The organism is Rhizobium sp. YIM 134829, assembly GCF_046546455.1.
The window spans coordinates 56,455-112,118 of the sequence record NZ_JBKHKI010000005.1 but is presented as its reverse complement, the minus strand read 5'-3'; the positions used below and the strand labels follow the sequence as shown (position 1 = coordinate 112,118).

General features: G+C 66.0%; 53 protein-coding genes and 1 riboswitch (2 of these 54 only partly in view). Of the genes, 37 read left to right on the top strand and 16 right to left on the bottom strand.

All coding sequences use genetic code 11. From position 1 onward, the window contains the following. On the bottom strand, positions 1–521 hold the 5' portion of the coding sequence (locus tag ACLE20_RS11010; protein WP_410940332.1) for an MFS transporter. Its footprint begins 1,135 nt before the window's first position; the window shows 521 of its 1,656 coding nt (coding positions 1–521); its start codon is at positions 519–521; its stop codon lies off the left edge, out of view. Between the two features lie 274 nt (positions 522–795). Between ACLE20_RS11010 and ACLE20_RS11005 the strand changes: the two genes are divergently transcribed. The 3 genes from ACLE20_RS11005 (at position 796) to ACLE20_RS10995 (ending at position 2,685) form a co-directional block, all read left to right on the top strand. After that, complete coding sequence (locus tag ACLE20_RS11005; RefSeq protein ID WP_410940331.1) at positions 796–1,287, top strand: GAF domain-containing protein; 492 nt, start codon at positions 796–798, stop codon at positions 1,285–1,287. 112 nt (positions 1,288–1,399) lie between these two features. Beyond that, a complete protein-coding gene (locus tag ACLE20_RS11000) occupies positions 1,400–1,750 on the top strand; it encodes a hypothetical protein (protein ID WP_410940330.1) in 351 nt (116 codons plus the stop codon). A 209-nt stretch (positions 1,751–1,959) separates the two neighbouring features. Next, a complete protein-coding gene (locus ACLE20_RS10995; RefSeq protein ID WP_410940329.1) occupies positions 1,960–2,685 on the top strand; it encodes a Crp/Fnr family transcriptional regulator in 726 nt (241 codons plus the stop codon). Positions 2,686–2,710: 25 nt separating this feature from the next. Here the strand turns inward: ACLE20_RS10995 and ACLE20_RS10990 are convergent, their stop codons facing one another. The 5 genes from ACLE20_RS10990 to ACLE20_RS10970 form a co-directional block, all read right to left on the bottom strand. After that, a complete protein-coding gene (locus tag ACLE20_RS10990; protein ID WP_410940328.1) occupies positions 2,711–6,361 on the bottom strand; it encodes a FecR domain-containing protein in 3,651 nt (1,216 codons plus the stop codon). Between the two features lie 159 nt (positions 6,362–6,520). After that, the gene (gene mce / locus ACLE20_RS10985) at positions 6,521–6,922 is read right to left on the bottom strand and encodes a methylmalonyl-CoA epimerase (RefSeq protein WP_410940327.1); all 402 of its coding nucleotides are present in this window, start codon (positions 6,920–6,922) and stop codon (positions 6,521–6,523) included. A 10-nt stretch (positions 6,923–6,932) separates the two neighbouring features. Then, complete coding sequence (scpA, locus tag ACLE20_RS10980; RefSeq protein ID WP_410940326.1) at positions 6,933–9,077, bottom strand: methylmalonyl-CoA mutase; 2,145 nt, start codon at positions 9,075–9,077, stop codon at positions 6,933–6,935. After that, on the bottom strand, positions 9,077–11,080 hold the full coding sequence (locus ACLE20_RS10975; RefSeq protein WP_410940325.1) for an acetyl-CoA carboxylase biotin carboxylase subunit: 2,004 nt from the start codon (positions 11,078–11,080) through the stop codon (positions 9,077–9,079). Before ACLE20_RS10975 ends, scpA begins: the two co-directional genes overlap by 1 nt. Before the next feature lie 11 nt (positions 11,081–11,091). After that, a complete protein-coding gene (locus tag ACLE20_RS10970; protein ID WP_410940324.1) occupies positions 11,092–12,624 on the bottom strand; it encodes an acyl-CoA carboxylase subunit beta in 1,533 nt (510 codons plus the stop codon). A 207-nt stretch (positions 12,625–12,831) separates the two neighbouring features. On the opposite strand from ACLE20_RS10970, the gene ACLE20_RS10965 reads away from it, so the two are divergent. Beyond that, on the top strand, positions 12,832–13,551 hold the full coding sequence (locus ACLE20_RS10965; protein ID WP_410940323.1) for a Crp/Fnr family transcriptional regulator: 720 nt from the start codon (positions 12,832–12,834) through the stop codon (positions 13,549–13,551). A gap of 24 nt (positions 13,552–13,575) precedes the next feature. On the opposite strand, the gene ACLE20_RS10960 is transcribed toward ACLE20_RS10965, so the two are convergent. From ACLE20_RS10960 to ACLE20_RS10950, 3 genes are all read right to left on the bottom strand, one after another. Beyond that, positions 13,576–14,028 (bottom strand): response regulator, encoded by a 453-nt coding sequence (locus ACLE20_RS10960; RefSeq protein WP_410940322.1) that lies wholly within the window; start codon positions 14,026–14,028, stop codon positions 13,576–13,578. After that, on the bottom strand, positions 14,028–15,119 hold the full coding sequence (locus ACLE20_RS10955; protein ID WP_410940321.1) for a histidine kinase dimerization/phosphoacceptor domain -containing protein: 1,092 nt from the start codon (positions 15,117–15,119) through the stop codon (positions 14,028–14,030). Before ACLE20_RS10955 ends, ACLE20_RS10960 begins: the two co-directional genes overlap by 1 nt. A gap of 398 nt (positions 15,120–15,517) precedes the next feature. Beyond that, a complete protein-coding gene (locus tag ACLE20_RS10950; protein WP_410940320.1) occupies positions 15,518–15,976 on the bottom strand; it encodes an RbsD/FucU family protein in 459 nt (152 codons plus the stop codon). Between the two features lie 278 nt (positions 15,977–16,254). Here ACLE20_RS10950 and ACLE20_RS10945 point away from each other — a divergent pair, with 278 nt between their 5' ends. The 4 genes from ACLE20_RS10945 to ACLE20_RS10930 are packed head-to-tail and all read left to right on the top strand — an operon-like array spanning position 16,255 to position 19,512. After that, complete coding sequence (locus ACLE20_RS10945) at positions 16,255–17,268, top strand: zinc-dependent alcohol dehydrogenase (protein ID WP_410940319.1); 1,014 nt, start codon at positions 16,255–16,257, stop codon at positions 17,266–17,268. A 14-nt stretch (positions 17,269–17,282) separates the two neighbouring features. Further along, positions 17,283–17,681, top strand: coding sequence for a 6-pyruvoyl trahydropterin synthase family protein (locus ACLE20_RS10940; protein WP_410940318.1), 399 nt, complete (start codon positions 17,283–17,285; stop codon positions 17,679–17,681). Then, positions 17,678–18,721, top strand: coding sequence for a glycosyltransferase family 4 protein (locus tag ACLE20_RS10935; protein WP_410940317.1), 1,044 nt, complete (start codon positions 17,678–17,680; stop codon positions 18,719–18,721). The genes ACLE20_RS10940 and ACLE20_RS10935 overlap by 4 nt, the downstream gene beginning before the upstream one ends. Continuing rightward, the gene (locus ACLE20_RS10930) at positions 18,718–19,512 is read left to right on the top strand and encodes a methyltransferase type 11 (protein WP_410940316.1); all 795 of its coding nucleotides are present in this window, start codon (positions 18,718–18,720) and stop codon (positions 19,510–19,512) included. Before ACLE20_RS10935 ends, ACLE20_RS10930 begins: the two co-directional genes overlap by 4 nt. On the opposite strand, the gene ACLE20_RS10925 is transcribed toward ACLE20_RS10930, so the two are convergent. Both ACLE20_RS10925 and ACLE20_RS10920 read right to left on the bottom strand, forming a co-directional pair. After that, positions 19,408–20,271: a RibD family protein gene (locus ACLE20_RS10925; RefSeq protein ID WP_410940315.1), complete on the bottom strand. Its 864-nt coding sequence runs from the start codon at positions 20,269–20,271 to the stop codon at positions 19,408–19,410. The genes ACLE20_RS10930 and ACLE20_RS10925 overlap by 105 nt on opposite strands. 19 nt (positions 20,272–20,290) lie before the next feature. Beyond that, a complete protein-coding gene (locus ACLE20_RS10920) occupies positions 20,291–20,821 on the bottom strand; it encodes a cytochrome b (protein WP_410940512.1) in 531 nt (176 codons plus the stop codon). 295 nt (positions 20,822–21,116) lie between these two features. Here ACLE20_RS10920 and ACLE20_RS10915 point away from each other — a divergent pair, with 295 nt between their 5' ends. Continuing rightward, positions 21,117–22,280 (top strand): serine hydrolase, encoded by a 1,164-nt coding sequence (locus tag ACLE20_RS10915; protein WP_410940314.1) that lies wholly within the window; start codon positions 21,117–21,119, stop codon positions 22,278–22,280. A 33-nt stretch (positions 22,281–22,313) separates the two neighbouring features. Here the strand turns inward: ACLE20_RS10915 and ACLE20_RS10910 are convergent, their stop codons facing one another. Then, positions 22,314–23,465: a dihydrodipicolinate synthase family protein gene (locus ACLE20_RS10910; RefSeq protein WP_410940511.1), complete on the bottom strand. Its 1,152-nt coding sequence runs from the start codon at positions 23,463–23,465 to the stop codon at positions 22,314–22,316. Positions 23,466–23,717: 252 nt separating this feature from the next. Here ACLE20_RS10910 and ACLE20_RS10905 point away from each other — a divergent pair, with 252 nt between their 5' ends. The 13 genes from ACLE20_RS10905 to ACLE20_RS10845 all read left to right on the top strand — a co-directional run bounded on the left by ACLE20_RS10905 (position 23,718) and on the right by ACLE20_RS10845 (position 39,901). After that, positions 23,718–24,764, top strand: coding sequence for a LacI family DNA-binding transcriptional regulator (locus tag ACLE20_RS10905; protein ID WP_410940313.1), 1,047 nt, complete (start codon positions 23,718–23,720; stop codon positions 24,762–24,764). Next, on the top strand, positions 24,761–25,765 hold the full coding sequence (locus tag ACLE20_RS10900) for a Gfo/Idh/MocA family protein (protein ID WP_410940312.1): 1,005 nt from the start codon (positions 24,761–24,763) through the stop codon (positions 25,763–25,765). The genes ACLE20_RS10905 and ACLE20_RS10900 overlap by 4 nt, the downstream gene beginning before the upstream one ends. Before the next feature lie 12 nt (positions 25,766–25,777). Next, positions 25,778–27,391 carry an acyl CoA:acetate/3-ketoacid CoA transferase gene (locus ACLE20_RS10895; RefSeq protein ID WP_410940311.1) on the top strand — a complete coding sequence of 538 codons (1,614 nt, stop codon included), beginning with the start codon at positions 25,778–25,780 and terminating at the stop codon, positions 27,389–27,391. Beyond that, entirely contained in the window at positions 27,384–28,166 is a 783-nt protein-coding gene (locus ACLE20_RS10890) for an enoyl-CoA hydratase/isomerase family protein (RefSeq protein WP_410940310.1), read from the top strand. Before ACLE20_RS10895 ends, ACLE20_RS10890 begins: the two co-directional genes overlap by 8 nt. Continuing rightward, positions 28,163–29,683, top strand: a complete 1,521-nt coding sequence (locus tag ACLE20_RS10885) for an aldehyde dehydrogenase family protein (RefSeq protein ID WP_410940309.1) — start codon at positions 28,163–28,165, stop codon at positions 29,681–29,683. Before ACLE20_RS10890 ends, ACLE20_RS10885 begins: the two co-directional genes overlap by 4 nt. Before the next feature lie 90 nt (positions 29,684–29,773). Beyond that, the gene (locus tag ACLE20_RS10880) at positions 29,774–31,030 is read left to right on the top strand and encodes an ABC transporter substrate-binding protein (RefSeq protein WP_410940308.1); all 1,257 of its coding nucleotides are present in this window, start codon (positions 29,774–29,776) and stop codon (positions 31,028–31,030) included. A gap of 151 nt (positions 31,031–31,181) precedes the next feature. Continuing rightward, positions 31,182–32,060: a carbohydrate ABC transporter permease gene (locus ACLE20_RS10875; protein WP_410940307.1), complete on the top strand. Its 879-nt coding sequence runs from the start codon at positions 31,182–31,184 to the stop codon at positions 32,058–32,060. Further along, entirely contained in the window at positions 32,060–32,944 is an 885-nt protein-coding gene (locus ACLE20_RS10870; protein WP_410940306.1) for a carbohydrate ABC transporter permease, read from the top strand. Before ACLE20_RS10875 ends, ACLE20_RS10870 begins: the two co-directional genes overlap by 1 nt. Before the next feature lie 3 nt (positions 32,945–32,947). Continuing rightward, a complete protein-coding gene (locus ACLE20_RS10865) occupies positions 32,948–34,063 on the top strand; it encodes an ABC transporter ATP-binding protein (protein ID WP_410940305.1) in 1,116 nt (371 codons plus the stop codon). 20 nt (positions 34,064–34,083) lie between these two features. Continuing rightward, positions 34,084–35,589 (top strand): GMC oxidoreductase, encoded by a 1,506-nt coding sequence (locus tag ACLE20_RS10860; protein ID WP_410940304.1) that lies wholly within the window; start codon positions 34,084–34,086, stop codon positions 35,587–35,589. After that, the gene (locus tag ACLE20_RS10855; RefSeq protein WP_410940303.1) at positions 35,586–36,362 is read left to right on the top strand and encodes a 3-ketoacyl-ACP reductase; all 777 of its coding nucleotides are present in this window, start codon (positions 35,586–35,588) and stop codon (positions 36,360–36,362) included. Before ACLE20_RS10860 ends, ACLE20_RS10855 begins: the two co-directional genes overlap by 4 nt. Positions 36,363–36,388: 26 nt before the next feature. Next, positions 36,389–38,044: a GMC family oxidoreductase gene (locus tag ACLE20_RS10850; protein ID WP_410940302.1), complete on the top strand. Its 1,656-nt coding sequence runs from the start codon at positions 36,389–36,391 to the stop codon at positions 38,042–38,044. A 585-nt stretch (positions 38,045–38,629) separates the two neighbouring features. Then, entirely contained in the window at positions 38,630–39,901 is a 1,272-nt protein-coding gene (locus ACLE20_RS10845) for a glycerate kinase (RefSeq protein WP_410940301.1), read from the top strand. An 8-nt stretch (positions 39,902–39,909) separates the two neighbouring features. Here ACLE20_RS10845 and ACLE20_RS10840 read toward each other — a convergent pair whose 3' ends face one another. After that, the gene (locus tag ACLE20_RS10840; RefSeq protein ID WP_410940300.1) at positions 39,910–40,764 is read right to left on the bottom strand and encodes a D-amino-acid transaminase; all 855 of its coding nucleotides are present in this window, start codon (positions 40,762–40,764) and stop codon (positions 39,910–39,912) included. Then, positions 40,761–41,552: a LamB/YcsF family protein gene (locus ACLE20_RS10835; RefSeq protein WP_410940299.1), complete on the bottom strand. Its 792-nt coding sequence runs from the start codon at positions 41,550–41,552 to the stop codon at positions 40,761–40,763. Before ACLE20_RS10835 ends, ACLE20_RS10840 begins: the two co-directional genes overlap by 4 nt. Positions 41,553–41,674: 122 nt before the next feature. On the opposite strand from ACLE20_RS10835, the gene pxpB reads away from it, so the two are divergent. From pxpB to ACLE20_RS10815, 4 genes are all read left to right on the top strand, one after another. After that, positions 41,675–42,409, top strand: coding sequence for a 5-oxoprolinase subunit PxpB (gene pxpB, locus ACLE20_RS10830; protein WP_410940298.1), 735 nt, complete (start codon positions 41,675–41,677; stop codon positions 42,407–42,409). Beyond that, positions 42,406–43,350 (top strand): biotin-dependent carboxyltransferase family protein, encoded by a 945-nt coding sequence (locus ACLE20_RS10825; RefSeq protein ID WP_410940297.1) that lies wholly within the window; start codon positions 42,406–42,408, stop codon positions 43,348–43,350. The genes pxpB and ACLE20_RS10825 overlap by 4 nt, the downstream gene beginning before the upstream one ends. A gap of 84 nt (positions 43,351–43,434) precedes the next feature. Then, positions 43,435–43,848 (top strand): VOC family protein, encoded by a 414-nt coding sequence (locus ACLE20_RS10820; protein WP_410940296.1) that lies wholly within the window; start codon positions 43,435–43,437, stop codon positions 43,846–43,848. Positions 43,849–43,907: 59 nt separating this feature from the next. Continuing rightward, positions 43,908–44,843, top strand: a complete 936-nt coding sequence (locus tag ACLE20_RS10815) for a 2-hydroxyacid dehydrogenase (protein ID WP_410940295.1) — start codon at positions 43,908–43,910, stop codon at positions 44,841–44,843. Positions 44,844–44,912: 69 nt separating this feature from the next. Here the strand turns inward: ACLE20_RS10815 and ribB are convergent, their stop codons facing one another. Both ribB and phnF read right to left on the bottom strand, forming a co-directional pair. Beyond that, complete coding sequence (gene ribB, locus ACLE20_RS10810; protein WP_410940294.1) at positions 44,913–45,536, bottom strand: 3,4-dihydroxy-2-butanone-4-phosphate synthase; 624 nt, start codon at positions 45,534–45,536, stop codon at positions 44,913–44,915. A gap of 112 nt (positions 45,537–45,648) precedes the next feature. Beyond that, positions 45,649–45,793, bottom strand: a riboswitch (FMN riboswitch). Between the two features lie 87 nt (positions 45,794–45,880). Beyond that, on the bottom strand, positions 45,881–46,630 hold the full coding sequence (gene phnF / locus ACLE20_RS10805) for a phosphonate metabolism transcriptional regulator PhnF (RefSeq protein WP_410940293.1): 750 nt from the start codon (positions 46,628–46,630) through the stop codon (positions 45,881–45,883). Positions 46,631–46,738: 108 nt separating this feature from the next. On the opposite strand from phnF, the gene phnG reads away from it, so the two are divergent. From phnG to ACLE20_RS10750, 11 genes are all read left to right on the top strand, one after another. Then, positions 46,739–47,194 (top strand): phosphonate C-P lyase system protein PhnG, encoded by a 456-nt coding sequence (gene phnG / locus ACLE20_RS10800; protein WP_410940292.1) that lies wholly within the window; start codon positions 46,739–46,741, stop codon positions 47,192–47,194. Next, positions 47,191–47,787 carry a phosphonate C-P lyase system protein PhnH gene (gene phnH / locus ACLE20_RS10795; RefSeq protein WP_410940291.1) on the top strand — a complete coding sequence of 199 codons (597 nt, stop codon included), beginning with the start codon at positions 47,191–47,193 and terminating at the stop codon, positions 47,785–47,787. Before phnG ends, phnH begins: the two co-directional genes overlap by 4 nt. A 3-nt stretch (positions 47,788–47,790) precedes the next feature. After that, on the top strand, positions 47,791–48,900 hold the full coding sequence (locus ACLE20_RS10790; RefSeq protein ID WP_410940290.1) for a carbon-phosphorus lyase complex subunit PhnI: 1,110 nt from the start codon (positions 47,791–47,793) through the stop codon (positions 48,898–48,900). Further along, positions 48,897–49,787: an alpha-D-ribose 1-methylphosphonate 5-phosphate C-P-lyase PhnJ gene (locus tag ACLE20_RS10785; protein WP_410940289.1), complete on the top strand. Its 891-nt coding sequence runs from the start codon at positions 48,897–48,899 to the stop codon at positions 49,785–49,787. Before ACLE20_RS10790 ends, ACLE20_RS10785 begins: the two co-directional genes overlap by 4 nt. After that, positions 49,784–50,557, top strand: coding sequence for a phosphonate C-P lyase system protein PhnK (phnK, locus tag ACLE20_RS10780; protein ID WP_410940288.1), 774 nt, complete (start codon positions 49,784–49,786; stop codon positions 50,555–50,557). The genes ACLE20_RS10785 and phnK overlap by 4 nt, the downstream gene beginning before the upstream one ends. A 24-nt stretch (positions 50,558–50,581) precedes the next feature. Next, complete coding sequence (phnL, locus tag ACLE20_RS10775; protein ID WP_410940510.1) at positions 50,582–51,295, top strand: phosphonate C-P lyase system protein PhnL; 714 nt, start codon at positions 50,582–50,584, stop codon at positions 51,293–51,295. Continuing rightward, positions 51,295–51,996 carry a DapH/DapD/GlmU-related protein gene (locus tag ACLE20_RS10770; protein ID WP_410940287.1) on the top strand — a complete coding sequence of 234 codons (702 nt, stop codon included), beginning with the start codon at positions 51,295–51,297 and terminating at the stop codon, positions 51,994–51,996. Before phnL ends, ACLE20_RS10770 begins: the two co-directional genes overlap by 1 nt. Next, a complete protein-coding gene (gene phnC / locus ACLE20_RS10765; RefSeq protein ID WP_410940286.1) occupies positions 51,993–52,832 on the top strand; it encodes a phosphonate ABC transporter ATP-binding protein in 840 nt (279 codons plus the stop codon). The genes ACLE20_RS10770 and phnC overlap by 4 nt, the downstream gene beginning before the upstream one ends. Positions 52,833–52,859: 27 nt before the next feature. Then, a complete protein-coding gene (gene phnD / locus ACLE20_RS10760; RefSeq protein ID WP_410940285.1) occupies positions 52,860–53,855 on the top strand; it encodes a phosphonate ABC transporter substrate-binding protein in 996 nt (331 codons plus the stop codon). A gap of 79 nt (positions 53,856–53,934) precedes the next feature. Beyond that, positions 53,935–54,744 (top strand): phosphonate ABC transporter, permease protein PhnE, encoded by an 810-nt coding sequence (gene phnE / locus ACLE20_RS10755; protein ID WP_410940284.1) that lies wholly within the window; start codon positions 53,935–53,937, stop codon positions 54,742–54,744. A gap of 24 nt (positions 54,745–54,768) precedes the next feature. Beyond that, a protein-coding gene (locus ACLE20_RS10750) for an alpha-D-ribose 1-methylphosphonate 5-triphosphate diphosphatase (protein WP_410940283.1) crosses the window boundary here: on the top strand, positions 54,769–55,664 show its 5' portion. It continues 244 nt past the right edge of the window; 896 of the gene's 1,140 nt are visible here — the first part of the coding sequence; the start codon lies at positions 54,769–54,771; its stop codon lies off the right edge, out of view.

The following is a 55,664-nucleotide window of genomic DNA, read 5'->3' as shown; positions in this document are numbered from 1 at the left end:
ATGACGCCGCCGATCGCCGGCCCGACGCTGCGGGTGATGTTGAAGCCCATGGAGTTGAGCGCGACAGCCCCGGGAAGATCCTCGCGCGGGACCATGTCGCCGACCGAGGCCTGCCAAGCCGGATTGTTGAGCGCCGTGCCGCAGCCGATCAGGAAGGTGAAGAGCAGCAGCAGCCAGGGCGTGATCAGCCCCGACCAGGCGCAGAGTGTCAGCAGCGCCGAGACCGCCAGCATGAAGATCTGCGCCGTCAGCATGATCCGGCGGCGGTCGTAACTGTCGGCGAGTGCGCCGGACAGAAGCGAGAACAACATGATCGGTAGCGAGGTCGAGGCCTGGACCAGCGCCACCATGTTCACCGAGGCCGAGATCGAGGTCATCATCCAGGCGGCCCCGACCGACTGGATCAGCCCGCCGAAATTGGAGGCGAGGCTCGCCAGCCAGATGAGGCGGAAGGTCTCGTGGCGGAAGGGTGCCAAAGGAGAGGAGCGCGGCAACGAACCGGAAGGGGATTGGGACGGCACGGCGCTGCGCCTCCTCGACTGTCAAGCTAAGGGATGTGCCCTCCTATCTAGCCATGCCACGCCGCCCGGCAACCGCCGTTCTTCGAAAATGCGAAGGATGGGGCCGCATCTCCCTTATGGATGCGACCACCGGCCGGCCATTGCGGACGGCACGGCTTTCCCCTATGTGGCGCGAGCGCTGGTGGGGCGGCCCTCCACAGGATCGCCAGTCGGACCACGACCCTTGAGCCTGCGACGCCAAGCGGACGAGCGCCCAGCAGGGAGACTGATCAGCATGACCGACCCGACACTATCCTTCCTCGCCGGTCTCGCCGAAGCCGACCAGCCGCGGGCGGCCTATGCGGCGCTGGAGGCGCTGACGCGCCGCCTCGTCGGCGTCAAGCTCTTCACGCTGATGACCAGCGACACGACTACCCGCCTGGCCGAGCGCATCTATTCGAGCCACCCGAAGGACTATCCGGTCTCCGGCACCAAGCCCTATAACGAGACCTACTGGTCCGACATCACGCTTCGCCAGCAGAAGACCTTCGTCGCCAACACGATCGAGGCGATCGCCGAGGTCTTTCCGGATTATGAGCTGATCGATCAGCTCGGCTGCCAGTCGGTCATCAATGTGCCGATCGTCGTCGGCGGCACGGTGATCGGCACGATCAACTGCCTGCACGAGGCGGGCTTCTACACGCCGGAGCGGGTGGCGGCGGCCGAGGCGCTGAAACTCCCCGGTGCCGTCTGCATGCTCCTAGCCGAGCGGCACGCCCGCCGCTGATGACAAGCGGAGGTCCGCCCACCGGCCCCCTTTATGGATCTGCGTTGACTTTTCTCCGCCATGGCCGATCTCTTCTCTGCCGCATGCGTTGGGCGCGGCAAGGAGTGAACCCATGATGAGAAATACGATCGGCCTCGTCGCCGGCATCACGCTCGCCTGCCTGGCTCTGACCGGCTGCGTCAGCGAGGGATACAGCTATACGAGCACCGGCTACTATGACGGCTATTACGACCGGCCACTTTATCGCAACAATTACAACCGTGTCATCGTCTATGATCGCGACCGCTATTCGCGCTACGACCGTTACGATCGCTACGATCGTCGCCGGGAACAGCGTGCCGCCGTGTATGACCGGGATCGCCAGGTCGAACGCCGTGCCGAGGTTAGCCGTCCCGGCCGCGAGGGCCGCTATGTCACCCGCGACGGCCGCCGGATCTGGCTCCCGCGCGAATATCGGGACTAGAAACGACAGAAGATACAGCCTCTGCATCAAAGAGATGATGAGACTCTCGTAAAGAGTGTCAAAATCGTACAGTTGGAGAGGCTGTAGAACTCTCATCCCTGTTGCGCTGTTCGCTCTCATAGTTAGGTGGAAGCGAGAGCATGGATATATTGCGACGCGAGACACGGAACCGGCTTCTCAGGCGCTTGCCGATTGAGGGACTGCATCGGTTGGCGCCCTACCTGAAACCGGTAGAGCTGCAACTGAGACAGCGGCTCTCCCGGCCGGGCGACCCGCTCGACCATGTCTGTTTCATCGAGTCGGGGCTCGCCTCGATGTCGATCGAGAGCCGGGACGGGGTGCTACAGGAGATCCGGATCATCGGGCAGGAAGGCCTGATCGGCCATTCCGCCCTGCTCGGCTCTCAGCAATGGGCCTATGTGACGGTGGTGCAGATCGAGGGGGTGGGTCTCGAAGTTCCGGTCAAGGCGCTGGTCGACAGTCTCGATCTGCCAGACATCCGCGCCTTCTTCCACCACTACGTGCATGTCTGCGATGTGGAACTGGCAGAGACAGCGCTGGCTGCCGCGAAATACACGATGCGCCAGCGGCTCGCCCGCTGGCTGCTCATGTGCGAGGATCGGATCGACAGCGATTATCTACCGCTGACCCATGACAGTCTTGCCCGTTCACTGGGCGTCCGCCGCGCCGGCATCACCGATCAGTTGCACGTGCTCGAAGGCGAGCATGTCATTCGCTCGACACGGCGCATGGTGCGCATCCTTGACCGCAGCATGCTCGTCCATATAGCTGGCGGCTGCTACGGTGCGCCCAAGGAAGCCTATGAGCGGCTGCTGGGCGACCATCATGAACCGGCGAATGGCACGCTTCTGCCGGGCGTTGCCGAACCTGCGTTGGTCCGGGCAGCGCCGGTCTACCGGTCGATGACGGCCTGACCGCCCCGACGGCAGGGGCCGGGATCTAGAACCGGGCGCGCAGCGTTGCGATCACCGTGCGGCCGGGGCCCGGAACATCGAGCGCCCGCTCGAATCTCTCGTCGAAGGCGTTGAGCAGCTGCAGGCCGGCCTCCAGATGGCCGCTCTCGCTCGTCCAGCGCAGCGAGGCGTCGGTCGTCTGATAGCCGTCGATTTCCACGCCGGCCTGCCCGCCGACACGCGGCCCGACGAAGGTCTGCGCCACGGTCAGCCGCAAGCGAGAGGGGTGGACCAGCGTGAATCCCAGCTGGCCGACATGATCCGGGATGAGCGGCAGCCCGTAATCGCCCGCCGCATCCTCGGTGACGTTGCGGGTGAAGGAGGCAAAAGCGCCGATGCCATGGCCCAGCCAGAAATTGGCGCTGGCCGTGACCCGATCGATCGTCCCCGCATAGGCGCTGAAGGTCTCGAGCAGCGCCGGAATGCCGATCGCCAGCCCCTTGATCTCCTGATGCTGCGCATCGACGCTCGTAAAGAACCGATCAGACCATTCCGCATCCCAGCGCAACCCGGTCGTATCGGTGAAGCCGCCAAGATAGAGCGGCTGTTCGAGCGGCGAGAGCCCCAGCGTCGAGATCGGCGCCAGCGTATAATTGGACACGGATTTCGTGTCTTCACGGTAATAGGCGCGCAGCCAGTGGTTCGTGAAAGGTGCCCAAGCGACGCCAATCCTCGGATCGAGGCAGCCGCAATTGTCCTGATCCTCGATCTCCACGGCATGCAGCCCTGCCTCGATCGACAGCTGGTCGTTGACCGTCCACAGGGCATCGCCATAAAGCCGGAGCGAGCCGCCATCGCCGCTATAGTCATAGGCTTCGAGAACGCTGCCATCGGACGGATCCACCTTTCGCTGTTGGAGCTCGGAGCGATAGAGGCTGCCTTCGATGCCGTAATGGACGGTGATAGGCCCAATGCCAAAGAGATGGCCGAGCCCGGCCGTCACCGACTGATCACGGCCGTCATTGTCGATGAAATAGCCGGAGGGGTCGAGCAAGCGGTCCCGGTCCACGACAAAAGGATCGAAGCGCTGCGGATCGAAGGGGCCGACCCCGGCGGGATCGGTCGGTGCCACCTCGTAGCGATCATCCGTATCCACCTGTCCATAGACCGCGAAGGCCTGGACGACATTGCGCTCGCCGATGACATGGCTCCAGGCCGCGCCGGCGCCGGAGGAGCGCGACCGGCTCTCGTCATTGAGCTTCGGCGCCGAGGTTTCGCCTGGAAAGCCGCTGTCGAAGGTGCCGGTATTGGCGAAGAGCACCAGCGAGTCCTGCAGGCTTGGTCGCATGCCCAGCATCAGATTGGCGCCTGTCACGTCATTGCGGTCGTTGAGCCGCTCGCCCTGCGGCCGGGCGATTTCCAGCCCAAAATGGTAGCTGAGCGGCAGTCCTTCATAGCGGGTGCCCTCCAGCGTCAGATCCGTGCGCCAGCCTGGCTTGTCGCCTTCGAAGATCAGGCCGCCACCGATCGTGCTTTCGAAGAAGGAGCGGCCTTCCAGCGAGGAGCGGCGGGTCTCGCCGGCCGCCGCCATGGGATCGAGCAGCAGGCCCTGCAGCTGCGAGGAGGTGCTGGTGGCGCCGGCGACGCTCCGCTCTTCGGGCGGGGAGAGCGGATCGGTGCCGACGAAGGGGGACACACGGCCTTCTGCCGCCTCGTCGATATAGCTCGTGCCGATGAAGGGATCGATCGACCGGTCGGCCTGGAATTGCCCCCATTCGTTGAGCCCGAGATTGGAGAGCGTCACGCCGAGCCAGGAGAAGACCTGGCGGTTGGCGTCATAGCCGGTGTAGTTGCCGAGCCGGGCCTGGCGCCGACGCGCGGCCTCGCGCGCCAGGTCGATCGCCGCATCCGCCTCGTCCCGGTCGAGCGCGATGGCCGAGCGGATCAGCGGCACGGAAGGGTTCTCGCGGTCGAACCGGTCGGCATTGTCGAGCGCCTGGCCTGCTTCCTCTCCGCTCTCCTGCTGATAGGCGGCGATCGCCAGGCCGACCAGCGCATCGCCATAGGTCGGATCGACGGCGGAGGCCTGCAGCAGCGCCTGCTCGCCCTCATCCGTGCGGCCGAGCCGCAGCAGGTAGCGGCCCTTGGCGGCTAGCACGGCATAGGAGTCCGCATCGATCGCCTCAGCCTTGGCGATCTCTGCCGCCGCAGCGGACATCTGGTGGTTGTCGATCAGGAAGCGGGCATAATTGGCATGCAATGCCGGATTTTCCGGATTGAGCGCAATCGCCCTGCGATAAGCGGCATTTGCCTCGACCGTGGCATTGCGATCTTGCTCGACGATGGCGAGTTCGTTCCAGGCGGCATCGGCGCCCGGCGCCTCGCGCACCGCCTCGGCAAGCTCAGCCCGCGCGCCATCGAGATCGCCGGCCGTCGTCGCACGAAAGCGGGCGCTGATCAGGAGCAGCTCGGGATTGGCAGGATCGAGCGCACGCGCCCGGGCAAGAGCCGCACGCACCGCCTCGCGCCGGTCAAGCTCGAAGGCATAATTGGCAAGAGCGACCGGCAGGCGCACATCGTCGGGGAAGCGAGGTTCGGCCGCCTCGATGATGCGAATTGCGGCAGCCGGACCATCGGCATGGGCTTGAAGCGCTGCCTCCGCCAGAATTCCCACCACGCCGGCGGATGCGCTGCGGCCGCGCGGTGCCTTGGCAGCCCGGTCTGGCTCGGCCAGCGAGAGGGCGAAATAGCGACCATAGGCGGCAGCGGCGCGGCGCTCGGGGCTGAGCGCCGGCTCGGCCTCGGCCAGCAGCCTCTGGGCGTCGGTGTAGCGCATCTCCTGGCCGGCGATCATTGCCTCCACCACCTGCGCGCGGGCGCGCGAGCGCGGCGGCAGGCGGGCCGGGAGTGCGGCCAGCGCCGCTTTTGCCGCCGCGCGGCCGTCAAGCGCCAGCCCCGCCTCAGCCAGATCCAGCCAGTCCTCCGCGCTGCGCCGCTCCGACGGAAGGGCAAGAACGCGCCGTCGCGTCTCGCGGAGCGCTTGTGGTTTCAACGGCGAAACCGGCAGGCTGGAAAAGACGTCCCGCACTTCGCTGTAGAGCAGGAGCTGCTCGCGCTCCTCCAGATTGACCAGCCTGTATTTGCGCGGCGCCTGGCCGATCGTCGCCACGGCGCCCTCGCCCTGGCGGACGGTGACCGAGCCCTGTTCATTGGCGAGCTCCACCACGCCTTCGAGCACCGAGAGCGTCGTCTCGCCCTTGGCGCCGACCCGCAGCGACCAGTCGGTGCCGCGGATCGAGGTGGCGGCGGCAGGTGTGGCGATGGTGAGCCCGCTGCCGCCCCGGAGCGCGCGCGCCCAGATGGCGCCGGATTTGAGCTCCAGCTGGCTATCCGCCCCTTTCGCCTGGCGCACCACCAGCTCGGTGTTGCGGCCCATGCGCATCTGCGTGTTGTCGGAGAACAGGATGGCGAGATGGCCGGAGGCATTGGTGCGCAGGGTGTCGCCGGTGAGCAGTCCCTGGCTGACCTCGACACCCCGCCAGGCAGCCGTGTCGTCGACGAAGCGAACCTCTTCGCCCGAGCGGCGGGAGATGACGGAGCCCCGCGCCTCCCCCACCCGCGGAAACACGTCGGCGGCAGCCGGAGCCACGGCCAGCCCGAAAGCCAGGCCCGCGAGCAGAAAACGCGCATGTCCCATGGATTGTCCCCCCACCCCTGAGGTAGCGGGAGATGTGACAAGCGCGCGAAGCTCTGTCAAATGTGAGTCGAGACGCACATACGGCAATCGCCACCGATCGCACCGCGGATGTGGCATTCTTCCCACATTGCGGGCTCGGTGCGGTTCTGACACCCCGTGTCAGGCCTCCTCGAACTCCATCAAGGTTCCGAAGAGGTCCTTCGGATGAACGAAGAGCACCGGCTTGCCATGGGCCCCGATGCGCGGTGCGCCATCGCCGAGCAGGCGATGCCCCGTTTCGATCAAAAGCCCGCGCGTGGCGGCGAGGTCTTCAACCTCGAAGCACAGATGGTGGATGCCGCCGGCCGGATTGCGCGACAGGAAGGCCGCAATCGGGCTTTCGTCACCGAGAGGATGAAGAAGCTCGATCTTGCTATTGGGCAATTCGGCGAAGGCGACGGTGACGCCATGCTCCGGCAACGCTTGGACGGCCGAGATCGTGCCGCCGAGGCTTCGATAATGGGCAATCGCCGCCTCGAGATCCGGCACGGCGATGGCGACATGGTTCAGGCGGCCGAACATCGTGAACTTTCTATCGGTTGCGCAGGCGACCCTGCAGGAGATCGATCACCGCGCGTGCCGCTTCGAGCACCGGGGTGCCGGGACCGAAGACGGCGGAGACGCCGCTCTCCATCAGAACCTCATAATCCTGCCGGGGAATGACCCCGCCAACGACCACGATGATATGGCCCGCACCCTTGGCCCTCAACGCCTCCACCAGCTGTGGTGCAAGGGTCCGATGGCCGGCGGCGAGCGAGGACAGGCCGACGACATGGACCTTGTGTTCCACCGCCAGCGCCGCCGCCTCCTCCGGTGTCTGGAACAGCGGCCCTGCCAGGACGTCGAAGCCGATATCGCCGAAGGCGGACGCGATGATCTTGGCGCCGCGATCATGCCCATCCTGGCCGAGCTTGGCGATCAGGATGCGGGGACGCGCGGCGAGTGCGTCGGACACCTCCGAGAGCCGCTGCTGCAGCGTTAAGAATTCCGGATCGGCCTCGTAGGCTGCGCCATAGACATCGCGCACCACTTCGGGGCGCGCCGAATGATCGCCGAAGACAAGGCGCAGCCTGTCCGAGATTTCGCCGACGGTGGCGCGTGCCCGCGCCGCCTCCACCGCCGCGGCGAGGAGGTTGCCCTCGCCGCTTCGCGCCACGGCTTCCAGCGCGGCAAGCGTCTCGTCCACGGCCGCCTCGTCGCGTCGCCGCCGCGTTTCGGCCAGCCGCCGGATCTGCGCCTCGCGCACCGCGGCATTGTCGATGTCGAGCGTCTCGATCGGCGCCTCGCTTTCCAGCCGGTAGCGGTTGACGCCGACGATTACCTCCTCGCCGCGGTCGATCGCCGCCTGGCGGCGCGTGGCGGCTTCCTCGATCCGCCGCTTCGGCATGCCGCTTGCGACCGCCTTGGTCATGCCGCCCAGCGCCTCCACCTCCTCGATCAGCGTCCAGGCTTCTTCGGCCAGCGCCGCCGTCAGGCTCTCGACATAATAGGAGCCGGCCAGCGGATCGACGACCTTGGTGACGCCGGTCTCGTGCTGCAGGATCAGCTGGGTGTTGCGGGCGATGCGGGCGGAGAATTCGCTCGGCAGGGCGATGGCCTCGTCCAGCGCATTGGTGTGCAGCGACTGCGTGCCGCCGAGCACTGCAGAGAGCGCCTCATAGGCCGTGCGGATGACGTTGTTATAAGGGTCCTGCTCGGCCAGCGACACGCCGGAGGTCTGGCAATGGGTGCGCAGCATTGAGGAGGCCGGGTTCTTCGGCTGGAACTCCGCCATGATCCGCGCCCAGAGCAACCGCGCCGCCCTGAGCTTGGCGGCCTCCATGAAGAAATTCATGCCGATCGCAAAGAAGAAGGACAGCCGGCCGGCGAAGTCGTCGATGTCGAGCCCACGGGCAAGCGCCGCGCGCACATAGTCGCGGCCATCGGCCAGCGTGAAGGCGAGCTCCTGCACCAGGGTCGCCCCGGCCTCCTGCATATGATAGCCGGATATGGAGATTGAGTTGAACTTCGGCATCTCGCGCGCGGTATAGGCGATGATATCCGCAACGATCCGCATGGAAGGCTCCGGCGGATAGATATAGGTGTTGCGGACCATGAACTCCTTGAGAATGTCGTTCTGGATGGTGCCGGAGAGCGCGGCGCGCGGCACGCCCTGCTCCTCGCCGGTCACGATGAAGCTGGCGAGGATCGGGATGACCGCGCCGTTCATGGTCATCGACACCGACATTTCGCCGAGCGGAATGCCGTCGAAGAGGATCTTCATGTCCTCGACACTGTCGATCGCGACGCCGGCCTTGCCGACATCGCCGACCACGCGTGGATGATCGCTGTCATAGCCGCGATGGGTGGCGAGATCGAAGGCAACGGAGAGGCCCTTCTGCCCGGCGGCGAGATTGCGCTTGTAGAAGGCGTTGGAGGCTTCGGCGGTGGAGAAGCCCGCATATTGCCGGATCGTCCAGGGCCGGCCGGCATACATGGTCGCGCGGGGGCCGCGTGTGAAGGGAGCAAAACCCGGGAGGGAGCCGAGGTGAGGGAGCCCTTCGGCATCCGCCTCGGTATAGAGCGGCTTGACGGCGATCCCCTCCGGTGTCTGCCAGACGAGGTCGTCTGCCGGCCGGCGCAACTCCTTCTCCGCAAGGCGGGCCCAGTCGTCGAGCTTCGGCTTTTCCTCCGCCATCAGGCAAACTCCATGATCAGCTCGTCGACGGCCAGGCTGGCGCCCGGCGAGACGGCGATGCGCTTGACCGTGCCGCGGCGCTCGGCGCGCAGCACGTTTTCCATCTTCATCGCCTCGACGGTGGCAAGCACCTGACCGGCCTCTACCTCATCGCCCTCGCTGACGGAGAGAGCCGTGACAACGCCCGGCATCGGGCAGAGCAGCGACTTGGAGGTATCGGGCGGCAGCTTGACCGGCATGAGCCTGGCGAGCGCGGCCACGCGAGGGCTGCGAACATCGGCGCGCAGATCCATGCCCTGCCAGCGCAGCCGAAGGCCGCTGCCCACCCGGTCGATCTTGACGCTCATGCCCATCCCGTCGATCACGAAGCGCGACAGCGTCCGGCCGGGCACATAGGAGGACGAAACGGTGAGGCTCCGCCCCTCCGCCGTCCGCACCTCCCCGCCCTCGGCGGACCGCGTCAGAGTGAGGGCAAAATCCTGACCCGCCAGCGACACGACCCAGGCAGGGCCGGGCAAGCGGCGCGGATGATGCAGCGTGCCGGAAATCTGCCCCGCCCGGCGCTGCAGGGCATCTTGGCAGATCAGCGCCACGGCGGCGAGCCGCAGGGCCTCCTCGCCCTCCGGCTGTTCGAGGGCGAAGCCGTCCGGGAATTCTTCCGCGATGAAGGCGGTCGTTAGCCGGCCGGCGCGAAAGCGCGGGCTGCGCATCACCGCCGAGAGGAAGGGCAGGTTGTGACCCACCCCCTCCATCTCGAACTCGTCCAGCGCGTCGCCCATGGCAGCGATCGCCGAGGCTCGGTCTGGACCATAGGTGCAGAGCTTGGCGATCATCGGATCGTAATGGATGGAAATCTCACCACCCTCGAAGACGCCGGTGTCGTTGCGAAGCTTTGTCCCATCCGGCCGCGGTCCTTCCGCGGGCGGGCGATAGCGTGTCAACCGGCCGATCGACGGCAGGAAATTGCGCAAGGGATCCTCGGCATAGAGCCGACTTTCGATCGCCGAGCCGGTAAGCCGCACATCCGCCTGGCCGAAGCCGAGCTTCTCCCCGCGCGCCACGCGGATCATCTGTTCCACGAGATCGATGCCGGTGACGAGCTCCGTCACCGGGTGCTCGACCTGCAGCCGCGTATTCATCTCGAGGAAGTAGAAGTTGCGTGCGCCATCGACGATGAACTCGACCGTACCGGCGGAGGTGTAGCCGACGGCCTTCGCCAGCGCCACCGCCTGGGCACCCATCGCGGCGCGCGTCTCGGCATCCAGGAACGGCGACGGCGCTTCCTCGATGACCTTCTGGTTGCGGCGCTGGATCGAACATTCCCGCTCGCCCAGATGCAGCACGGTGCCGTGGCGATCGCCCAGCACCTGGATCTCGATATGGCGCGGATCGGTGACGAATTTCTCGATGAAGATCCGGTCGTCGCCGAAGGCACTCTTCGCCTCGTTGCGGGAGGACTGGAAGCCCTCGCGCGCCTCGGCATCCGTCCAGGCAATGCGCATGCCCTTGCCGCCACCGCCGGCCGAGGCCTTGATCATCACCGGATAGCCGATGGACCGGGCGATCGACACCGCCTCTTCGGCATGCTCGATCAGCCCCATATGGCCGGGCACCGTGGAGACGCCCGCCTCTGCCGCCAGCTTCTTCGAGGTGATCTTGTCGCCCATGGCACGGATCGCCGAGGCGGGCGGCCCAATGAAGGTGATGCCGGCTGCCTCGAGCGCTTCCGCAAAGCCGGCATTTTCCGACAGGAAGCCATAGCCCGGATGAACCGCATCCGCCCCGGTTTGCTTCACCGCGTCGAGGATGCGTGCAACGTCGAGATAGGACTGGCTGGAGGCAGCTGGTCCGATCGCCACCGCCTCGTCGGCCATCGCCACATGCAGGGCCCCGGCATCCGCCTCGGAATAGACCGCCACGGTGGCGATCCCCATCCGCTTGGCCGTGCGCATCACCCGACAGGCAATCTCGCCGCGATTGGCGATCAGCATCTTCGACATCATCGGCATACGCCTCACAAAGGGATCGTATCGTGTTTGCGCCAGAGCTGCTCCTTGCGCTTGCCTTTGAGCGAGGCGAAGGCGCGGGCGATGCGGCGGCGGGAGGAGTGGGGGAGGATGACCTCGTCGATGAAGCCGCGCTCGGCCGCGACGAAGGGATTGGCGAAGCGCTCCTCATAGTCCCGCGTCCGGGCGGCGATCTTGTCCGGATCGGAAAGCTCGGAGCGGTAGAGAATCTCAGCCGCGCCCTTGGCGCCCATCACCGCGATCTCGGCCGTCGGCCAGGCATAATTGATATCGGCGCCGATATGTTTGGAGGCCATGACGTCATAGGCGCCACCATAGGCCTTGCGGGTGATCAGCGTCACCATCGGCACGGTCGCCTGGCTATAGGCGAAGAGCAGCTTGGCGCCATGCTTGATGACCCCGCCATATTCCTGCGCCGTGCCGGGCAGGAATCCGGGCACATCCACCAGTGTCAGGATCGGGATGGAGAAGGCATCGCAGAAGCGCACGAAGCGCGCCGCCTTGCGCGAACTGTCGATATCGAGGCAGCCGGCCAGTACCAGCGGCTGATTGGCGACGACACCCACCGTTTCGCCCTCGATGCGCAGGAAGCCGATGATGATGTTCTTGGCAAACTCTGCCTGCAGCTCGAAGAAATCGCCCTCGTCGGCGAGCGCCAGGATCAGCTCCTTCATGTCATAGGGCTTGGTCGAGGCATCGGGGATCAGCGTGTCGAGCCGCATCTCCACCCGCTCCGGATCGTCATGCACGGGCCGCGTTGGCGCCGGCTGGCGATTGTTGGGTGGCAGAAAGTCGAAGAAGGCGCGCACCTGTTCGAGCGTCTCGACATCGTTCTCAAAGGCGGCATCGGCGACGGAGGAGCGCCGCGTATGCGTGCCGGCGCCGCCGAGCTCCTCGGCCGAGACGATCTCGTTGGTGACCGTCTTCACAACATCCGGCCCGGTGACGAACATGTAGGATGTGTCCCGCACCATGAAGATGAAATCGGTCATGGCGGGGGAATAGACCGCGCCGCCTGCGCAAGGACCCATGATCACCGAGATCTGCGGGATGACGCCCGAGGCTTCGGCATTGCGGCGGAACACCTCGGCATAGCCGGCGAGCGAGGCGACGCCCTCCTGGATGCGGGCGCCGCCGCTATCGTTGAGGCCGATCAGCGGTACGCCGTTGCGCATCGCCATATCCATGATCCGGCAGATCTTCTCGGCATGGGTCTCGGAGAGCGATCCGCCCAGCACGGTGAAATCCTGGGAGAAGACATACACCTGGCGACCGTTGATGGTGCCCCAGCCGGTGACGACCCCATCACCCGGCACCTTCTGCGCCGCCATGCCGAACTCGGTGGCGCGGTGCGTGACGTAGAGCCCATATTCCTCGAAGGAGCCCTCGTCGAGCAGCACGTCGAGCCTCTCGCGCGCCGTCAGCTTGCCCTTGCTATGCTGCGCGGCGATGCGCGCCTCCCCTCCGCCAAGTCGCGCTTCCGCCCGTCGCCGCTCGACCTCCACCAGGGATTGATGCATCGGTGTCTCCTCTTGTCCGCTTCCGGTTTAACCGATTGCCGGCCAATCGAAAATGGCACCTTCGCATCAATCGCCGTCCCGGCCGGCGACGGGGCGGATGGCCGGGTGGAACCTTCGCGTCCCGCCCTGGTTCGACAAGCCTGACCGCCGGCTTTGCGGGCGCCATTCCGTCGCCCCGCCTGTCGGCACGCAGAGAGGAAGAGACGGATGGCGGTGGCGCAGCGGCGGCCGGCGACGGACAATAGGCTTCTCAAGCAGCTTCCGCACAGCGTGATGCAGTCCCTCTCCGCCGATTTCACCTCGATCGCCCTACCGCGCGGCACCGTGATCGCAAAGCTCGGGCAGCCGGTTGATTTCGTCTATTTCTTCACGGACGGCATCGGCTCCGTCATCGTGCGGACGCCCACCGGAAACCGTGCGGAAGCGGGTCTCTTCGGGCTTGAAGGCTATCTGCCGATCTCGGTGATCGCCGGGATTCGGGAGAGCCAGCACGACATGATCGTGCAGGTCGATGCCGAGGCAAGCCGCCTTTCCTTCGATGCATTCTCTGCCCATCTGGCGCGCGAGCCGGCCCTGATGAACCTGGCGCTGCGCGCTGTGGAGGTCTTCACCATCCAGCTCGCCTACACCGCCGCCTCCAATGCCATTCACGACATCAATGTTCGCCTCGCCCGCTGGCTCTTGATGTGTCATGACCGTCTGGTGGGCGACGAGATTCGGCTGACCCATGATTTCCTGTCGATCATGCTCGCCGTCCGTCGCTCGAGCGTGACGACGGCCCTGCATGTCCTGGAGGGCGAAGGGTTGATTCGCTCCAGCCGCGGCAGCGTGGTCATTCGCGACCGAAAGGCGATGGAGATCTACGCCCGCGATGCCTATGGCCAGCCGGAGGCCGCTTTCCGGCGGTTGATCCAGAACGACGCGTGATCGACTGCGGGAAGCTGCGACTGTTCAGTTTTCCCAGCTGGCCGCAAAGGCGGGCGACGCCATGAAACTGTTCGGCAGGGGCACGGTAGGCGGCGGGTCGCAGACACCCTCTTGCAGATATTGCATGGCGGCAAGAAAGCCGCTGCGCGTGATCGGCTTGGAGATCACCCCATGCGCGCCGGCAAAATCCGGTGGAATGATCTTCGGATTGGCGGTCACGAAAACGATGATCGTCTCCGGCCAGCGCCGCTGGATCAGCTGGGACACGTCGAGCCCGCTGGTCTTGCGCGCCAGCTGGATGTCCACCAGGGCCAGATTCGGATGAAGCGACGGATCCCAGGCTTCAGCGTCGTAGAGGGACGCTGCCTCTCCAACCACCTTGTGTCCGGCGTCTTCGACCATGGATTCGAGATCCATGGCAATCAGCGGCTCGTCCTCAACGATGACGATGCTCAGCGGCGGCTTTGGCCTTTTCATCAGTCTCTGCTCACGGGTATTTCGATCGTCGCTGTCATGCCATCCAGGGAATGGTCCCACAGCACCTGGGCGTTGAGCTGCGCGCCCAACCGCGAAATCAGCTTCGTGCTGATCGGGGAAATATCGTTCTGGGGCGACTTGCTCGACAGGCGATTGGCAATCGAAATGCGAATGCGACGGCCATCCGAGGAGCAGGACAGATGGACCGATTCGACCGGCGTATAGCTGTTTAAGAGGTGCAGCAGCACCTCGTTGAGCAGCAGGCCGACGGAAGTGGCCTGGCCGGAAGGCAGGCGCGTGAAGCTGACATCGGAATGCAGCGTCGCATTCTTGAAGGCACTGCTGCTCACGGCATCCTGGATCAGGTTCAGGACGAAGGAGGAGAGCTCGAAATAGCGGACATCCTCGGCCTGGTAGAGGCGGCGATGGATAGCCGCCATCGCATCGACCCGTTCCATGGTCGAGCGCAGCGCCGCGCGCACGCCCGGATCATTCGCCTCGCGAATCTGCATGCGCAGCAGCGAGCCGATGACGGAGAGATTGTTCTTGACGCGATGGTCGACCTCGTGGAGCAGCATGGACTGCGCTTCGAGCGAGGCTTCGAGATCGGCAGTGCGCACCCGCACCTCATGATCGACCAGCTCCTTCTGATCCATCATGCTCTGATGCGCGGCCACGCGCTCACTGACATCGAGCTGGGAGGCGAAGAAGAACTGGACATTGCCGTTGCCGCCGCGGACGGGGCTGAGGTAAAGCGCATTCCAGAAAGGCGTACCGTCTTTCTTGTAATTCAGGAGGTCGACGGCGACATCCTCGCCATTTTCCACCGCATGACGAACCTTGGCGACCGCCTCCGGATCGCTGCTGGGTCCTTGAAGGAAGCGACAGTTGCGGCCGATACATTCCTCGCGGCTGTAACCGGTCAGTGTCTGGAAGGCTTCGTTGACGAAGACGATCGGATTGTCCGGCTGGCCGGGATCCGTGATGACCATCGGCATGCGGGTCGCGCGGACCGCCGCGGCAAACGGATCACCCCGTCCCTGCTCCGCATGCAGCATATCCGTGAGATGCCAATTTCCTTGTTCGTCCATAAAATGCGTATCTCAGCGAAGGCGGGTGAAACAATTCCAGAAAAGGCGAATGAACGAACAAGGTTCCATTCCGGTCGCATTCGACGAATGTCTGTAGCAGACGGATAGAGCAGGCTTCAAGAACCGCTCTGGCCTTCGGCAAAAGCAGCATTCCCCAAAGCGCTCGAAGCAATGCGCCTTGAAGAAGATACAAGATCAAGATGGCCCACAAGACTCATTTGGCAAGGCGCACCTTTCGCCGCATGACTGTGAGATGAGGCGCTCCAGGAGCAGAGTGCCCAGAGGTTGCGGATCAGAAACGTTTTTCCAACAATTTTGTTTCTGTCGCAGTCTGACAGCGCCGAAACAGCTTCGATTCGAGCGCTCGCGCAGTGGCGACGCTGCGCGTAGCGGAGGCATCAATGGCTGGAAGCCGGGGGAATCACACCCTTGGTGAACAGGAAGCAGCCGTAGAAGCGCGTCTCGCCGGTGGTGATGACGCAATAGGCTTTCTTGGCAAGGTCGTAGAAGGCGAATCGCTCGATGCCGTACATGGGGCAGGGTTTGCCCTCGGCCCGGTCGATTTCCGCCTGCACCTCGCGCTGGACATCGGTCACCTCGTCCGGAGCGCCCATGACCTCCATGCGGCCGGCCGAGTTCTGCAGGGGCGTGTCGAGCGGCAGGACCGAGAGGATGGCGGCAACAGCCTCGGTGGCCGAGACATTGGCGATCGACAACGGCCGGCCGATCACGGTCTGGCGGGCGACACTGTCGGTCGGGAAATTCGTGTCCGAGACGACCAGCGTATCGCCGTGGCCCATGGAACGGAGCGCGTGCAGCACGTCGGCATTGAGCGCGGGATTGATATTCTTGAGCAAAAGGACCTCCCTGTCTGGTGCCGGGCGATTGCTGGGCCCAGGCGGCGACCGGTATAGCCTGTCGCTGACGCGGCGGCGAGGGAAAAGCCGGGGTTTCATGGCCGGAGGACAGTGCCCTTTCCGCACCGTCGGTTGCCGCGCTTGCACCTCGATCTCCGGCGACAAACATGCAAGACTTGGGATCACCAACTGGACGGTTCGATGCACGCTTCTGCCAAGCCATGTTTGCCGCTGCTCCCCTCCCGCAGCCCATCCGCACGTCCGCGCGAGAGCGCCTGATGCCTGAGCATCGCGATGCACTGCTGGATATGGATCCTATCGCCGGCCCGCATACGGCCCACGCATTCTGGATCGAGGCGGCGGGGCGCGGCGTGCTTCGGCCTGAAGCTCTCGCGCCCCGCGGCGAGAGCGAGGTGCTGGTCCGCACGCTCTGGAGCGGCATCAGCCGGGGGACAGAATCACTCGTCTTCAAGGGTCTGGTGCCGGAAAGCGAATATGAACGCATGCGCGGCCCGTTCATGGGCGGCGAATTTCCTTTTCCCGTCAAATATGGCTATGCCGCCGTCGGACTCGTCGAAGAGGGGCCGGAACCGCTGATCGGTCGCCCCGTCTTCGCGCTTCAGCCGCATCAGGACCTCTTCATCGTTGCCGCAGACATGGTACGGCCATTGCCAGACACTGTACCGGCTCGGCGGGCGATCCTGGCCGCCAATATGGAAACGGCGCTGACCATCCTCTGGGATGCCGGTATTCAGGCGGGCGACCGGGTTGCCGTGTTCGGCGCCGGCGTGGTCGGCAGCCTCGTCGCCCATCTCGCCGCTCGCGTTCCCGCGACGCAGGTCCGGCTGATCGACCGCAATCCGCAGCGCGCGGCGCTGGCAGCCGAGCTTGGCCTGTCCTTCTCCACCACCGATCGCCTCGAAGGATCCTTCGACGTGCTGGTGAATGCCAGCGCCGCCGAAGATGCGCTGGCGCAGGCGATCGACCATGCCGGCTTTGAAGCGCGGATCGTCGAAGCGAGCTGGTATGGCGACCGCCGGGTGACGATCCCGCTCGGCGGCGCATTCCACTCCCGTCGGCTGCAAATCGTCAGCTCGCAGGTCGGCGGCATTCCCGCCGGCCGCCGCGCCCGCTGGACCTATGCCCGACGGATGACGACAGCGCTCGATCTGCTCGCCGACCCGCGGCTCGACCGGCTGATCTCGGGCGAAACAGATTTCGCCGCACTGCCCGGCACCTACGCCGAAATCCTGTCGGCCTCCGACACTCTATGCCACGCCATCCGCTACTGACGAGAGAAATCCCCATGTTTGCCATCGAAGTTCGAGACCATGTGATGATCGCCCACAGCCTGCCGCGTCCGGTGTTCGGCCCCGCCCAGGGCTTGCATGGCGCAACCTATGTGGTCGATGCAGCCTTCTTCACCGCCGATGTGGACGAGGACGGGCTGGCGGTCGACATCGGCGCTGCGACCTCGGTGCTTGCCGAGGTGCTGAAGCCGCTCAACTACCAGAACCTCGATACGCTCGCGCTCTTCAAGGGCAAGGTCACCACCACCGAAGTCGTCGCCCGCCATATTTTCGATGCCCTGGCCGAAGCGGTTAAGGAAAAGCGGCTCGGGCCGGGCAGCCACCGCATCCGGCGGCTCAAGGTGACGCTGCATGAATCGCATGCGGCGCGCGGCTGGTACGAGGCCGAGCTATGAGCCGCGTCCTTGCCTTCGCCTATCCGGGCGACCTGTCGCTGCGCACGGGTGGCTATGGCTATGACCGGCGGGTCATCGCCGAGCTTCAAGCCCTCGGCTGGACCGTAACCCTCTTGCCGCTGGGCGACGGCTTTCCGGCCCCCTCCGCCGAGACCCTTGCCAATGCGGAAGCGGCGTTGTCCGCCCTACCGGACCGCTCGCTCGTGGTGATCGATGGTCTCGCTTATGGCGTGCTCGACAGCTGGGCCAATGCGGAGGCCGAAAGGCTGCGCATCGTCGCGCTCGTCCACCATCCGCTGGCGCTCGAAACGGGCCTTGCCAGCGACGAGCAGGCGCGGCTGCGCGCCAGCGAGCGGCGCGCGCTCGAAGCCGCCCGGCATGTCATCGTGACCTCGCCGATGACCGCGCGAGAACTCTCTGCCAATTTCGCCGTGAGCCCCGAGCGGATCACCGTGGCCCTGCCGGGCACCGACCCGGCGGAGCCCGCCGGCGGCGCGCATAGCGTCCCGCAGATCCTTTCGGTCGGCACGCTGTCCCAGCGCAAGGGTCACGACATCCTGATCGCCGCCCTGAAAACCATCGAGGATCTCGACTGGCAGGCAACGATCATCGGCAGCCGGACGCTGGACCCGGCAACGACGGGGGCCCTGGAACGGCAGATCGAGACGCTCGGTCTCGGCCAGCGCATCCAGCTGACGGGAGAGATCCAGGATCCGCGCCCCGCCTTCGCCGCCGCCGATCTCTTCGCGCTGGCCTCGCGCTATGAAGGCTATGGCATGGTCTTCGCCGAGGCCCTGGCCCATGGTCTGCCGATCGTCGCCTGCGCGGCCGGGGCCGTGCCGGAGGTGGTTCCGCCGGCCGCCGGGCTCCTGGTCCCCGTCGACAATGTCGAGGCGTTCGCCTCGGCTTTGCGGCGATTGCTGGAGGACGGAAAGGAGCGACGCGGTCGGGCGGCGGCGGCCTATGCGGCAGGCAGCGAGCTGCCGAGCTGGACCGACAGCGCCGCCATCATCGCCCGCAGCCTGGATGTGCTCGCGTGAGTGGTTTCTATGCCGGCTGGCTCGAGTTGAGGGAGCCTGCCGACCAGGCGGCACGGGACCCGGCGCTTGTCGCAGCCCTTGCGGACTATCTCGCGCTTCTTCCCTCGCCTGCGCTGCTCGATATCGGCTGCGGCACCGGTTCCACCTGGCGCAACGTTTCGCCCGTCCTGCCCGGATCGACCCGCTGGCATCTGCTCGACCATGACGTGGCACTCCTCGATCAGGCCCGGCGGAGCATCGGCCCGTCGGAGCTGGTCACGATCGACCGCTTCGACCTGACGCGACTGGATGACCTGCCGCTCGACGGCATGTCTGTGCTGTCGGCATCGGCCCTGTTCGACCTCTGCTCCGCATCCTTCTGCGATCGGCTGGTGGAACGGCTCGCCGCCGCGAAAGTGGGCTTCTATGCGGCGCTGACCTATGACGGGCTGACCGACTGGACGATCCCCCATGCTCTCGACGCGGAGGTGGTCGCCGATTTCAACCGCCATCAGACCGGTGACAAGGGTTTTGGACCTGCGCTTGGGCCCGGGGCAACCGATCATCTTCAAGGCGCCCTGGCCGCACATGGCTATCGGACGTCTGTCCAGCCGAGCCCTTGGCGACTGCAAAACGATCAGCGCGCCCTGCAGCACGCCTTCCTTGAAGGTTTCGAGCGGCCGCTCGCCGAGATCGGCCGGCTCGGCTCAGGCGACGTTTTGGCGTGGCTCGCCTTCCGGAAGGATGCCGTCGACACGCCCGGCAGCCTCTGCCGCGTCGGCCATCGCGACCTTCTGGCCCTGCCGGGCTGAGGTGGCCTTGAGATCGCAATCGAACAGGATGTCGTCCCCCAGGCTGTAGAGACGTGACACCGGCCGGCAGGCGCTCGACAGCCGTTCGATCGGCGAGAGTGCGATGCCCGCCGGTCCCGAGCCGATGATCAGCGGCGCGATCGAAATATGAAGCCGATCGACGAGGCCGGCATCGACGAAACGGGCGATCGTACGCGCTCCACCTTCGACCAGGATCTTGCTGAGCCCGCGGCGATCAAGCGCAGCGAGGATTGAATCGGCCGTGATGCCACATCCGGCCCGCGGCAGGGCAATCGTGTCCGCCGGCAGCGCTTTTTCTGGCGCGTGGGCGCCGCGAATGACGAGGACGGGAGCGAGCCCATCATGAAACAAGCTTTCCCGCCCGGTCAGGACGCCGTCACAATCGATGACGACGCGTACGGGGTTCGGCCCTGTCACGGCGCGGACCGAGAGCCGCGGATCGTCCATCTGCACCGTTGTGACCCCGACAATAACGGCATCGACCAGCGCCCGGCAGCGATGCAGATGCGCGATGCCCTCGGGACAGGAGATGTCACGAGCATCGCCGGAGGGCGTCGCCACCCGGCCATCGAGCGACTGCCCGACCTGGGCCAGCACGAAACGCCCGCGCGCGGCGGCGATCGGCTCGTAAAGGGCGAGAACCGGATCGGCCGGGTCGGGCTTGACCTCGGCCCGCCCTGCTTTGACGGCAAGAAGACGCGCCCAGAGCCGGTCGGTCATGTCGATGCTGTGCATCATGAAACGTGTCGTCCTTCCGTCAGATCATGCGGTTCAGTGTGCCGTCACGGCGCACGGCCTGATGATAGATCGTGGCTGCGAGATGAAGCGCGACGAGGACCAGCAGCATCCAGGCACAGGCGGTGTGCAGGCTCAAGAGCGGACCAGCGAGATCCGGCACCTTGCCGATCGGGCTCCACACCGTAACCAGCCCGAACCAGTGCAAGGGAAACCCATAAGCATTGCTGGCGAGGAATCCCGAGACCGGCATGACAATGAGGAGGAGATAGAGCAGGCCATGCACCAGACCAGCGACGCGCTGCATCGTCACTGAGCCCTCCTTCGCAGGAGCGGAGTGGGCGAGCCGCACGCCGACCCGCAGCAGCATGAGCCACAGCACCAGAAATCCGAAGCTTTCATGCAGGAGATAGAAGCTCGGCTTCACCTCGTCCTTGACGAAGCCGATCATCAGGCCCAGCGGCCAAATGAGGAAGACCAGCGCGGCGATGAGCCAATGAAGCAGGATCAGCCGACCCGCGTAGCGTGATCGATCAAGCGCGTTCTCCGCCATCTCTGTCACGTCCAGCCTCCATCATACGACGCTCAGCCATGCATCCGGCTAATCAGCAAGACTGAATAATCATCCGGCTACCGAGAAAGGCAAGCGAAAGTCGTCGGAACGGTTCCATTCTCACGCAGTGGTGAGCGGCTCGACGCCCGGGGCAAAGGCCGGCAGGTACGAGATCCGCGCTCGAATGACGCCGTCTCGCCCGGGCACAGAGCGCGATAGCAGCATGGTGCAGAAAGGTTTTGGTAAGCAGAATCGAACTAAGCCGCGGCCCGATCTGACGCTTGAGGAGTTCACCATGCAGATGAAGTGCGTTTGGAAGGCGGCGATGATGCTGCCATTGATCCTGTCTGGCACGCTGCCGGCTCAAGCCGCGGACGAGGTCGAGGGGGCGGTGCGCCGTGCGGTCGAGCCGGTGATGGCGGAAGAGGATATTCCGGGCCTCTCGGTCGGCCTGCTCGTCAAGGGCGAGCCGCGCGTCTTCCACTTCGGGCGGCAGGCGCGCCAGGGCGATGCGGCGGTTACCGATCGAACGCTCTTCGAGATCGGCTCGCTCTCCAAGACCTATACGGGCACCTTGCTCGGCCGGCTGGCGGCAGAGGGCACGATCGATCTCTCCGCCCGGGCGGAAAGCGTGCTGCCGGCGCTCGAGGGTCATCCGCTCGGCGGGGCGACCCTTCAGCAACTCGCGACCTATACGTCCGGCGGCCTGCCCCTGCAGGTTCCCGACACCGTCACCGAGGCAACCCTGCTCCCCTATCTGCAGGCCTTCCAACCCGAGAGCAAGATCGGCACCGAACGGCTCTATTCCAATGTCGCGATCGGCCTGTCCGGCTTCCTCGCCGCCAAGGCAGCGGGAGCGCCCTTTGCCGCGGCGATGGAGAGCAAGCTGTTCTCTCCGCTCAACCTCAAGGATACGATGCTTGTGGTGCCCAAGGCTCGGCAGGCGGATTACGCCCAGGGCTATCGGCGCGACAACGCCCCTGTTCGCGTGACGCCCGGCCTGTTCGACGAGCAGGCCTATGGCGTGAAGACCACTGCGCGGGATGTCTTGAAGTTCCTCGCCGCTGCGGCCAAGCCGGAGGACCTGCCCTTCGAACTCGCCGAAGGATTCCGGATATCTCAACGGGGTGTCTACCGCGTCAAGGCCATGCATCAGGGTCTCGGATGGGAGCTGTATGCCGCGCCGGCCGAGCTCAATGCGCTGATGCAGGGTGCCGACCCGGATTTCATCCTGAAGCCCAACCCGGTGGGGCTCGTCGGCGAGCCGGTCACCGGCCCTGCCGTCGGGACACTGTCGAAGACCGGATCGACGGCCGGCTTCGGCGCCTATGCCCTGCTCCAGCCCGCCCGCAACAGCGGCATCGTGCTGCTGGCCAACCGCTTCTGGCCGAACGACCGGCGCATCCGCCTCGCGCATGACATTCTGGCCGCGGTCGATCCCGACTTCTTCGCCCAGTAGCCGGCATTGCAAGAGGGTGAGCGGCTGGGAGGCTCAGTCGCCGCCGAGCACGCCCACTAGCTTGCGCATGCGTTCGACCGCCAGATCCGGCCGGTCGAGCACATTGGCCTGGTCGGCAAGGCGGAAGACCTCGGCATAATGGAGGAGACTGCGGGCCGATTGCAGGCCGGCCGGCATGGTGAAATGCGCCTGATGGCCGTTGAGCCAGGCGAGGAAGACGACGCCCGCCTTGTAATATTGGGTCGGGGCTTCGAAAATTTTCCGTGACAGCGGCACGGTCGGCGCGATGACGGCGCGGAAGGTCTCGACATCGCCTTCCGCCAGCGCCGCGAGCGCCTTGGAGGCCGATGGCGCGACGGCATCGAAGATCCCGAGCAGCGCATGGCTGTGCCGCTCGCCGTCGCCCTCGATCAGGCTCGCATAGTTGAAATCGTCGCCGGTGAAGCACAGAACACCCTCCGGCAGGCGCCGGCGCAGGGCGATCTCATAGGCCTCGTCGAGCAACGAGATCTTGATGCCTTCCACCTTGTCGCGATGCGCCTCGATGATGCCGAGCACCGTCTCCAGCGCTCCCTCGAAATTCGTGCTGCCCCAATAGCCGGCAAGCTGCGGGTCGAACATGTCGCCCAGCCAGTGCAGCACGACCTTATCCTTGGCTTGAGAGAGCAGTCGGCCATAGACGGTCGCGTAGTCGTCTGGCGAGCGGGCGATGCGGGCGAGCGCGCGGCTCGCCATCAGGATCGCCCTGCCGCCATGGCGCTCGATCCAGTCGAACTGCGTCTCATAGGCGCGGATCACATCGTCCAGCGAACGGGCCTCGCCCGGCGCCAGCTGGTCGGTGCCAGCTCCGCAGGCAAGATCGGCGCCCGGCACGCTACGCGCTTCATCGAGCGACCGCCGGATCAGGATCTGCGCGCCCGCCCAGTCGAGCCCGAGGCCGCGCTGCGAGGTGTCCATCGCCTCGGCAATCTTGAAGCCCAGGCTCCAGAGATGATGACGGAAGGCCATTGTCGCCTTCCAGTCGATCGCCGGCTGCCCCCAGGGGTCGGTCTCGGCCCGCGGATCGGAAACGATATGGGCCGCCGCATAAGCGATGCGGCTGAAGCGAGGCGGCGTCGTCGGCCGATCGACCGGCGTCCCGACGAGGCGATAGGCAGCCCGGGCCCCTCCCGGGAGAGGCAGCATCAGCAGGTCGGTCACGGTTATCCTCCACATACGATGATGAAGCCGGATAATTTAGACCGTTCCAAATGGCAAGGGCAAAGTTTCGGATCTGCGGAGGAGAGTGGCTGCCCGACAGATGCTTTTTCGCAACGCAATGCGCAGTTTCCGTGGTGCAACGTGCTGCTTCATTGCCTTAGGTCAACGGCAGATTACCGCTTGACGACTTGGAACGATCCAATTAGACCGGTCCATATCGAGTGTGGGAGGCAGGACATGGCGAAGGGGCGGGTGACGGTGATCGACATCGCCAAGGCTGCCGGCGTGTCCAAGTCCACCGTGTCGCTGGTGCTGCAGGGATCCGGCCTCGTCAACGAGACGACCCGCGCCAAGGTGACCGCGACCATGCGCGAGCTCGGCTATGTCTATAATCGCGGCGCGGCCAATCTGCGCCAGGCCAATGCCAAGTCCCGCATCATCGGCGTCGTGGTCAACGATCTCACCAACAGCTTCTTTGCCGAGATCGCCGTCGGCGTCGACATGGTCGTTCAGTCGGCAGGCTTCGTGCAGTTCCTTTCCAACACCAGCGAGAATATCGACCGGCAGCGCGAGGTGATCGCCTCCATGCGCGAGCATGGCATTTCCGGCCTGATCCTCTCCCCGGCACGCGGCACCGAGGCCGCCGATCTCAAGCCGCTCTCGGCGGCGGGCATTCCCGTCGTGGTCATGGTACGCTCCGTGCCGGGCTCGAAGGCCTCCTCCATCACCTCGGACAATCGCGCCGGCATCGCGCTCGCCGTCGCCCATCTGGCCCGGCTCGGCCATGCCCGCATCGCCTTTCTCGGCGGCTTTCCGGATACGGCGATCTTCGAGGAGCGCGTCGGCGGCTATCGCGCCGCCATGGCCGAGTCGGGTCTTGCGGTCAACGAGGCGCTGATCATCCCTTCCTCCCCCTCGCGCGCCGGCGGTGCGGAAGCAGTCGGCCGCGCCTTGGCCGCAGCGGAGCCGGCGACGGCGGCAGTCTGCTTCAATGATGCGGTCGCCTTTGGCGCCTATGACGGGCTGCGGGCCCGACGGCTGGAGCCGGGCGCCGATTTCGCCGTGGTCGGCTTCGACGATGTGATCGAGGCGAAGACCGCGGTGCCGGCGCTGACCACCATTGCGGTGGACCCGGAAGGCATGGGGCGTCGCGCAGCCCAGATGCTGCTCAAGCAGATCAATGCCGGCACGATCGAGGCGGAGACGATCGTCGGCGCCGTGCGGCTTGCGGTTCGCGACAGCTGCGGCGCTGCACGGCGGGACATTCGGAGGAGTTTGGCATGACGGTGCGGTGGGGACTGATCGGCGCGAGTACGATCGCCAGGGAATGGATGATCGACGCGATCCGCGCCACGGGGGGCGAGGTGACCGCGGTCATGAGCACGAGCCCGGAACGGGCCCGCAGCTATGCCGCGGACGCCGGCATCGCCAAGGGCGTTTCGGACCTCGCGGCCCTGGTCGAGGATCCGGAGGTCGACGCGGTCTATATCTCGACGACCAACGAGCTGCATCGCGACCAGGCGATCGCCGCAGCCCGAGCCGGCAAGCATTTGCTTTGCGAAAAGCCGCTGGCGCTCTCTCTCGCCGATGCCCATGCCATGCGTCGCGCGGCAAAGGAGGCCGGCGTGGTGCTGGCCACCAATCACCATCTGCGCAATGCGGCGAGCCATATCGCCATGCGCGACGCGGTCGCCGCCGGCCGGATCGGCCGCGTCCTTTCCGCCCGCGTCTTCCACGCCGTCTATCTGCCCGCCCATCTCCAGGGCTGGCGGCTCGATACGCCGGCGGCCGGCGGTGGTGTCATTCTCGACATCACCGTGCACGACACGGACACGCTGCGCTTCGTGCTCGGGCAGGATCCGGTGGAGGTCACCGCGTTTTCGCAGGCGGGCGGCATGGGCAAGGCCGGGCTCGAGGATGCGGTCATGGGCGTCATGCGCTTTGCCGATGGGTCGATCGCCCAGTTCCACGATGGCTTCACGACGAAATTCGCCGGCACCGGCTTCGAGGTGCATGGCAGCGAAGGCTCGCTCATCGCCCGCGATGTGATGACGCAGCGTCCGATCGGCAGCGTGGCTCTGCGCACCGAGGCGGGTGAGGAGAGCCTGCCGCTCGCCCACGGCAATCTCTACGAGCGCGGGCTGACAGCCTTCCACAGGGCGATTGCCGGCGAGGGCGAGGCCTCGGCCACGGATACGGACGGCATCTGGTCGCTCGCCACCGGGCTCGCGGTGGTGGAGAGCGCCAGGAGCGGCCGGGCCGTACGCGTCGAGACAGGATTGTAAGGGCAGAGCCGCATGAGCAAGCATATCACCCCCGCCGAGGCCGCCGCACTGATCCCCGATGGCGCCATCGTCTCAGTTTCCTCCTCCAGCGGACTTGGCTGTCCGGACCTGATGCTGAAGGCGATCGGCGAGCGCTTCGAGGCGACCGGCCATCCGCGCGGCATCACCACGCTGCATCCGATCGCCGCCGGCGACATGAGCGGCATCAAGGGTGTCGACCACATCGCGAAAAAGGGCCTGCTCGCCCGCATTCTCGGCGGCTCCTACCCGTCCGGCCCCTCTACCGCCGAGCCGCCCTTGATCTGGCAGATGATCACCGGCGACGAAATCCCCGCCTACAACATCCCGTCCGGCATTCTCTTCGACATGCATCGCGAGGCGGCGGCCAAGCGGCCGGGCGTGCTGACCAAGGTCGGACTCGACACCTTCGTCGATCCGGCGCGCCAGGGCTGCGCCATGAACGAGAGCGCCAGCCGCGAGCCGATCGTCAAGCGCGTCGCCTTCGAAGGCGAGGATTGGCTGTTCTTCGCGCCGATCGTTCCACAGGTGACGATCCTGCGGGCGACCACGGCGGACGAGCGCGGCAACCTGACATACGAGCACGAGGGCGCCACCCTCGGCGGCCTCGACCAGGCGCTCGCCGCCCGCAACAATGGCGGCATCGTCATCGCCCAAGTCAAGCGCATCACCAAGCAGGGCAGCCTGAAGCCGCACGACGTGCGGGTGCCCGGCATGCTGGTCGATTATGTGATTACCGATCCCGACCAGAAGCAGACGACGCAGACACTCTATGATCCGGCGATCTCCGGCGAAATCTCGCTCCCGCTCGACCGGTTCGACGTGCCGGCCTTCAATGTGCAGAAGGTCATTGCACGGCGGGTGGCGCAGGAGCTGTCCGCCGGCGCCTGCGTCAATCTGGGCTTCGGCATTTCCGCCAATGTGCCGCGCATCCTGATGGAGGAAGGCCGGCATGGCGATGTCACCTGGGTGATCGAGCAGGGGGCCGTCGGCGGCGTGCCGCTCCTCGATTTTGCCTTTGGCTGCGCCTCCAATGCCGATGCCTATATGCCCTCGCCCTATCAGTTCACCTATTTCCAGGGCGGCGGCTTCGATGCATCGCTGCTCTCCTTCCTCGAGATCGGCGAGGACGGCTCGGTCAATGTCTCGCGGCTCTCCTTCCGCCCGCATGTGACCGCCGGCGCCGGCGGCTTCGTCGACATCACCGCCCGGGCCCGCAAGATCGTCTTCTCAGGCATGTTCAACGCGGGCGCCAAGCTCGATCTGCGCGAGGGCGCTCTGGTGATCGAGAGGGAAGGCAAGCTCAAGAAGCTGGTCAAGACGGTGGAGCATGTCACCTTTTCCGGGCCGCGGGCGATCGCCCAGGGCCAGGACATCACCTATGTCACCGAGCGTGGCGTGATGCGGCTGACGGAGAAAGGCCTGATGCTGACCGAGATCGCGCCGGGCGTCGATCTCCAAACCCATATCCTTGCCCAGTCGGAATTTCCGCTCATCGTCTCCGAGCAACTGAAGGTCATGGATGCTGCCTTGTTCGCGGAGGCGCCAATCGGCCTCAGCCTGCCGCAGAAGGCGCAGCCGCGCCTGCAAGGCGTCTATCATGACTAGCGGCACGGTGGAGATCACGCGCGACGGCGCGGTTGCGGTCCTGACGGTCAGCCGGCCGGAGAAGCTCAACGCGCTCGACCTCGACATGCTGGCGGCGCTGGGGGAGGCGGCCGACAGGATCGAGGCGGACAGGCAGATCCGCGCCGCCGTTCTCACCGGCGCCGGCCGCGGTTTCTCTGCCGGCGGCGACATCAAGGCCTGGGCCGGCATGAGCCCGCCGGAGTTCGGACATGGCTGGGTGCGCCACGGCCACCGCGTCTTCGAACGGCTGGCGACGTTGCGCATGCCGCTCGTCGCGGCGCTGAACGGCCATGCGCTGGGCGGCGGGCTGGAACTGGCCGGCATTGCCGATATCCGCATCGCCGAGCGGCAGATCCGCATCGGCCTGCCGGAAACCGGGCTCGGCATGGTGCCCGGATGGTCGGGCACGCAGCGGCTGGTGCGCCGCTTCGGCGCGCAGACCGTACGGCGCATGGCGCTCGGCGGCGAGATCTTTTCCGCCGACACGGCGCTCGGCCTCGGCCTCGTCGACCAGGTGGTCGAAACCGGGACCGCGCTGGAGGCAGCGAGAACCTATGCGCAGACCATTGCAGCGCGCGGCCCGGCGGCGATTGAGGTCGCCAAGCTGATGATCGCGGTCGCAAGCGGCGAGGACCGCGGCGAGGCGGTGGAGGCGCTGGGCTCGATCCTGGTCGCCGGAACCGGCGATCTCAAGGAGGGCGTCGCCGCCTTCACGCAGAAGCGCCCGGCACAATTCAAGGGAGACTGGTCATGACAATTTCTATCCCGCCCAAGGCGCTGGAAGCCCTCGCGGCGCGCGACTTCAAGATGCTGATCGACGGCCGCTGGCTGGAAGCCGGTGCCGCGCCGATCGAGCGTGTCGCCCCGAGCCATGGCGTCGTGGTCAGCCGTTTCCAGGCTGGCACAAAGGCCGATGCCGAGCGCGCCATCGCCGCCGCCCGCCGCGCCTTTGACACCGGCCCCTGGCCGCGCATGACGGCCGCGCAGCGGTCCACCATCCTGCTCAAGGCCGCCGATCTGATCGCCGCACGTGCCGAGGAGATCGTGGCGCTTGACGTGATCGAGGCCGGCAAGCCGATCAGCCAGGTGCGCGGCGAGATCGCCGGCGCCGTCGATATCTGGCGCTATGCCGCGGCACTGGCCCGCGACCTGCATGGTGAAAGCTACAACACGCTTGGCGACGGTACGCTCGGCGTCGTGCTGCGCGAGGCGATCGGCGTCGTCTCGATCATCACACCCTGGAACTTCCCCTTCCTGATCGTCAGCCAGAAGCTGCCCTTCGCGATCGCGGCCGGCTGCACCACGGTGGTCAAGCCGTCTGAGCTCTCCTCCGGCTCGACCGTGATCCTCGGCGAAATCCTGCAGGAGGCCGGCGTGCCGGATGGCGTCGTCAACATCGTCACCGGCACCGGCGCAGAGGTCGGCGCGGTGCTCACCGCCCATCCGGACATCGACATGGTCTCCTTCACCGGATCGACCGGCGTCGGCAAGCTGACGATGACCAACGCTGCGACGACGCTCAAGAAGGTGTCGCTGGAGCTCGGCGGCAAGAACCCACAGATCGTCTTCCCCGATGCCGATCTTGATGCCTTCGTCGATGCCGCCGTGTTCGGCGCCTATTTCAACGCCGGCGAATGCTGCAATGCCGGCTCGCGGCTGATCCTGCACAAGAGCATTGCCGAGGAGATGGTTGCGCGTATTGCCCGCCTGTCTGCCGAGGTGAAGGTCGGCGATCCGCTCGATCCGACGACTCAGGTTGGTGCGATCATCACGCCGCAGCATTTCGAGAAGATTGCCGGCTATGTGAATGCGGCTTCGCAAGCCGGTGCGCAGCTTGCCCATGGCGGCGGCGCGCTCGATCTCGGCCGCGGCCAGTTCATGGCGCCGACCATTCTCTCCGGCGTGACGCGCGACATGGCGGTGGCGCGTGAAGAAGTCTTCGGCCCGGTGCTCTCGGTCCTCACCTTCGAGACGGTTGAGGAAGCGATCTCGATTGCCAACGCTGTCGATTATGGCCTCTCAGCCGGGGTCTGGAGCCGCGACTTCGATACCTGCCTGACGATCGGCCGGCGGATCAGGGCCGGGACAATCTGGATGAACACTTTCATGGACGGCGCCTCGGAACTGCCCTTCGGCGGCATGAAGCAGTCCGGCCTCGGCCGGGAACTCGGCCGGCATGCGGTGGAGGACTACACGGAGACCAAGACGCTCAACATGCATATCGGCGCGCGCACCAGCTGGTGGATGCCGCAGACGGAAAGGCTGGCCTGAGGAGGCCGGTTGGAGACAGCGCCTGAGGAGGGCGCTTGAAAAGGGGCGGGATCAATCCTGCCTTGGCAACTTGCAACATGGGAGGAACATATGCGCAAGTTTCTGACGACCACGGCGCTCGCCGTGACGATGACCGCCGGCCTGCTTTCCGCAGGCCTGGCACGGGCTGCCGAGAATGTCGAGGTCCTGCATTGGTGGACCTCGGGCGGCGAAGCGGCGGCGCTCGACGTGCTGAAGAAGGACCTCGAAACCAAGAACATCTCCTGGACCGACATGCCGGTGGCCGGCGGCGGCGGCACGGAGGCAATGACGGTGCTGCGCGCCCGCGTCACCTCCGGCAATGCGCCGACCGCGGTCCAGATGCTCGGCTTCGACATTCTCGATTGGGCCAAGGAAGGCTCGCTCGGCAATCTCGACGACGTCGCTTCCAAGGAAGGCTGGGACAAGGTAATCCCGGCCGCCCTGCAGAAGTTCTCCAAATATGACGGCCACTGGATCGCAGCCCCCGTCAACGTCCATTCCACCAACTGGGTCTGGATCAACAAGGCCGCGCTCGACAAGGCCGGCGGCAAGGAGCCGCAGAACTGGGACGAACTCGTCGCGCTGCTCGACAACTTCAAGGCCCAGGGCATCACCCCGATCGCGGCCGGCGGCCAGCCCTGGCAGGATGCGACCCTCTTCGATGCCGTCGTGCTCTCGCTCGGCACCGATTTCTACAAGCAGGCCTTCATCGATCTCGATCCGGCGGCCCTCGGCGGCGACAAGATGAAGACCGCCTTCGAGCGGCTCGCCAAGCTGCGCACCTATGTGGACGACAACTTCTCCGGCCGCGACTGGAATCTGGCCTCCGCCATGGTGATCGAGGGCAAGGCCGGGCTGCAGTTCATGGGCGACTGGGCCAAGGGCGAATTCATCAAGGCCGGCAAGAAGCCGGGCACCGACTTCGTCTGCATGCGCTATCCGGAAACGCAAGGGTCGGTCACCTTCAACTCCGACCAGTTCGTCATGTTCAAGGTGGCCGCCGACAAGGAAGCCGCCCAGCGCGAAATGGCGGCTGCGATCGAAAGCCCGACCTTCCAGTCGGCCTTCAACGTGGTCAAGGGTTCGGCACCAGCCCGCACCGACGTCCCCAACGCGGCCTTCGACGATTGCGGCAAGAAGGCGATCGCCGATCTCGCGGATGCCGACAAGAACGGCAAGCTCTTCGGTTCCATGGCGCATGGCCATGCCAACCCGGCCGCGGTGAAGAACGCCATCTACGACGTCGTCACTCGCGCCTTCAACGGCGACCTTTCGCCCGAAGACGCCACCAAGGAACTGCCGGCTGCCGTCGCCGCCGCTCAGTAAGAGGCACGACTTGCATTAACGGCCCTCTACGGCTCCCCGGCATCGTCATTTCCGACGATGCCGGGGACCGCCGGTCCGTCCGTCCTCCGACCCTTCGATGGCGGCGGCCTGTCCGCCTCCATCCCTCCCCCACTCATCCTGGTGATCCCTCATGGAAAGTCGCAGCCGGCTGCAGGAACTGTTGCCAAAGCTCGTCCTGGCGCCGAGCTTCGTCATCGTCGTCATCTTCGTCTATGGGTTCATCGCCTATACTGGCTTCCTGTCGCTGACAGACAGCAAGATGCTGCCGTCCTACAACGTCATCGGGCTTACCAATTACGCAAAGCTCTGGGCCCTGCCCCACTGGTGGCGGGCGATCACCAATCTGGCGATCTTCGCCTCACTCTACATCGTCATTTGCTCGGTGCTCGGCCTCGTGCTCGCCATCCTGCTCGACCAGAAGATTCGCGGCGAGGGCTTGCTGCGGCCGATCTATCTCTATCCGATGGCGCTCTCCTTCATCGTCACCGGCACGGCCTGGAAATGGTTTCTCGATCCCGGCATCGGGCTGCAGAACACCATGCGGCTCTGGGGCTGGGAAAGCTTCAGCTTCACCTGGATCAAGGACAGCCAGATGGCGATCTATTGCGTCGTCATCGCCGCCGTCTGGCAATCCTCCGGCTTCGTCATGGCGATGTTCCTGGCGGGTCTGCGCGGTGTCGACAATGAGATGATCAAGGCCGCCCAGATCGACGGCGCCTCGCCGGTTACCATCTACCGCCGGATCATCATTCCGCTGATGCGGCCGGTCTTTCTCTCCGCCTTCGTCGTCCTCGCCCATCTTGCCATCAAGGCCTACGACCTTGTTGTGGCGCTGACCGGCGGCGGGCCGGGACAGGCGACCGAGCTGCCGGCCACCTTCATGTATTCCTACACCTTCACCCGCAATTCCATGGGCATCGGCGCCTCCTCGGCGATCATCATGCTCGTCATGATCTTCTCGATCATCATCCCCTACCTCTATTCCGAAGTTCGCGGAGGAAAACGCTGATGAGCGCCGGTGCTTCGCCCGACAACGCCCTCTCGCACGGGATCCTCGTGCGCGCATTGATCTACACGGCGCTGATCCTGTTCGCGATCTACTACATGCTGCCGCTCTACGTGATGCTGGTGAATTCCTTCAAGCCGCTGGAGGAGATCCGCCAGGGCGGCATGCTCAACCTGCCTCAGGTCTGGACGATCGACCCCTGGCTTTCGGCCTGGTCGACGGCCCAGATCGGCGTGCAGCCGACCGGACTGAAGCCCTTCTTCCTGAACTCGATCCTGATGGTCATCCCGGCCGTCGCGATCTCCACGATCGTCGGCGCGCTGAACGGCTATGTGCTGACCAAATGGCAGTTTCGCGGCTCGAATGTCTTCTTCGGCCTGCTGCTGCTCTCCTGCTTCATCCCCTTCCAGATCGTGCTCATCCCCATGGCGCGCATCCTCGGCGTGCTGGGTCTTGCGGGCAGCATCTGGGGGCTGATCCTCGTCCATGTCATCTACGGCCTCGGCTTCACCACGCTCTACTTCCGGAATTATTACGAGAATTTCCCGACCGAGCTGGTCCGCGCCGCGCAGATCGACGGGGCAAGCTTCTTCCAGATCTTCCGGCGCATCCTGCTGCCCTCCTCCGGGCCGATCATCGTCGTCTCGGTCATCTGGCAGTTCACCAATATCTGGAACGACTTCCTGTTCGGGGCCTCCTTCTCCGGACCCTATTCCACGCCGATGACGGTGGCGCTGAACAACCTCGTCTCCTCCTCCACCGGCGTGAAGGAATACAATGTCCATTTCGCCGGCGCGATCCTCGCCGCCCTGCCCACCCTCATCGTCTACATCGTCTCCGGCCGCTATTTCGTGCGCGGGCTGATGTCGGGCGCCGTGAAAGGTTAAGCCATGTCGTTCCTGACTATTTCCCACTTACGCAAATCCTACGGCGCGTTGGAAATCCTCAAGGATATCAATCTTGAGATCGAGGAGGGCGGCTTCCTCGTGCTGGTCGGCCCGTCCGGCTGCGGCAAGTCGACCCTGCTCAACGCGATTGCGGGGCTGGAGCCGATCACCTCAGGCGAGATCTCGATCAACGGCCGCAATGTCGCCTCCCTGCCACCCTCGCAGCGCGACATCGCCATGGTCTTCCAGTCCTATGCGCTCTATCCGAACATGACGGTGGCCGGAAACATCGCCTTCGGCATGGAAATCCGCAAGGTGCCGAAGGCGGAGCGGGAGAAGGCGATCAAGCAGGTCTCGGACATCCTGCAGATCGGCCATCTGCTCGACCGCAAGCCGAGCCAGCTGTCCGGTGGCCAGCGCCAGCGTGTCGCCATGGGCCGGGCACTGGTGCGCAACCCGCAGGTCTTCCTCTTCGACGAGCCGCTCTCCAACCTCGACGCCAAGCTGCGGGTCGACATGCGCACCGAAATCAAGCGCCTGCACCAGCGTATGAAGACGACGATCGTTTATGTGACGCATGACCAAATCGAGGCGATGACGCTCGCCACCAAGATCGCGGTGCTCAAGGATGGCGTCTTGCAGCAATTCGGCACGCCGGCCGAGATCTACAACAATCCGGTCAACATGTTCGTCGCCGACTTCATGGGATCGCCGGCCATGAATCTGCTCTCCGCTACGGTCGAGCCTTCGGCCGAAGGGCTGGCGATCAGCCTGCCGCGTCCGAACGGCGCACCGATCCGCCTGCCGGTGGCGGCGGGGCGCGAAGGGTTGGCCGCCCATGCCGGACGCGAGATCGTCTTCGGCATCCGCCCGGAGGCGCTGACCGACCCGGACGGGGCGGACCGCAATGCCCGCATGATCGCGGAAGGCGATTGCCTGATCGAGGTGGTGGAGCCTGCCGGTTCAGACACCTTCGCCGTCACCAAGCTCGGCGGCAAGGAGGTGGTGGCGCGGCTTCGGGCGGATGCCCGTATTCAGGCCGGCCAGATGGCCCGCCTCGCCTTCAATCTCGACAAGGCCGTGTTCTTCGACCCGAAGAGCCAGAGCCGGATTGCGTAAGATGAGAGTGAGCATGTGAGATGAGCGAGACGCCAGACATTGTGATCATCGGTTCGGGCATCGGCGGCGCCACGGTCGCGGCCGGGTTGGCGCCAAGCGGCGCCCGTATCCTCATCCTCGAGGCCGGCGACCATCTGCCCGACCGGCCGGAGAACCGCGATCCGCGCGCCATTTTCCAGCGCGGCCATTTCCGGCCGAAGGAAACCTGGTACGAGCGCGACGGCACCGGCTTCAACCCCGGCAACTATTACAATGTCGGCGGCAATTCGAAGTTCTTCGGCGCGGTCATGCTGCGCTACCGGCGCGAGGACTTTGCCGAGCTCGCCCATCTGGAAGGCGTCTCGCCGGCCTGGCCCTTTCCCTATGAGGAGCTCGAGCCCTGGTACAGCCGGGCCGAACAGATGTATCATGTGCGCGGGCGGCAGGGCGAGGACCCGACCGAGCCGCCGCATTCGGCTGACTATGCCTACCCGCCGATCCCCGACGAGCCGCCGATTGCCGATGTGCGGGCGCGGCTGAAGGCGCAGGGGCTGCACCCCTTCTCCCTGCCGCTCGCCGTCGATATCGACCGCTGGCTCGCCAAGGCCAAGACTCCCTGGGATGCCCATCCGAATTCGAACGACGGCAAGATGGATGCCGAGGCCTCGGCGCTGTCGATCGCGCTGCGCCACCCGAACGTCTCGCTCCTCACCCAGGCCAAGGTGCGGCGGCTGGAAGCGGGCGACAACGGCGCCATCGAACGCATCCATTACGAGCGCGACGGCCAGACGGCGGTCCTCTCCCCGAAGCTGGTGATCCTGGCCGCCGGCGCCGTGCAATCGGCCGTGCTGCTGCTGCGCTCGGCCGACAGCCGCCATCCGCGCGGCCTTGCGAACGGCTCCGACCAGGTTGGCCGCAATTTCATGAACCACAATTCCTCGGCCGTGATCGCCATTTCGCCGCGCTATCGCAACACGTCGATCTATCAGAAGACCTTCGCCTTCAACGATTTCTATCTCTCCGACGGCGAAGGCGGGCCGCCGCTCGGCAATGTCCAGCTGCTCGGCCGCATCTCCGCCGCCGTGCTCAAGGGTACGCTGCCCAAGGTGCCGGAATGGGCGCTGGCGCCGATGACCGACCGCGCCATCGATTTCTACGCCATGAGCGAGGACATCCCCCACCCCGAAAGCCGGATCATGGTCGAGGGGGAGCGGATCGTGCTGCAATGGCACCGCACCAACTGGGATGCGCATCTCCTGCTCGTCGCCAAGCTCAAGGCCGTGCTGAAGGCGGCCGGCTTCCCGCTCGTGCTCTCCCGCCCTTTTGACAAGCGCACGCCGTCCCATCAATGCGGCACGGTGCGCATGGGGACGGACCCTGAAACGGCGCCACTCGATATCTTCTGCCGCGCCTTCGAACATCCGAACCTCTTCGTCGTCGATGCGAGCTTCCTGCCGACCTCGGCCGCCGTCAATCCGGCCCTGACCATTGCCGCCCAGGCGCTGCGCGTCGCCGATCATATCGTCAGCACGGAGCTGGCCGCATGAGCGAGGGGGGAACGCGCCCGGTGGCGATCGTCACCGGCGGGCGGCGCGGCATCGGGCTCGGCATCGCGCTGGCGCTTGCGGCCACCGGCTTCGACATTGCCATTACAGGCCTCGGTCCCGCGCCGGAGCGGGACGAGGCGCTGGAGGCGATCCGGGCAGAGGGGGCCGACGCCTTCTATGTCCAGGCGGATCTCGCAGCGCTCGACGGGCATGAGGCCTCGATCGCCGCCATCCTCGCCCGCTTCGGCCGCATCGATTGCCTGGTCAACAATGCCGGGATCTCCGCCCTGGTGCGCGGCGACTTCCTCGATCTGACGCCGGAGAACTTCGATGCGATCATGGCGATCAACCTGCGCGGCACGCTGTTCTTCACCCAGGCGGTGGTTCGGGCGATGCTGTCGGCGAAGGCCGCGCGGCCCCGCTCGATCATCACCATCACCTCCGTCTCCGCCGCCGCCAGCTCGCCCGAGCGGCTCGACTATTGCATCAGCAAGGCCGCGCTTTCGGCCTTCTCGCAAGGGTTGGCGCTGCGGCTGGCGCCGAGCGGCATCGGCGTCTTCGAGCTTCGCCCCGGCATCATCCGCACCGACATGACCGCCGGCGTCGCCGACAAATATGACGCGCTGATCGCCGGCGGCCTGGTGCCGGTCGGCCGCTGGGGTGAACCCGGCGATATCGGCGCCATCTGCGCCGCGCTAGCCTCCGGCAGCTTCGCCTTTGCGACCGGCAGCGTCATCGATGCCGATGGCGGCCTTTCCATTCCGCGCCTCTGACAGGACCGATCTGACAGGACAGACCTATGACCTATGATTACATCATCACCGGCGCCGGCCCGGCCGGCTGCGTGCTCGCCAACCGGCTGAGCGAGGATCCGACCGTCACGGTGCTACTGCTGGAAGCGGGCGGCGGCGACTGGAACCCTCTCTTCCACATGCCGGCGGGCTTCGCCAAGATGACCAAGGGCGTGGCGAGCTGGGGCTGGGAGACCGTGCCGCAGAAGCACATGAAGGGCCGCGTGCTGCGCTACACCCAGGCCAAGGTGATCGGCGGCGGCTCCTCGATCAATGCCCAGCTCTATACCCGCGGCAATGCCGCCGACTACGATCTCTGGGCGGCCGAGGAAGGCTGCGAGGGATGGGACTATCGCTCCGTCCTCCCTTATTTCAAGCGGGCGGAAGACAATCAGCGCTTTGCCGATGATTACCACAGCTATGGCGGGCCGCTCGGCGTCTCGATGCCCGTCTCGGCCCTGCCGATCTGCGATGCCTATATCCGCGCCGGCCAGGAACTCGGAATTCCCTATAATCACGATTTCAACGGCCGCCAGCAGGCGGGCCTCGGCTTCTACCAGCTGACCCAGCGCGACCGCCGTCGCTCCTCGGCCTCGCTCGCCTATCTCTCGCCGATCAAGGACCGCCGCAACCTGACGATCCGCACCGGCACCCGCGTCACCCGCATCCTGCTGGAGGGCCAACGCGCGACCGGTGTGGAGATCGCAACGCCGAAAGGGCTGGAGACGCTGCGTGTCGAGCGCGAGGTGCTGGTCACCTCCGGCGCGATCGGCTCGCCGAAGCTGCTCCTCCAATCCGGCATCGGCCCGGCCGATCATCTCTCCGCCGTCGGCGTGCCGGTGCGCCATGATCTGCCGGGCGTCGGCTCCAATCTGCAGGATCATCTTGATCTCTTCGTGATCGCCGAATGCACGGGCGATCATACCTATGACAGCGTCGCCAAGCTGCATCGCACGCTCTGGGCCGGGCTCGAATATCTCCTGTTCCGCTCCGGCCCCGTCGCCTCCTCCCTCTTCGAGACCGGCGGTTTCTGGTATGCCGATCCCGATGCCCGCTCGCCGGATATCCAGTTTCATCTGGGCCTCGGCTCCGGCATCGAGGCGGGCGTTGAGAAGCTCAAGAATGCCGGCGTAACGCTCAATTCCGCCTATCTGCATCCCCGCTCGCGCGGCACGGTGCGCCTCAGCGCCGCCGATCCGGCGGCCGCCCCGCTGATCGACCCGAACTACTGGTCCGATCCGCATGACCGCGCCATGTCGCTCGAAGGTTTGAGGATCGCGCGCGAGATCTTCCAGCAGCCGGCGCTGGAACGCTATATCCTGGCCGAGCGCTTGCCGGGGCCGAAGGTCGCGACCGAGCAGGAGCTCTTCGACTATGGCTGCGCCAACGCCAAGACCGACCATCACCCGGTCGGCACTTGCCGCATGGGCACCGGGCCGGATGCTGTGGTGGGGCTCGACCTCAAGGTGCGGGGCCTCGAAGGCCTGCGCGTCTGCGATTCCTCGGTCATGCCGCGCGTTCCCTCTTGCAACACCAATGCGCCGACCATCATGATGGGCGAAAAGGGGGCGGACATCATCCGCGGCCTGCCGCCGCTTCCCCCCGCCATCTTCGCCCATGAACGCAACGAGACGCGGCCACGGGCCCGTACCGGGATCCGGTGATCATGACCTCCGCAGGCTGCGGCCTTCCACCTTCGCCGTTTCCGTCGAAACACCCCCTCTGCCTGCCGGCATCGCCCCCACAAGGGGGGAGAGCGATGGGCGCAGGCCGCTCGCTTCCTCTTGGACTCAATTGCCTCGACTCAACCGCGGTCTTCATCCCCGTCGACTCCACCGCAGTTTTCCACCCGACAAGTCTCTCGCGGACATCCGCCCTCTCCCGTGGCAGGCGTCCGCCCCATGGTTTCTCCCCCCTTGTGGGGGAGATGGGCGGCAGCCCAGAGGGGGTCTGCGCGCGCCCCGCGCGCACACCCCACCGACAAAGCGATCGCCGAGAGAAAGTCCCCCTCTGCCTGCCGGCATCTCCCCCACAAGGGGGGAGAGGGCTGGGGCCTCGACACGCGCTTCCTCTTGGACCTCGTTGTCTCGAATCCAGCGTTGACTACAACCCGACAAGCCTCTCCCACGAGCACGCCGTCTCATGTCGCAGGCATCCGCTCCACGGTCTCTCCCCCCTTGTGGGGGAGATGCCGGCAGGCAGAGGGGGTCCTGGCTCCGGACAGGAAACGAACCGGTGGGAGCACGCTCATGATCGCTAACCCCCGTGCTTTCCTCGCCGACCTCTTCGCCCGCGCCGTCCAGGCAGCGGAGCCGGAGGCGGCGTTGCGGCGGGTGCTGCCTGAGCGGCCGAAGGGGCGGACTGTCGTGGTCGGGGCCGGCAAGGCGGCGAGCCAGATGGCGGCGGCCTTCGAACGGCTGTGGGACGGCCCGCTCGAGGGCGTGGTCGTGGCCCGCCATGGGCCAGTCGAGCCCTGCCGGCACATTCGCGTGCTGCAGGCCGCCCATCCGGTGCCGGACACGGCGGGGATCGCCGGTGCCGAGGCGCTGCTTCGCCAGGTGGAGGGGCTGACGGCGGACGATCTGGTCGTGGCATTGATCTCGGGTGGCGGCTCGGCCCTGCTGCCGGCGCCGCCGCATGGCTTCGAGCTTGCTGACGAGATCGCCCTCAACCAGGCCCTGCTTGCCTCCGGCGCGCCGATCGCCGCGATGAATGTGGTGCGCAAGCATTTCTCGCGCATCAAGGGCGGGCGGCTGGCTGAGCAGGCCCGCCCGGCGCGGCTCGTCACCATCATCGTTTCCGACGTGCCCGGCGATTCCCCCGCGGCGGTCGCCTCCGGCCCGACCGTGCCGGATGAGAGTGGAGCCGACGAGGCGCTGCGCATCCTTCGCGACTACCGCATCGACCTGCCGGCGCCCATCTTAGCTGCGATCGGACGGGCCGAAGCGCCACGACCCGGTTTGGCTGGCGATCAGACGGTCAAGGTCATCGCCTCAGCACGCGTCTCGCTGGAAGCGGCGGCGGCCGAGGCGGCGGCGCGCGGCGTGACGCCGCTGCTCATTTCCGACGGCATCGAGGGCGAGGCGCGCGACATCGGCCGCATGCATGCTGCCCTTGCCCGCGAATTTGCGACCCGCACGGCGCCGGTGACGCGGCCGCTGGTGATGATCTCCGGCGGAGAGACGACGGTGACGATTCGCGACGGGATCTATGGCAAGGGCGGCCGCAATTCCGAACTTCTGCTCGCGGCCGCGATCGATATCGAGGGGCTCGCCGGCGTGACCGCGCTCAGCGCCGATACGGACGGCATTGACGGGTCGGAGGACAATGCAGGCGCCTTTTGCGACGGCGGCACCGCCGCCCGCATCCGCGCAGCCGGCGGCGATGCCCGCAGCCTCTTGGCCCGCCATGAGGCTTGGTCGGCCTTCCGGCTGGCGGGGGACCTGTTCGTGCCGGGTCCGACCGGCACCAATGTCAATGATTTCCGCGCCTTCCTGATCGAGGACCAACCGAGACGCTAAGCGTTGGTCTAAGTCGCCGTCTTCAGCTTGGCCTCGATATAGGCCTGGCGCAGCGCCAGCGTAATTGGCCCCGGCCGGCCATCGCCCACCGCCTGCCCGTCGATGCGCGTCACCGGCAGGGCGAAGCTGGTGGCCGAGGTGATGAAGGCCTCCGAGGCCGCCAATGCCTCCTCCGGCGTGAAGGCGCGCTCCTCGATCGGAACGCCCAGATCACGTGCCACCTCGAGAATGCTGAGCCGGGTAATTCCATGCAGGATCGCCTCGGAAAGCGGTCGGGTGATCAGCCGACCGCTTGCGTCGATGATATGCGCATTGGCCGAACTCGCCTCGGTCACCAGCCCATCCTCCACCATCCAGGCATCGTCGGCGCCCTGACGCACCGCTTCCATTTTGGCCATGGAGGGATAGAGCAGCTGCACGGTCTTGATGTCGCGCCGCGCCCATCGCAGATCCGGCACAAGAACGACGGAAATGCCCGTCTCCACCTTGGGATTGACCAGCACGGGTTTTGCCTGCGTGAAGAGCACCAGAGTCGGTATCGGCGCTGGCGGATAGGCAAAGTCCCGATCGGCGCTGCCGCGCGAGATTTGCAGGTAGATCAGGCCTTCGTCGAGCCCGTTGCGCGCCACGATCTCGCGATGGAGTGCGAGCAGCGCCGCGTCGTCGAGCGGAGCGGGCAGCGACAGGGCCTCGAGCGAGCGGCGGAGCCGCGCGGCATGGCCGGCATAATCGAGCAGCTTGCCGCCGACGACGCCGACCACCTCGTAGATCGCATCGGCGAAGAGGAAGCCGCGGTCGAAGACGGAAACCTTGGCCTCCGCCTCGGGCAGGAAGGCGCCGTTGACATAGACGATGCGGCTCATGCGTCGGCGTCCGTCTGGATCGGCGGCCTGGCAAAGGGCGCGAGGTCCACGCCCTCCGCCGTCAGCCGCTCGCGCAGCGCCCGTGCCGTCGCGGGTGCGCCGGGCGTGTCGCCGTGGATGCAGATCGTCGCCGCCTCGATCTCCAGGAAGCCGCCGCCGCGCACCGGCAGCCGGCCGTCCTTGACGATCGACAGCACCTGCTCGAAGCGCCGATCGAGATCCTCGATCACCGCCCCCTCCTGCCCGCGCGGCATGAGCATGCCGTTTTCCAGATAGCGGCGATCCGCGAAGACCTCGCAGGCGGTCGTAAGCCCCGCGGCCTCGGCCGCCTTCAGCGTCTCGGAGAAGGGCAGGGTCACGAAGACGAGGCCGGGATCGACCGCCCGGACGGCGCGGACGCAGGCCTCCGACAGCACTCTGTCCTCGGCGGCCATGGTGTAGAGCGTGCCATGCGGCTTCACATGGCTGATCGGCCAGCCGAGCGTGCGGGCCATGCCGGCAATGGCCGCGATCTGGTAGATCACCTGTGCCTCGATGTCGGACGGCGTCTCGCCGGCGATGCGCCGCCGGCCGAAACCGTAGAGATCCATGAAGGACGGATGCGCGCCGATCGACACACCCTTGGCCTTGGCCAGCCGGATCGTATCGCGCATGACCACGGGGTCGCCGGCATGAAAGCCGCAGGCGACATTGGCGCTGGTGATGATCTCCATCATCGCCGCGTCGTCGCCGATCCGATAGGCGCCGAAGCCCTCGCCCATGTCGCAATTGAGGTCGATGGTCCGCATCCCGTCCGCTCTCCCGATGTCCCTGTCGTCGCCGCCCAACGCCGGCAGGGAAAAAGCCGGGAGCCGGGTTGCGCTCCCCTCCTCTATGGCGAAAATGCCGGACGGATGAAAGGGGAGGTTCGATGAGCGAAACGGCGACGCGTTTTCCGCGCATTCTCCCCTGCGGCGACAGTGCGCTTCTGGTCGAGTTCTCCGACCGGATCGACGAGGCGATCAACCGACGCGTGGTGGCGCTCGCCAGAGCCCTTGCGGCGCATGCACCCGCCGGTCTTCAGGAACTCGTGCCGACCTATCGCTCGCTGCTTGTCACCTATGACCCTGCCATCTTGCGCGGCTGGGCACTGACGGAGCGGATCGAGAGCCTCATCGAAGCGGGCCTGCCGGAGACGGAGGCGACGCGGCGCATCACGGTGCCGGTGCTTTATGGCGGCGCGGCCGGGATCGATCTCGAGGAGATGGCGGCGGCCAAGGGCATGACGCCGGAAGCGCTGATCGCGCTTCATAGCAGCGCCGCCTACAGGGTCTATATGATTGGCTTCGCCCCGGGCTTCGCCTATCTCGGCGGCCTGCCGGAGGCGCTGCACATGCCGCGCCTTGCCGTTCCGCGCCAGCGGGTGGAGGCGGGCGCGATCGGCATTGGCGGGCAGCAGGCGAGCATCAATTCCGTGCCGGCGCCGAGCGGCTGGCGCTATATCGGCCGCACGCCGCTGCGTCTCTTCGACCCAGCCCGAGCCGAACCCTTCCTGCTGCGGGCCGGCGATGCGGTGCGCTTCCGCGCGATCGATGCGGCGGAGGCCGAACATCTCGACGCCGCCGTTGCCCGCGGCGAGGCCATCGCCGAATGGGAGGCTGCATGAGCCGATTGCAGGTCGACCAGGCCGGGCCGATGCTGACCGTCCAGGATCTTGGCCGGCCGGGCCTTTTCGATCGCGGCGTTTCCGGCGCCGGACCGATGGATCCGCCAGCCTTCGAGATCGCCAATGCGCTGGTCGGCAACCACAGGGACGCCGCGGCGCTGGAATTCGCCGTGTTCGGCGGCCGGTTCTCCGTCGATTATCCCGTCCGGATCGCGGTGACCGGCGGGGCGCTGGAGATCCGCATCGATGACCGGCTCTGCCGCCCCTGGGAAAGTTATGTGCTGCGCCCCGGCCAGAGCTTGAGCCTTGGGGCGTTGCGTGGTGCGGTCTGGGGCTATCTCGCCATTTCCGGCGGCATCGACACACCGCCGGTCCTCGACAGCCGCTCGACCCATCTGAGGAGCGGCCTTGGCGGCCTGGAGGGGCGGCGGCTTGCGGCCGGCGACAACCTGCCGCTCGGCGTCTCGTCGCCGAAGCCGCTTCGTGCGCTCGCGCAAGGCCTGCCGCGCGGCCTGGGGCCGATCCTCGTCATTCCCGGACCGCAGGCCGACCACTTCGCCCCGCGCATCTGGGACCTGTTCCTCACCAGCGACTTTGTCGTCGGCCCCAGCCGGGATCGGATGGCGCAGGTGCTGGATGGGCCTTTGCTTGTCGCCGAGGGCGGCCACGACATCGTCTCCGACGGGACGGTGGCGGGCTCGATCCAGGTTCCGGCCTCCGGCCGGCCGATCGTGCTGATGGCGGAGCGCCAGACGACCGGCGGCTATCCGAAGATCGCGACGATCGCCTCCGCCGATCTGCCGCGGCTTGCGCAGATGCCGACCGGCAGCCGCATTCGCTTCCGCAGGATCAGCCGGGATGACGCGGAAACGCTGCTGATCGATAGCCGCCGCGCGCTCGCCGCCTGCCTTGCCGATCTGCCGGTCAAGACCGAGGGATGACAAGGCCGGTTTAACCGCCGCCGCTGGCTTTCGTGAAAGTCACGACTTACAGAATAGAGACTGCGATACCCGGGAGATGATTGCATGCGTTCGCTTTTCCACCTCGCCTATCACGTGACCGACCTCGATGCGGCGCGCCGCTTCTATGGCGAGGTGCTCGGCTGCGCCGAGGGGCGCTCGACCGAGACCTGGGTCGATTTTGACTTTTTCGGCCACCAGATTTCGCTGCATCTCGGGGTTCCCTTCACGGTTACCCGCACCGGCAAGGTGGGCGATCATCTGGTGATGATGCCGCATCTCGGCGTCGTTCTCCCGCTCGAAGACTGGCTGGCGCTTGCGGATCGCCTGGAGCGGTCGGGCATCGCCTTCGATATTCCCCCGGTCATCCGCTTTGAAGGTGAGCCCGGCGAGCAGCGGACCATGTTCTTCTTCGATCCGAGCGGCAACCCGATCGAGGTGAAGGGCTTCAAGGACTTCGACAGTGTCTTTGCCCAGTAGCCGGATCAACCGGGGCGCGGCCGGCCGTCGCTTTGCTGACGCGTGAACGAGGAGGGACCATGATCGCGCTCATCACCCGTCTCGATCGGGACGAGGAAGAGGCTTGGCTGGCCGCCTTGACAACCGCCATGCCACTCGAATCGATCCTTCCCATCGCCGCCTTGACGGAGGAGCAGCGTGCGGCGGTCGAGATCGCCATCGTTGCCGATCCCGATCCCGCCGACCTCCGCCAGCTTCCCAATCTCCGCTGGGTGCAGAGCCTCTGGGCCGGGGTGGAGCGGCTGGTCGGGGAGCTCCAGGGTTTCGACCGGCCGATCGTCCGCCTCGTTGATCCGGAGCTCGCCCGCACCATGGCGGAGGCGGTGCTGGCCTGGACGCTCTATCTCTCCCGCGACATGCCGGCCTATGCGGCGCAGCAGCGGGCGCATCTCTGGCAGCAGCGCCCCTATCGCCCGGCAAGCGCCCTGAAGGTCGGCCTGCTGGGGCTCGGGGCGCTCGGCAGCGCCTCTGCGACGCTGCTGCAGAGGGTCGGCTTCACGGTGGCCGGCTGGAGCCGCAGTGAGAAACAGGTGGCGGGTGTCACGAGCCATTTCGGCGAAGATGGGCTCCATACGCTGCTCGCCGGGTCTGACATCGTGGTCTGTTTGCTGCCCCTGACGGCGGAGACGACGGGCCTCCTGGACGCCAAGACCTTTGCCCGCATGCGGCGCGGCGCGGGTTTCATCAATTTCGGCCGCGGCAGGATCGTCGACACGCCGGCGCTCCTGGCCGCGCTCGACCAGGGCCATCTTGGCCATGCCGTGCTCGATGTCTTCGAAACTGAGCCGCTTACGACCGATAGCCCGCTCTGGGATCATCCTCGGGTCACGGTTCTCCCCCACATTTCCGCACCGACCACGATGAAGACGGCGGCGCGAGTGGTGGCAGAGAATATAGCCGGCTATCGCCAGTCAGGCCGCAGTCCACAGTCGGTCGATCGCGCCCGCGGCTATTGAAGCGGGAGATCCTTGCCAAGGGAAACGGGCGCCGCGGCGCCCGTTTGGTGGCCCATGCAATGCAGAGGATCAAGCCGCAGCGGCGGTCTGCTGGGCCAAATAGGCAATCAGGTCCTCGATGGTGACGATCGGCAGGCCATGGGCCTTGGCGAAGACCAGCAGCTCCGGCAGGCGTGCCATGGTGCCATCATCATTGGCCACTTCGCAGATGACGCCGGAGGGCGCGCGACCGGCGAGACGGGCGAGCTCGACCGCGGCTTCCGTATGGCCGGGCCGGGCCGCGACCCCGCCCGGATGGGCGCGCAGCGGGAAGATATGGCCGGGACGGGCAAAGTCGGCCGGCTTTGCCGCGGGATCCATCAGCGCGCGCACGGTATTGGCGCGGTCGGAGGCGGAGATGCCGGTGGTCGTCGCCGGCAGATAGTCGACCGAGACGGTGAAGGCGGTCTTGTGCAGTTCGGTATTCTGCGGAACCATGAGCGGGATGTCGAGCGCGTCGAGACGCGCGCCTTCCATCGCCACGCAGATCAGCCCACGCGCATGCTTCATCATGAAGGCGATCGTTTCCGGCGTTACGGCATCGGAGGCAACGATGATGTCGCCCTCGTTTTCCCGGCTCTCGTCATCCACGACGAGAACCATGCCGCCCCGCGCGATCGCTTCGACCGCTTCTTCGATTGGGGAAATGGTCATGTCATTGCCTTTCAAGGGTTAGCCGTTGCCGGCGCGAAACCGCAGCTTGCGCTGCTCTTCATCCCTTGGGCGAACAGGTCCGCACGACCGCCCGTGACGGAGCGGTTGACAGACTTGTCCTCTTCCATCCGGACTATACCGTCGGCCCCGGCCTCTCACCGGGTCTGCTGACCTTCCCTTGCGGAAAGCGCTCGCGGGCTCCCGGAATACGTCCGGATACCGCCGGTGGGGAATTGCACCCCGCCCTGAGAACTTGATGAGATTACTGTGCTCAGACGGGGAAGAACAAGGAAAAAATTCTTGCCCCCGCATTCTTTGAAGCAAGATTCTTCTCCGCCAGGGCATTAGTCCCGCACGCGCGTGGCAGCGCCCGCCTCGTTCGAGAAGACCAGTTCCAGCCGGTCGGCCAGGAATCGGGTGCGGATCCACTGGATGGGCCGACCCTCCGCATCAACGTCGATTGCCTCGCTGACGAGGACAATCGCATCGGCCGGGCATTGGAGCAGATCCGCATCCGGCGTCGCGATCCGCTCGGCCGTGATCCGCGTTTCGAGCCGCCGGTAGTCCTCGACGCCGGACTGGGCAAGCGCCCGGGTGATCGAGCCGGTCTCGGCATAGGCGCCGATGATGTCCGGAAACCGCATAGCCGAGAAATAGGAGGTGGAACGTGAGAGCGCCATGCCGCCCGCCACTGCCAGATGTTCGAGCCGCAGGAGGGGCGCGCCCGCCGCAAGGCCGAGGGCGATGGCCTGCGCTGGCGTTGCGGCAGTTCGCTCGGCGCCGATCAGCCGGCCGGACGGTTCGAGCGACTGGCGCATCATGTTCTCCGAAAAGCGCGCGCGGCTGCCGATCGGGTAGGTGATACGCGGCTGCAGGGGATTGATGAAGGTGCCGCGCCCCCTTTCGCTGCGCAGCAGGCCTTCCGCGCCGAGCGCGGCCAGAGCGCGGCGCACCGTGTGGCGGTTGACCCCGAAACGCGCCGCAAGGACCGCCTCGGTCGGCAGTTGGCTCGAGAACGTGCCGCTCACGATCTCGCTGCGGATCTCGTCGGCGACGCGCCGCCAGCGCGAAATTCCGTCCTCGAACCCGTTCATTCCATAGTCCCCGCTGCCTTCGGCGTCATCAAGCTGTCATCGCTGACGGTTTATAAATCGCATCATGACTGGTTGTCTACACAAATAGACAAGTTGAGAGATATGACGATGACGACCCCGCTCAACCCGCGCAAGCGCACCCTCGATATCCTCACCGCCATGCCGCTTCAGGCGCTCACGGCCGCCTACAGCGCCCATTTCTCCGATGCCCCGGCCGCCCGGGCGATCCGCGGCCCGGAGGTTGGCTTGGTGATGGTGCGCGGCCGGATCGGCGGTGGGGGCAGCGCCTTCAATCTCGGCGAAGCCAGCGTGACGCGGGCAACGGTCAGCCTGGCGACCGGCGAGATCGGGCATGCCATGGTTCTCGGCCGTTCGCCGGACAAGGCCGCACTGGTCGCCCATTTCGATGCGCTCGCCCAGAGAAGCGAATGGGCCGAGCGTGTTGAGCGCGATGTCGTCGCGCCGGCTATCGAAGCCGAAGCCGAACGGCGCAGACGGGACGCCGAGGAGACGGAAGCCACGCGGGTCGACTTCTTCACCCTTGTTCGCGGAGAGGATGCATGAGCGCGCTGTTTCTGGAAAACGGCTTTTCCGAACCGGTGCCGGCAGCACAGGCGGTGTTTCGCCAGATCATGGATGCCTTCGCCCAGCCCGGCCGACGCGCGGATCTGGGTGGTTTCGTGACGCCGCCGCCGGGAATGGACGAGGCGTCCGCCGCGCTGCTGCTGGCGCTTGCCGATCCCGATACGCCCGTCTGGTTCGAAGATCGGGAGGTGGCAGGCGCCTGCGCCGGTTGGCTCACCTTCCAGACCGGCGCGCCGCTTGCGGATGATCCCGCGCTGGCGAGCTTCGCGCTGCTTAGCCGCCGCAGCGATCCGGCCGCGTGGTTGGAGTTCCCGCAGGGCGACAGCGCCTATCCCGACCGTTCGGCAACGCTGATCCTTCCCGTTGCAGCGCTCGAAGGCGGCGCAACCCTGCGCCTGACGGGCCCGGGCATCGAAAGCGACATCCTGATTGCACCGCTCGGCCTGCCGGAAGGCTTCCTCGCCGCCCGGACCGCCAACCGCGCGCTCTTCCCGCTCGGTCTCGACCTGGTTCTGGTCGCCGGTCCACAGGCGCTGGCCTTGCCGCGCACCACCATGATCGAGGAGGTCTGAGCCATGTATGTTGCTGTCAAGGGGGGCGAAGTCGCGATCGACCAGGCCCATGCACTTCTAGCCGATCGCCGCCGCGGAGACCGCGATGTCCCCGCGCTCAGCCTCGCGCAGATTGCCGGCCAACTCTCGCTGGCCGTCGACCGCGTCATGGCGGAAGGCTCCCTTTATGATCCCGAGCTTGCTGCCATGGCGGTGCGCCAGGCACGCGGCGATCTGATCGAGGCGATCTTCCTGGTGCGCGCCTATCGCACCACCCTGCCCCGCTTTGCCGCAAGCCGGCCGCTCGATACGGCTGCCATGCGGATCGAGCGGCGGATCTCGGCGACCTACAAGGATATTCCGGGTGGCCAGCTGCTCGGCCCGACCTTCGATTATACCCACCGGCTGATCGATCCCGCCATGGCCGGCGACCATCCGGTGGCCGAACCCGCGCGGCGATCCGCAACCACTGGCGAGGCCATGCCGCGCGTCACCGATCTCCTGGGCGACGAAGGCCTGATCGAGCCGGACCTGCCGGACGATGCCACGCCCGGCGACCTGACCCGTGATCCGGTCGACTTTCCGATGGGCCGGGATCTACGCCTCCAGGCGCTGGCCCGCGGCGACGAGGGTTTTCTGCTGGCGCTCGGCTATTCCACCCAGCGCGGCTATGGCCGCACCCATCCCTTCGTCGGCGAGATCCGCATCGGCCATGTGGCGCTGGAGGTAGAAATCCCCGAGCTCGGCTTCGCCCTGGCAATTGGCGAGATCCGGGTCACCGAATGCCAGATGGTCTCGCAGTTCAAGGGCGTCTCTGGCGAGGGTCCGCGCTTTACCCGCGGCTATGGCCTCGCCTTCGGCCAATCGGAGCGCAAGACCATGGCCATGAGCCTGGTCGACCGGGCGCTGCGGGCCGATGAGTTCGACGAACAGCGGCTGGCGCCGGCCCAGGACGAGGAATTCGTCATCGCCCATTGCGACAATGTCCAGGCGACCGGCTTCGTCGAACATCTGAAGCTGCCCCATTATGTCGACTTCCAGGCCGAGCTCGATCTTCTCCGCCGCCTGCGTGCCGAGATGGCCGAGGATGCGGCAGACGAGACGCCCGCGACACAACAGGAGGCCGCGGAATGACGCTCCCCGCCTATAACTTTGCTTATCTCGACGAACCGACGAAGCGCATGATCCGCCGCGCAATCCTGAAGGCGATCGCCATTCCCGGCTATCAGGTGCCCTTCGCCTCGCGCGAAATGCCGATGCCCTATGGCTGGGGAACCGGCGGCGTGCAGGTGACGGCGGCGATCCTCGGTGCCGACGATGTGCTGAAGGTGATCGACCAGGGTGCTGACGACACGACCAATGCCGTCTCGATTCGCGCCTTCTTCGCCAAGACCGCCGGCGTCGAGACGACGACGCGCACCCGCGAGGCAACCATCATCCAGACCCGCCACCGCATTCCCGAAGAGCCGCTCACCGCCGGGCAGATCCTCGTCTATCAGGTGCCGATCCCCGAGCCGCTTCGCTTCCTCGAACCGCGCGAGACCGAGACGCGGGTCATGCATGGGCTCGAGGAATATGGGCTCATCCATGTGAAGCTCTACGAGGACATCGCCCAGCACGGCCATATCGCCACCTCCTATGCCTATCCGGTCAAGGTCGAGGGCCGCTATGTCATGGACCCCTCGCCCATTCCGAAATTCGACAACCCCAAGATGAGCGACAATCCGGCGCTGCAGCTCTTCGGCGCCGGGCGCGAGAAGCGCATCTATGCGCTGCCCCCCTTCACCAAGGTCGTCAGCCTCGATTTCGAGGATCACCCCTTTGCCGTGCAGCGCTTCTCGCATCGCTGCGCGCTCTGCGACGCCGACGGCGTCTATCTCGACGAAGTGGTCACCGACGACCGCGGCGGACGCATGTTCGTCTGCTCCGACACGGACCATTGCGAGACGCGCCGGGCCGAGGGCCATCAGGGTCCCGGCCTGCCTCAATCCGGCGACAGCCGCGCGGAGATCCGGCCATGAACGCTCCACTTCTGTCCGTCCGCGGCCTGGAGCGCCGCTACGGCGCCTTCATCGGCTGCACCGACATCGATTTCGACGTGCATCCGGGCGAGGTTCTGGCAATCGTCGGCGAGTCCGGCTCCGGCAAGACCACGCTGCTCAATTGCATTTCGGGCCGCCTGCCGCCGACGAGCGGCTTGGTGCACTACCGCATGCGGGATGGGCGCTTCGCCGAACTCGGCGCGCTGTCCGAGGCCGAACGTCGCTTCCTGATGCGCACGGACTGGGGCTTCGTCCACCAGAACCCGGCCGACGGCCTGCGCATGCGCGTCTCGGCCGGCGCCAATGTCGGCGAACGGCTGATGGCAATCGGCGAGCGTCATTACGGCGCCCTGCGCGGCACGGCGATCGACTGGCTCGGACGGGTGGAGATCGCAGCCGACCGCATCGACGACCAGCCGGTCGCCTTTTCGGGCGGCATGCGCCAGCGCCTGCAGATCGCCCGCAACCTCGTCACCCGGCCGCGGCTGATCTTCATGGACGAGCCGACCGGAGGGCTGGATGTCTCCGTCCAGGCGCGGGTTCTCGATCTTCTGCGCGGCCTCGTCGCCGATCTCGGCCTGTCGGTCATTCTCGTCACCCATGACCTCGCGGTGGCACGGCTGCTCTCGCAGCGGATGATCGTCATGAAGAGCGGCCGGATCGTCGAAGCGGGTCTGACGGATCGCGTGCTCGACGACCCGCATCATGCCTATACCCAACTCCTCGTCGCCTCGATCCCGGAGAGCTGAGCCATGGCCTTTGCACCTTCGACCATGCCTGAGGATGCCGTGCTCAGCCTGCGCGACGTCGCTAAATCCTTCACCATGCATCTGCGCGGCGGCCTTCGCCTACCGGTCGTCGATCATGTCGCCTTCGACCTCAAGCCTGGGGAATGCGTGGTGCTCGGTGGTCCCTCCGGCATCGGTAAGTCCTCGATCCTGCGCATGGTCTATGGCAACTACGCGATCGACCGCGGCACGATCCTGGTCCAGACCGGCGCGGAAGAGCCGCAGGATCTCGGCAGCGGCGACCCGCATTTGATCCTGACGCTTCGCCGGTCGGCGATCGGCTATGTCAGCCAGTTCCTGCGCGCCGTGCCGCGTGTCGCGGCACTGGATGTGGTGGCGGAGCCGCTGGTGGAGCGCGGTGTCGACCGCGGCGAAGCGCAGGCACGTGCCGCTGCGCTCCTTCACCGGCTGCACCTGCCCGAGGCCCTCTTCTCGCTGCCGCCCGCGACCTTTTCGGGCGGCGAGAAGCAGCGGGTTAATATCGCCCGCGGCTTCATTACCGACCACCCGATCCTGCTCCTCGACGAGCCGACCGCCTCGCTCGATCCGGTCAATCGCGATGTGGTCATCGGCATGATCCGCGAGAAGCTCGACGGCGGCACGGCAATCCTCGGCATCTTCCACGACCTGCCCGTGCGCGACGCGGTGGCGACCCGCACGATCGACGTGACCGGCTTCTCCGCCCGGAGGGCCGCGTAATGCCGAAGCTCAAGGAATTCGTGCCGCTGATCGACGAGACCGCCGAGGTCAGCCAGTCCGAGCTCGGCCGCTTTACCGAGGTGGCGGCTGGTGCCCGCCTCAGCGAGACGGTGCTGGGCGACTATTCCTATGTGATGGAGGATTGCGCGATCTGGTGCGCCGAGATCGGCAAATTCGCCAATATCGCCTCCTGCGTGCGGATCAATGCACCGAACCATCCGACCTGGCGGGCGACGCTCCACCACTTCACCTATCGCGCCAGCGACTATTTTGACGGCGCCGAGGATGAGTCCGAATTCTTTGCTTGGCGGCGCGACCGGAAGGTGGTGATCGGCCATGATGTGTGGATCGGCCATGGCGCGACCGTGCTCTCCGGCGTCACCATCGGCAATGGCGCGGTGATCGGCGCCGGCGCCGTCGTCTCCCGCGATGTCGCGCCCTACACGATCGTTGGCGGCGTCCCGGCCCGGCTGATCAAGCCGCGCTTCACACCGGAGGTCGGCGCGCGCATGGATCGGCTGGCCTGGTGGGATTGGCCGCATGAAAGGCTCGGCCAGGCGGTCGCCGATTTCCGCACCCTGTCGGCCGAGGCGTTCCTGGATCGCTACGAACGCTCAAATGTCATCGAATCGTTACGCAATCATCATCTTCCCGTGAAGAACGACGCGACAATAGCCGAAACCGAGGGGGACATCGCATGAGTGCCATCGCCGTTTCCGGCCTGTCCAAGACCTATGGCCACACACAGGCCCTGAAAGATGTCAGCCTGGAGCTCGAGCGCGGCGAGATGGTCGCGCTGATCGGCGCATCCGGCTCGGGCAAGAGCACGCTGATCCGCCACATTGCCGGCCTCGAGGCCGCCGATCAGGGCAGCGGCCGGATTACCATTCTCGACGAGCTTTCGCAGAAGGGCGGCCGCTTCATCCGCGGAGCAAAGCGCGGCCGTGTTGCCGTCATCTTCCAGCAGTTCAACCTGGTCGGGCGGCTCTCCGTCCTCACCAATGTGCTGATCGGCCATCTCGGCCGAACCCCGCGCTGGCGTGGCACGCTCGGCCTGTTCAACAGGGCCGAAAAGGACAGTGCGCAGGCAGCCCTTGCCCGCGTCGGCATTCCGCAGGTTGCCCGGCAGCGGGCCTCCACGCTGTCCGGCGGCCAGCAGCAGCGGGCCGCCATCGCCCGCTGCCTGGTGCAGGAAGCACAGATCCTGATCGCCGACGAGCCGATCTCCGCGCTCGACCCTTCCGCCGCACGGCGGGTGATGGACGTGCTTGCCGATATCAGCGCCAAGGACGGGATCACCGTGCTCGTCTCGTTGCACCAGGTCGAATATGCGCGGCGCTACTGCCGGCGCACCATCGCCATGCGCGACGGCGCCATCGTCTATGACGGTCCATCGACCGCCTTGTCCAACAGCTTCCTGGCCGAGCTTTATGGCGCTGCCTCGGAAGAACTCGTTCTGCCGGATGCCCCGGCGGACCCGTCGGCCCCTGCCCATGCGGGACCGAAGCAGCTGCAGCCGGGGCTGATCCCGGCTTAGACCTGAACGACACCACCGGAGACGAAAATGAACGCGATCCTGAAAAGCATGGCGGCGATGTCCGTCGCCCTCACCCTCTCCTCGGCGGCGCTCGCTGAGGACACCCTCAACTTCGGCATCATCTCGACCGAGAGCCAGCAGAACCTGAAGACGAGCTGGCAGCCGCTGCTGGACGACATGAAGGCAAAGACCGGCCTCGACGTGAAGCCCTTCTTCGCCTCCGACTATGCCGGCATCATCGAAGGCATGCGCTTCAACAAGGTGCAGGTCGCCTGGTACGGCAACAAGTCGGCCATGGAAGCCGTCGATCGCGCCGAGGGCGAAGTCTTCGTGCAGAGCGTGCCGAAGGGCGGCGAACCGGGCTACTGGTCGGTCATCCTCGTCCCCAAGGACAGCCCGATCCAGACGGTGGACGAGCTGCTGACCTGCGACAAGACCAAGAGCTTCGGCCTCGGCGACGTCAACTCCACCTCCGGCTATCTGGTCCCGATGACCTTCGTCTTCGGCCAGCGGGGCATCGACCCGAAGACCTGCTTCAAGACGGTGACCAACGCCAATCACGAGACCAACGCGCTCGCGGTTGCCAATCGCCAGGTGGATGCCGCCGCCAACAACACCGAGAACATGGCGCTGATCAAGCAGAACAACCCGGCCGCCTTCGAGAAGGTCCGCGAGATCTGGCGCTCGCCGCTGATCCCGTCCGACCCGATCGTCTGGCGCAAGGACCTGCCGGACGCCACCAAGACCAAGATCCGCGACTTCTTCCTGACCTACGGCACCGAAAAGTCGACCGGTGACGTCGCCAAGGAAAAGGAAATCCTGGCCGGCCTGAAGTGGGCGCCGTTCCGCGCCTCCGACGATCGCCAGCTCCTGCCGATCCGCGTGATGGAAACCGCCAAGTCGATCGCCAAGATCAATGCCGACACGACGCTGTCGGCCGAGGCCAAGGCCGAGCAGCTGAAGCCGCTCGAGGAGAAGAAGGCGGCCTATGAGGCCGAACTCGCCGCAGCCACCAAGGGCTGATCCACCCGACGCCGCGGGGAGGAGGCATGCCCTTCTCCCCGCTTCGCCCCTGCCGACGCCTCCGATCCGGAATTGACCGATGAGCCAAGTGACCCTGACCCATGCCGAAGCGGCCAGCCGGGCCTCGGCCTCGAGATCCAGTTTCCGCAACCTGCTGCTGCTCGCCGCTCTGATCGCCGCCCTCGGCATGAGCTGGGGGCCGGCCGAGATGAGCCGCTGGACCTATCTCTTCACCGATTCCGGCAATATGGCCGACTATGCCAGCGGCTTCCTTCAGCCCGACTTCAGCCAGTGGCGCTACTATACCGAGGAAATGATCGTCACGGTGCAGATCGCGCTCTGGGGCACCTTCCTCGCGATCCTCTTGTCGATCCCCTTCGGCATCCTCTCCGCCCACAACATGGCGCCCTGGTGGATCCTCCAACCGGTTCGCCGGCTCATGGATTTCTTTCGCGCCATCCATGAGGTGGTCTTCGCGGTGCTCTTCGTGGTCGCCGTCGGCCTAGGGCCCTTTGCCGGCGTCATGGCGCTTTTCGTCCACACGACCGGCATCCTCGCCAAGCTCTTTTCCGAGGCTGTGGAGGCGATCGACCCCCGCCCCATCGAGGCGATCCGCACCACCGGCGCCTCGCGGCTGCAGGTGGTCATCTTCGGCGTCATCCCGCAGGTTCTGCCGCTCTGGATCTCCTTCTCGCTCTACCGGCTGGAATCCAACATCCGCTCGGCCACCGTTCTCGGCCTGATCGGCGCCGGCGGCATCGGCCAAGTCATGTTCGAGACCATTCGCGGCTTCTACTATTCCCAGGCCGCCGCCGTGCTCGTCATCGTCGTCATCACCGTCTCGCTGATGGATCTCCTGTCCCAGCAGCTCCGCAAGCTCGTCCTCTGATTCAGCGCATACCGAAAGCCTGCCATGACCTCCGAAACCATCTTCACCCATTGCACCCTGGTTCTGCCGGAGGAAACGATCATCGGAAGCCTCGTGGTGCGCGATGGCCTGATTGCCGATATCGATAGCGCACCCGCCTCGGGCGGGATCGATCTTGGCGGCGACATCCTGATGCCCGGCTGCGTGGAGCTGCATACCGACCATCTGGAAACCCATTTCCAGCCGCGCCCCAAGGTGCGCTGGAACATGGATGCAGCGCTGCAGGCCCATGACGGCCAGGTGGCAAGCTCCGGCATCACCACCGTCTTCGATGCGCTGCGCGTCGGAATCGACGGCGATACCGAGCTCGGCAGCGCGGAGATGACCGCGATGGCCGATACGATCGCCGCGGCGAGTGCCGCCAACCGCCTGCGCGCCGAACATTTCATCCACCTGCGCTGCGAAGTCTCCGTTCCCGACGTCGTCGAGCATTTCGACGCGATGAGCGGCAACCACCGCGTGCGGCTGGCCTCGCTCATGGACCATGCTCCGGGCCAGCGCCAGTTCGTCAGTCTCGAGGCCTACCGAATTTACTATCAGGGCAAGAAGAAGCTCTCCGACTCCGAATTCGAGGCTTTCAGCCAGCGCAGGATCGCCGAATCCGAGGCGAATTCCGATCGCCACCGCCGCCTGCTTGCCGAGCGCTGCCATGCTGCCGGCATTGCGATCGCCTCCCATGACGATGCGACGCCCGAGCATGTGGCCGAAGGCGTTGCGCTCGGCATCGCGCTGGCTGAGTTCCCGACGACGCGCGAGGCGGCACGACTGTCGCGCGAGCACGGGCTGCAGGTGCTGATGGGGGCGCCGAATGTCGTGCGGGGCGGCTCGCATTCCGGCAATGTCTCGGCGCTCGATCTCCTGGCCGAAGGCGCGCTCGACAT

What these genes read in the sequence shown, in the direction of transcription:
- ACLE20_RS10920 (WP_410940512.1), bottom strand. Translation starts at nt 20,821, where the DNA reads ATGGCGGAGAACGCGCTTGATCGATCACGCTACGCGGGTCGGCTGATC.
- phnF (WP_410940293.1), bottom strand. Translation starts at nt 46,630, where the DNA reads ATGAACGGGTTCGAGGACGGAATTTCGCGCTGGCGGCGCGTCGCCGAC.
- ribB (WP_410940294.1), bottom strand. Translation starts at nt 45,536, where the DNA reads ATGACCATTTCCCCAATCGAAGAAGCGGTCGAAGCGATCGCGCGGGGC.
- ACLE20_RS10960 (WP_410940322.1), bottom strand. Translation starts at nt 14,028, where the DNA reads ATGAAAAGGCCAAAGCCGCCGCTGAGCATCGTCATCGTTGAGGACGAG.
- ACLE20_RS11005 (WP_410940331.1), top strand. Translation starts at nt 796, where the DNA reads ATGACCGACCCGACACTATCCTTCCTCGCCGGTCTCGCCGAAGCCGAC.
- ACLE20_RS10915 (WP_410940314.1), top strand. Translation starts at nt 21,117, where the DNA reads ATGCAGATGAAGTGCGTTTGGAAGGCGGCGATGATGCTGCCATTGATC.
- ACLE20_RS10770 (WP_410940287.1), top strand. Translation starts at nt 51,295, where the DNA reads ATGCCGAAGCTCAAGGAATTCGTGCCGCTGATCGACGAGACCGCCGAG.
- ACLE20_RS11000 (WP_410940330.1), top strand. Translation starts at nt 1,400, where the DNA reads ATGATGAGAAATACGATCGGCCTCGTCGCCGGCATCACGCTCGCCTGC.
- phnC (WP_410940286.1), top strand. Translation starts at nt 51,993, where the DNA reads ATGAGTGCCATCGCCGTTTCCGGCCTGTCCAAGACCTATGGCCACACA.
- pxpB (WP_410940298.1), top strand. Translation starts at nt 41,675, where the DNA reads ATGAGCGAAACGGCGACGCGTTTTCCGCGCATTCTCCCCTGCGGCGAC.
- ACLE20_RS10945 (WP_410940319.1), top strand. Translation starts at nt 16,255, where the DNA reads ATGCCTGAGCATCGCGATGCACTGCTGGATATGGATCCTATCGCCGGC.
- ACLE20_RS10940 (WP_410940318.1), top strand. Translation starts at nt 17,283, where the DNA reads ATGTTTGCCATCGAAGTTCGAGACCATGTGATGATCGCCCACAGCCTG.
- ACLE20_RS10890 (WP_410940310.1), top strand. Translation starts at nt 27,384, where the DNA reads ATGACTAGCGGCACGGTGGAGATCACGCGCGACGGCGCGGTTGCGGTC.
- phnE (WP_410940284.1), top strand. Translation starts at nt 53,935, where the DNA reads ATGAGCCAAGTGACCCTGACCCATGCCGAAGCGGCCAGCCGGGCCTCG.
- phnK (WP_410940288.1), top strand. Translation starts at nt 49,784, where the DNA reads ATGAACGCTCCACTTCTGTCCGTCCGCGGCCTGGAGCGCCGCTACGGC.
- ACLE20_RS10785 (WP_410940289.1), top strand. Translation starts at nt 48,897, where the DNA reads ATGACGCTCCCCGCCTATAACTTTGCTTATCTCGACGAACCGACGAAG.
- ACLE20_RS10990 (WP_410940328.1), bottom strand. Translation starts at nt 6,361, where the DNA reads ATGGGACATGCGCGTTTTCTGCTCGCGGGCCTGGCTTTCGGGCTGGCC.
- scpA (WP_410940326.1), bottom strand. Translation starts at nt 9,077, where the DNA reads ATGGCGGAGGAAAAGCCGAAGCTCGACGACTGGGCCCGCCTTGCGGAG.
- mce (WP_410940327.1), bottom strand. Translation starts at nt 6,922, where the DNA reads ATGTTCGGCCGCCTGAACCATGTCGCCATCGCCGTGCCGGATCTCGAG.
- ACLE20_RS10965 (WP_410940323.1), top strand. Translation starts at nt 12,832, where the DNA reads ATGGCGGTGGCGCAGCGGCGGCCGGCGACGGACAATAGGCTTCTCAAG.
- ACLE20_RS10825 (WP_410940297.1), top strand. Translation starts at nt 42,406, where the DNA reads ATGAGCCGATTGCAGGTCGACCAGGCCGGGCCGATGCTGACCGTCCAG.
- ACLE20_RS10835 (WP_410940299.1), bottom strand. Translation starts at nt 41,552, where the DNA reads ATGCGGACCATCGACCTCAATTGCGACATGGGCGAGGGCTTCGGCGCC.
- ACLE20_RS10895 (WP_410940311.1), top strand. Translation starts at nt 25,778, where the DNA reads ATGAGCAAGCATATCACCCCCGCCGAGGCCGCCGCACTGATCCCCGAT.
- ACLE20_RS10885 (WP_410940309.1), top strand. Translation starts at nt 28,163, where the DNA reads ATGACAATTTCTATCCCGCCCAAGGCGCTGGAAGCCCTCGCGGCGCGC.
- ACLE20_RS10850 (WP_410940302.1), top strand. Translation starts at nt 36,389, where the DNA reads ATGACCTATGATTACATCATCACCGGCGCCGGCCCGGCCGGCTGCGTG.
- ACLE20_RS10865 (WP_410940305.1), top strand. Translation starts at nt 32,948, where the DNA reads ATGTCGTTCCTGACTATTTCCCACTTACGCAAATCCTACGGCGCGTTG.
- phnG (WP_410940292.1), top strand. Translation starts at nt 46,739, where the DNA reads ATGACGACCCCGCTCAACCCGCGCAAGCGCACCCTCGATATCCTCACC.
- ACLE20_RS10900 (WP_410940312.1), top strand. Translation starts at nt 24,761, where the DNA reads ATGACGGTGCGGTGGGGACTGATCGGCGCGAGTACGATCGCCAGGGAA.
- phnD (WP_410940285.1), top strand. Translation starts at nt 52,860, where the DNA reads ATGAACGCGATCCTGAAAAGCATGGCGGCGATGTCCGTCGCCCTCACC.
- ACLE20_RS10860 (WP_410940304.1), top strand. Translation starts at nt 34,084, where the DNA reads ATGAGCGAGACGCCAGACATTGTGATCATCGGTTCGGGCATCGGCGGC.
- ACLE20_RS10970 (WP_410940324.1), bottom strand. Translation starts at nt 12,624, where the DNA reads ATGCATCAATCCCTGGTGGAGGTCGAGCGGCGACGGGCGGAAGCGCGA.
- ACLE20_RS10815 (WP_410940295.1), top strand. Translation starts at nt 43,908, where the DNA reads ATGATCGCGCTCATCACCCGTCTCGATCGGGACGAGGAAGAGGCTTGG.
- ACLE20_RS10910 (WP_410940511.1), bottom strand. Translation starts at nt 23,465, where the DNA reads ATGCTGCCTCTCCCGGGAGGGGCCCGGGCTGCCTATCGCCTCGTCGGG.
- ACLE20_RS10870 (WP_410940306.1), top strand. Translation starts at nt 32,060, where the DNA reads ATGAGCGCCGGTGCTTCGCCCGACAACGCCCTCTCGCACGGGATCCTC.
- ACLE20_RS10925 (WP_410940315.1), bottom strand. Translation starts at nt 20,271, where the DNA reads ATGATGCACAGCATCGACATGACCGACCGGCTCTGGGCGCGTCTTCTT.
- ACLE20_RS10820 (WP_410940296.1), top strand. Translation starts at nt 43,435, where the DNA reads ATGCGTTCGCTTTTCCACCTCGCCTATCACGTGACCGACCTCGATGCG.
- ACLE20_RS10790 (WP_410940290.1), top strand. Translation starts at nt 47,791, where the DNA reads ATGTATGTTGCTGTCAAGGGGGGCGAAGTCGCGATCGACCAGGCCCAT.
- ACLE20_RS10935 (WP_410940317.1), top strand. Translation starts at nt 17,678, where the DNA reads ATGAGCCGCGTCCTTGCCTTCGCCTATCCGGGCGACCTGTCGCTGCGC.
- ACLE20_RS10840 (WP_410940300.1), bottom strand. Translation starts at nt 40,764, where the DNA reads ATGAGCCGCATCGTCTATGTCAACGGCGCCTTCCTGCCCGAGGCGGAG.
- ACLE20_RS10845 (WP_410940301.1), top strand. Translation starts at nt 38,630, where the DNA reads ATGATCGCTAACCCCCGTGCTTTCCTCGCCGACCTCTTCGCCCGCGCC.
- phnH (WP_410940291.1), top strand. Translation starts at nt 47,191, where the DNA reads ATGAGCGCGCTGTTTCTGGAAAACGGCTTTTCCGAACCGGTGCCGGCA.
- ACLE20_RS10855 (WP_410940303.1), top strand. Translation starts at nt 35,586, where the DNA reads ATGAGCGAGGGGGGAACGCGCCCGGTGGCGATCGTCACCGGCGGGCGG.
- ACLE20_RS10880 (WP_410940308.1), top strand. Translation starts at nt 29,774, where the DNA reads ATGCGCAAGTTTCTGACGACCACGGCGCTCGCCGTGACGATGACCGCC.
- ACLE20_RS10975 (WP_410940325.1), bottom strand. Translation starts at nt 11,080, where the DNA reads ATGATGTCGAAGATGCTGATCGCCAATCGCGGCGAGATTGCCTGTCGG.
- ACLE20_RS10875 (WP_410940307.1), top strand. Translation starts at nt 31,182, where the DNA reads ATGGAAAGTCGCAGCCGGCTGCAGGAACTGTTGCCAAAGCTCGTCCTG.
- ACLE20_RS10955 (WP_410940321.1), bottom strand. Translation starts at nt 15,119, where the DNA reads ATGGACGAACAAGGAAATTGGCATCTCACGGATATGCTGCATGCGGAG.
- ACLE20_RS10905 (WP_410940313.1), top strand. Translation starts at nt 23,718, where the DNA reads ATGGCGAAGGGGCGGGTGACGGTGATCGACATCGCCAAGGCTGCCGGC.
- phnL (WP_410940510.1), top strand. Translation starts at nt 50,582, where the DNA reads ATGCCTGAGGATGCCGTGCTCAGCCTGCGCGACGTCGCTAAATCCTTC.